This window comes from Acinetobacter sp. ANC_7511 (assembly GCF_056779975.1).
The window spans coordinates 1-57671 of sequence record NZ_JBWYIY010000006.1; the positions used below are offsets into that span (position 1 = coordinate 1).

Annotated in this window: 52 protein-coding genes (1 of these 52 running past the window's edge); 18 read left to right on the plus strand and 34 right to left on the minus strand. The window is 40.1% G+C overall.

Features of this window, described 5'->3' with window-relative positions:
• Positions 1 to 498 precede the first annotated feature (498 nt).
• The 5 genes from AC1M9L_RS05065 (at position 499) to AC1M9L_RS05085 (ending at position 4579) form a co-directional block, all read left to right on the plus strand.
• Positions 499 to 1473: an MlaA family lipoprotein gene (locus AC1M9L_RS05065; protein ID WP_481591515.1), complete on the plus strand. Its 975-nt coding sequence runs from the start codon at positions 499 to 501 to the stop codon at positions 1471 to 1473.
• Between the two features lie 117 nt (positions 1474 to 1590).
• A complete protein-coding gene (gene gigA, locus AC1M9L_RS05070; RefSeq protein WP_035268527.1) occupies positions 1591 to 2559 on the plus strand; it encodes an RsbU family protein phosphatase GigA in 969 nt (322 codons plus the stop codon).
• A 112-nt stretch (positions 2560 to 2671) separates the two neighbouring features.
• Positions 2672 to 3178, plus strand: a complete 507-nt coding sequence (gene gigB, locus AC1M9L_RS05075) for an anti-anti-sigma factor GigB (RefSeq protein WP_035268529.1) — start codon at positions 2672 to 2674, stop codon at positions 3176 to 3178.
• Between the two features lie 38 nt (positions 3179 to 3216).
• Positions 3217 to 4044, plus strand: a complete 828-nt coding sequence (locus AC1M9L_RS05080; RefSeq protein WP_481587539.1) for a carbon-nitrogen hydrolase family protein — start codon at positions 3217 to 3219, stop codon at positions 4042 to 4044.
• A gap of 109 nt (positions 4045 to 4153) precedes the next feature.
• Complete coding sequence (locus AC1M9L_RS05085) at positions 4154 to 4579, plus strand: organic hydroperoxide resistance protein (RefSeq protein WP_481591516.1); 426 nt, start codon at positions 4154 to 4156, stop codon at positions 4577 to 4579.
• 228 nt (positions 4580 to 4807) lie between these two features.
• Here AC1M9L_RS05085 and gspE read toward each other — a convergent pair whose 3' ends face one another.
• Positions 4808 to 6295 carry a type II secretion system ATPase GspE gene (gene gspE, locus AC1M9L_RS05090; protein WP_481588729.1) on the minus strand — a complete coding sequence of 496 codons (1488 nt, stop codon included), beginning with the start codon at positions 6293 to 6295 and terminating at the stop codon, positions 4808 to 4810.
• Positions 6296 to 6394: 99 nt separating this feature from the next.
• On the opposite strand from gspE, the gene AC1M9L_RS05095 reads away from it, so the two are divergent.
• Both AC1M9L_RS05095 and AC1M9L_RS05100 read left to right on the plus strand, forming a co-directional pair.
• The gene (locus AC1M9L_RS05095; RefSeq protein WP_092768367.1) at positions 6395 to 7213 is read left to right on the plus strand and encodes a hypothetical protein; all 819 of its coding nucleotides are present in this window, start codon (positions 6395 to 6397) and stop codon (positions 7211 to 7213) included.
• 9 nt (positions 7214 to 7222) lie between these two features.
• A complete protein-coding gene (locus AC1M9L_RS05100; protein ID WP_035268545.1) occupies positions 7223 to 8140 on the plus strand; it encodes a mechanosensitive ion channel family protein in 918 nt (305 codons plus the stop codon).
• A 29-nt stretch (positions 8141 to 8169) separates the two neighbouring features.
• Here AC1M9L_RS05100 and AC1M9L_RS05105 read toward each other — a convergent pair whose 3' ends face one another.
• Entirely contained in the window at positions 8170 to 10881 is a 2712-nt protein-coding gene (locus AC1M9L_RS05105; RefSeq protein WP_481591517.1) for a DUF2339 domain-containing protein, read from the minus strand.
• Between the two features lie 160 nt (positions 10882 to 11041).
• Between AC1M9L_RS05105 and polA the strand changes: the two genes are divergently transcribed.
• Positions 11042 to 13801 carry a DNA polymerase I gene (gene polA / locus AC1M9L_RS05110; RefSeq protein ID WP_481591518.1) on the plus strand — a complete coding sequence of 920 codons (2760 nt, stop codon included), beginning with the start codon at positions 11042 to 11044 and terminating at the stop codon, positions 13799 to 13801.
• 78 nt (positions 13802 to 13879) lie between these two features.
• Here polA and AC1M9L_RS05115 read toward each other — a convergent pair whose 3' ends face one another.
• The 5 genes from AC1M9L_RS05115 to ppx form a co-directional block, all read right to left on the minus strand.
• Positions 13880 to 14428, minus strand: a complete 549-nt coding sequence (locus AC1M9L_RS05115) for a YggT family protein (RefSeq protein WP_481591519.1) — start codon at positions 14426 to 14428, stop codon at positions 13880 to 13882.
• A gap of 23 nt (positions 14429 to 14451) precedes the next feature.
• Positions 14452 to 15282, minus strand: coding sequence for a pyrroline-5-carboxylate reductase (gene proC / locus AC1M9L_RS05120; protein WP_035268555.1), 831 nt, complete (start codon positions 15280 to 15282; stop codon positions 14452 to 14454).
• A gap of 21 nt (positions 15283 to 15303) precedes the next feature.
• Positions 15304 to 16656, minus strand: a complete 1353-nt coding sequence (gene tilS / locus AC1M9L_RS05125; protein ID WP_481591520.1) for a tRNA lysidine(34) synthetase TilS — start codon at positions 16654 to 16656, stop codon at positions 15304 to 15306.
• On the minus strand, positions 16593 to 17417 hold the full coding sequence (locus tag AC1M9L_RS05130) for an acetyl-CoA carboxylase carboxyltransferase subunit alpha (protein ID WP_035268558.1): 825 nt from the start codon (positions 17415 to 17417) through the stop codon (positions 16593 to 16595). The genes tilS and AC1M9L_RS05130 overlap by 64 nt, the downstream gene beginning before the upstream one ends.
• A 67-nt stretch (positions 17418 to 17484) precedes the next feature.
• Complete coding sequence (gene ppx / locus AC1M9L_RS05135; RefSeq protein ID WP_035268561.1) at positions 17485 to 19005, minus strand: exopolyphosphatase; 1521 nt, start codon at positions 19003 to 19005, stop codon at positions 17485 to 17487.
• 269 nt (positions 19006 to 19274) lie between these two features.
• Between ppx and trxA the strand changes: the two genes are divergently transcribed.
• The 3 genes from trxA (at position 19275) to AC1M9L_RS05150 (ending at position 21875) form a co-directional block, all read left to right on the plus strand.
• On the plus strand, positions 19275 to 19601 hold the full coding sequence (gene trxA / locus AC1M9L_RS05140) for a thioredoxin (protein WP_035268564.1): 327 nt from the start codon (positions 19275 to 19277) through the stop codon (positions 19599 to 19601).
• Between the two features lie 319 nt (positions 19602 to 19920).
• Positions 19921 to 21189: a transcription termination factor Rho gene (gene rho, locus AC1M9L_RS05145; protein WP_035268567.1), complete on the plus strand. Its 1269-nt coding sequence runs from the start codon at positions 19921 to 19923 to the stop codon at positions 21187 to 21189.
• 401 nt (positions 21190 to 21590) lie between these two features.
• A complete protein-coding gene (locus AC1M9L_RS05150; protein ID WP_035268570.1) occupies positions 21591 to 21875 on the plus strand; it encodes a hypothetical protein in 285 nt (94 codons plus the stop codon).
• A 141-nt stretch (positions 21876 to 22016) separates the two neighbouring features.
• On the opposite strand, the gene AC1M9L_RS05155 is transcribed toward AC1M9L_RS05150, so the two are convergent.
• From AC1M9L_RS05155 to pheS, 3 genes are all read right to left on the minus strand, one after another.
• On the minus strand, positions 22017 to 22313 hold the full coding sequence (locus tag AC1M9L_RS05155) for an integration host factor subunit alpha (RefSeq protein ID WP_035265376.1): 297 nt from the start codon (positions 22311 to 22313) through the stop codon (positions 22017 to 22019).
• Positions 22310 to 24691: a phenylalanine--tRNA ligase subunit beta gene (pheT, locus tag AC1M9L_RS05160; protein WP_481591521.1), complete on the minus strand. Its 2382-nt coding sequence runs from the start codon at positions 24689 to 24691 to the stop codon at positions 22310 to 22312. Before pheT ends, AC1M9L_RS05155 begins: the two co-directional genes overlap by 4 nt.
• A gap of 120 nt (positions 24692 to 24811) precedes the next feature.
• Positions 24812 to 25792, minus strand: a complete 981-nt coding sequence (gene pheS / locus AC1M9L_RS05165) for a phenylalanine--tRNA ligase subunit alpha (RefSeq protein WP_035265373.1) — start codon at positions 25790 to 25792, stop codon at positions 24812 to 24814.
• 169 nt (positions 25793 to 25961) lie between these two features.
• On the opposite strand from pheS, the gene AC1M9L_RS05170 reads away from it, so the two are divergent.
• Positions 25962 to 26987 (plus strand): hypothetical protein, encoded by a 1026-nt coding sequence (locus tag AC1M9L_RS05170; RefSeq protein WP_035265371.1) that lies wholly within the window; start codon positions 25962 to 25964, stop codon positions 26985 to 26987.
• Here the strand turns inward: AC1M9L_RS05170 and AC1M9L_RS05175 are convergent.
• From AC1M9L_RS05175 to AC1M9L_RS05200, 6 genes are all read right to left on the minus strand, one after another.
• On the minus strand, positions 26972 to 27511 hold the full coding sequence (locus AC1M9L_RS05175) for an AAA family ATPase (RefSeq protein ID WP_481591522.1): 540 nt from the start codon (positions 27509 to 27511) through the stop codon (positions 26972 to 26974). The genes AC1M9L_RS05170 and AC1M9L_RS05175 overlap by 16 nt on opposite strands.
• 83 nt (positions 27512 to 27594) lie before the next feature.
• Complete coding sequence (gene rplT, locus AC1M9L_RS05180) at positions 27595 to 27954, minus strand: 50S ribosomal protein L20 (RefSeq protein ID WP_004867327.1); 360 nt, start codon at positions 27952 to 27954, stop codon at positions 27595 to 27597.
• An 11-nt stretch (positions 27955 to 27965) separates the two neighbouring features.
• Positions 27966 to 28160 carry a 50S ribosomal protein L35 gene (rpmI, locus tag AC1M9L_RS05185; RefSeq protein ID WP_004278281.1) on the minus strand — a complete coding sequence of 65 codons (195 nt, stop codon included), beginning with the start codon at positions 28158 to 28160 and terminating at the stop codon, positions 27966 to 27968.
• Between the two features lie 158 nt (positions 28161 to 28318).
• Positions 28319 to 28744: a YqaA family protein gene (locus tag AC1M9L_RS05190; RefSeq protein WP_481591523.1), complete on the minus strand. Its 426-nt coding sequence runs from the start codon at positions 28742 to 28744 to the stop codon at positions 28319 to 28321.
• Complete coding sequence (locus AC1M9L_RS05195; protein WP_481591524.1) at positions 28744 to 29040, minus strand: hypothetical protein; 297 nt, start codon at positions 29038 to 29040, stop codon at positions 28744 to 28746. Before AC1M9L_RS05195 ends, AC1M9L_RS05190 begins: the two co-directional genes overlap by 1 nt.
• 72 nt (positions 29041 to 29112) lie before the next feature.
• Entirely contained in the window at positions 29113 to 29730 is a 618-nt protein-coding gene (locus tag AC1M9L_RS05200; protein ID WP_481591525.1) for a glutathione S-transferase family protein, read from the minus strand.
• A gap of 281 nt (positions 29731 to 30011) precedes the next feature.
• Here AC1M9L_RS05200 and AC1M9L_RS05205 point away from each other — a divergent pair, with 281 nt between their 5' ends.
• Positions 30012 to 30482 (plus strand): Hsp20 family protein, encoded by a 471-nt coding sequence (locus AC1M9L_RS05205; RefSeq protein ID WP_481591526.1) that lies wholly within the window; start codon positions 30012 to 30014, stop codon positions 30480 to 30482.
• A 443-nt stretch (positions 30483 to 30925) separates the two neighbouring features.
• On the opposite strand, the gene infC is transcribed toward AC1M9L_RS05205, so the two are convergent.
• On the minus strand, positions 30926 to 31477 hold the full coding sequence (infC, locus tag AC1M9L_RS05210; RefSeq protein WP_081403231.1) for a translation initiation factor IF-3: 552 nt from the start codon (positions 31475 to 31477) through the stop codon (positions 30926 to 30928).
• 5 nt (positions 31478 to 31482) lie between these two features.
• Positions 31483 to 33405: a threonine--tRNA ligase gene (gene thrS / locus AC1M9L_RS05215; RefSeq protein WP_481591527.1), complete on the minus strand. Its 1923-nt coding sequence runs from the start codon at positions 33403 to 33405 to the stop codon at positions 31483 to 31485.
• Positions 33406 to 33730: 325 nt separating this feature from the next.
• On the opposite strand from thrS, the gene AC1M9L_RS05220 reads away from it, so the two are divergent.
• Positions 33731 to 35350 carry a glutamate synthase-related protein gene (locus AC1M9L_RS05220; RefSeq protein ID WP_481591528.1) on the plus strand — a complete coding sequence of 540 codons (1620 nt, stop codon included), beginning with the start codon at positions 33731 to 33733 and terminating at the stop codon, positions 35348 to 35350.
• Between the two features lie 58 nt (positions 35351 to 35408).
• Here AC1M9L_RS05220 and AC1M9L_RS05225 read toward each other — a convergent pair whose 3' ends face one another.
• Genes AC1M9L_RS05225 through AC1M9L_RS05235 form a run of 3 tightly spaced genes read right to left on the minus strand, consistent with a single transcriptional unit; the run spans position 35409 to position 39640 of the window.
• Entirely contained in the window at positions 35409 to 36608 is a 1200-nt protein-coding gene (locus AC1M9L_RS05225; protein WP_481591529.1) for an alanine racemase, read from the minus strand.
• A gap of 3 nt (positions 36609 to 36611) precedes the next feature.
• On the minus strand, positions 36612 to 37901 hold the full coding sequence (locus tag AC1M9L_RS05230; protein ID WP_481591530.1) for a D-arabinono-1,4-lactone oxidase: 1290 nt from the start codon (positions 37899 to 37901) through the stop codon (positions 36612 to 36614).
• Positions 37898 to 39640: a neutral/alkaline non-lysosomal ceramidase N-terminal domain-containing protein gene (locus AC1M9L_RS05235; RefSeq protein WP_481591531.1), complete on the minus strand. Its 1743-nt coding sequence runs from the start codon at positions 39638 to 39640 to the stop codon at positions 37898 to 37900. The genes AC1M9L_RS05230 and AC1M9L_RS05235 overlap by 4 nt, the downstream gene beginning before the upstream one ends.
• Before the next feature lie 264 nt (positions 39641 to 39904).
• On the opposite strand from AC1M9L_RS05235, the gene AC1M9L_RS05240 reads away from it, so the two are divergent.
• Positions 39905 to 41545, plus strand: coding sequence for an acyl-CoA synthetase (locus AC1M9L_RS05240; protein WP_481587552.1), 1641 nt, complete (start codon positions 39905 to 39907; stop codon positions 41543 to 41545).
• A gap of 57 nt (positions 41546 to 41602) precedes the next feature.
• Here AC1M9L_RS05240 and yjgA read toward each other — a convergent pair whose 3' ends face one another.
• From yjgA to mazG, 9 genes are all read right to left on the minus strand, one after another.
• On the minus strand, positions 41603 to 42136 hold the full coding sequence (yjgA, locus tag AC1M9L_RS05245) for a ribosome biogenesis factor YjgA (RefSeq protein WP_035265351.1): 534 nt from the start codon (positions 42134 to 42136) through the stop codon (positions 41603 to 41605).
• Positions 42137 to 42138: 2 nt separating this feature from the next.
• Positions 42139 to 42408 carry an HPr family phosphocarrier protein gene (locus AC1M9L_RS05250; RefSeq protein ID WP_035265349.1) on the minus strand — a complete coding sequence of 90 codons (270 nt, stop codon included), beginning with the start codon at positions 42406 to 42408 and terminating at the stop codon, positions 42139 to 42141.
• Positions 42405 to 43256 carry an RNase adapter RapZ gene (rapZ, locus tag AC1M9L_RS05255; protein WP_035265345.1) on the minus strand — a complete coding sequence of 284 codons (852 nt, stop codon included), beginning with the start codon at positions 43254 to 43256 and terminating at the stop codon, positions 42405 to 42407. Before rapZ ends, AC1M9L_RS05250 begins: the two co-directional genes overlap by 4 nt.
• Before the next feature lie 39 nt (positions 43257 to 43295).
• Entirely contained in the window at positions 43296 to 44135 is an 840-nt protein-coding gene (gene panC, locus AC1M9L_RS05260) for a pantoate--beta-alanine ligase (protein ID WP_481591532.1), read from the minus strand.
• Positions 44136 to 44137: 2 nt separating this feature from the next.
• Positions 44138 to 44947, minus strand: a complete 810-nt coding sequence (panB, locus tag AC1M9L_RS05265; protein ID WP_481591533.1) for a 3-methyl-2-oxobutanoate hydroxymethyltransferase — start codon at positions 44945 to 44947, stop codon at positions 44138 to 44140.
• 40 nt (positions 44948 to 44987) lie between these two features.
• The gene (gene folK / locus AC1M9L_RS05270) at positions 44988 to 45476 is read right to left on the minus strand and encodes a 2-amino-4-hydroxy-6-hydroxymethyldihydropteridine diphosphokinase (protein WP_481591534.1); all 489 of its coding nucleotides are present in this window, start codon (positions 45474 to 45476) and stop codon (positions 44988 to 44990) included.
• Positions 45473 to 46930, minus strand: a complete 1458-nt coding sequence (gene pcnB, locus AC1M9L_RS05275) for a polynucleotide adenylyltransferase PcnB (protein ID WP_481588712.1) — start codon at positions 46928 to 46930, stop codon at positions 45473 to 45475. Before pcnB ends, folK begins: the two co-directional genes overlap by 4 nt.
• 153 nt (positions 46931 to 47083) lie before the next feature.
• Positions 47084 to 47494, minus strand: a complete 411-nt coding sequence (locus tag AC1M9L_RS05280) for a helix-hairpin-helix domain-containing protein (RefSeq protein ID WP_481591535.1) — start codon at positions 47492 to 47494, stop codon at positions 47084 to 47086.
• Positions 47487 to 48281, minus strand: coding sequence for a nucleoside triphosphate pyrophosphohydrolase (gene mazG, locus AC1M9L_RS05285; RefSeq protein WP_481591536.1), 795 nt, complete (start codon positions 48279 to 48281; stop codon positions 47487 to 47489). The genes AC1M9L_RS05280 and mazG overlap by 8 nt, the downstream gene beginning before the upstream one ends.
• A gap of 107 nt (positions 48282 to 48388) precedes the next feature.
• On the opposite strand from mazG, the gene AC1M9L_RS05290 reads away from it, so the two are divergent.
• Both AC1M9L_RS05290 and AC1M9L_RS05295 read left to right on the plus strand, forming a co-directional pair.
• Positions 48389 to 49165, plus strand: a complete 777-nt coding sequence (locus AC1M9L_RS05290) for an SDR family oxidoreductase (protein ID WP_481591537.1) — start codon at positions 48389 to 48391, stop codon at positions 49163 to 49165.
• 79 nt (positions 49166 to 49244) lie between these two features.
• Positions 49245 to 49676: a hypothetical protein gene (locus tag AC1M9L_RS05295; RefSeq protein WP_481588708.1), complete on the plus strand. Its 432-nt coding sequence runs from the start codon at positions 49245 to 49247 to the stop codon at positions 49674 to 49676.
• Positions 49677 to 49731: 55 nt separating this feature from the next.
• Here AC1M9L_RS05295 and AC1M9L_RS05300 read toward each other — a convergent pair whose 3' ends face one another.
• From AC1M9L_RS05300 to cysM, 4 genes are read right to left on the minus strand one after another with little or no spacing between them, the layout of a single operon-like run.
• Entirely contained in the window at positions 49732 to 52038 is a 2307-nt protein-coding gene (locus AC1M9L_RS05300; protein ID WP_035265331.1) for a RelA/SpoT family protein, read from the minus strand.
• A 53-nt stretch (positions 52039 to 52091) separates the two neighbouring features.
• The gene (rlmD, locus tag AC1M9L_RS05305; protein WP_481591538.1) at positions 52092 to 53459 is read right to left on the minus strand and encodes a 23S rRNA (uracil(1939)-C(5))-methyltransferase RlmD; all 1368 of its coding nucleotides are present in this window, start codon (positions 53457 to 53459) and stop codon (positions 52092 to 52094) included.
• 9 nt (positions 53460 to 53468) lie between these two features.
• Positions 53469 to 54290 carry a 3'-5' exonuclease gene (locus tag AC1M9L_RS05310; protein ID WP_481591539.1) on the minus strand — a complete coding sequence of 274 codons (822 nt, stop codon included), beginning with the start codon at positions 54288 to 54290 and terminating at the stop codon, positions 53469 to 53471.
• Positions 54291 to 54306: 16 nt separating this feature from the next.
• Positions 54307 to 55227 carry a cysteine synthase CysM gene (gene cysM, locus AC1M9L_RS05315; RefSeq protein WP_481591540.1) on the minus strand — a complete coding sequence of 307 codons (921 nt, stop codon included), beginning with the start codon at positions 55225 to 55227 and terminating at the stop codon, positions 54307 to 54309.
• A 151-nt stretch (positions 55228 to 55378) separates the two neighbouring features.
• Here cysM and AC1M9L_RS05320 point away from each other — a divergent pair, with 151 nt between their 5' ends.
• Positions 55379 to 57671, plus strand: partial view of a GacS-like sensor histidine kinase gene (locus AC1M9L_RS05320; protein WP_481591541.1) — the 5' portion only. 512 nt of this gene lie beyond the right edge of the window; the window shows 2293 of its 2805 coding nt (coding positions 1-2293); its start codon is at positions 55379 to 55381; its stop codon lies off the right edge, out of view.

Consider the following 57671-nt stretch of genomic DNA (forward strand, 5'->3'; position numbering starts at 1 on the left):
AATTTCTACCAATTATCAATGATAATATATATCGATCAATCAACCAGTAAAAATCCACACAAGTTGTTCTTCATAATCTCTTAATGATCTTCTTAATGCTTCGTCAGCATCAAGCTAGGTCGGCTATATTACCCTTTCTTTTCAGAAAGTCAACTAGCAATGTTAATTTATTTTCTAACTTATTCTCAAAACTTAGATCCAACCTATTCAGCTAAACCCTTGTTTTTCAACAAGTTTTAATCAACATCACCGCCGATGGATGTGCATTCTACAGTATTCCTCCCCCAATGCAACCTCTTTTTTAAAATTTAATTATATTTTCTTAACAAGTGATTATATTTTCTACAAAATCACTCTTTTTTCACGGTTAATTCACATTTTTTGTGCAAATATACTTTAGTAAACTGCTTTCAACTCTCGCTATAATGGCGTTATTCTGTTCGTACTTACTATTTATTTAATAAGACTAATATTCAGCTTTTATTCTAGGATGTTTTTATGCAGTACTCTCAACTTATTTGGGTCAGTATGTTAAGTATTGGTTTAGCAGCACCCGCTTACGCCAAACAACCTGAGATTGCAGGCAATAAAATTGCTGACGATACTGCATTATCAACATCTGATAAGTTGTCTACCTCAAATGATAATAACCAGCCTTTAAACAACGATATTGCTAAGGCTTCACAACCAGCTTTAGAAAATTCAGTTAACACCAATGGATCTATCAAAGATTTAAAAAATTTAAAAATTGATAATTTCAAAGTCAATGCAACAGCAGCATTACCTGAAAATGAAAAAGATCCACTTCAACCTTTAAACAGACAAATCTACGCATTTAATGATGTTGTCGATCAAAATGTCTTGCGCCCCATAGCCGTGCAGTACGCTGATAAAGTTCCAGAACAAGTTAGAGATTCAGTACGTGGCTTCCGAGACAATTTGGGTGAGCCATGGAATGCTGTAAATCAGGTTGCTCAAGGTCGCTTTAAACGTGCCGCACAAACGTTTGGTCGTTTTACATTAAATACAATTACAACGCTTGGTTTCGCTGATCCTGCACGTCGCTTATCTCTCCCAATGGAAGATGAGGATTTTGGAACTACTCTAGGCTATTACGGTGTCCCTTCTGGTCCTTACCTCGTTCTTCCTTTTATGGGACCAAGCACCCTCCGTGATACTGTTGGTCGCGTAGTGGATAGTCAGGCACGCCCTCAAAAATATTTACTCGATGGTCATGATCGCATCTATTATAGTGACTGGGCACTTAGCGCATTAGATACACGTGCTCAACTTTTAGAGATTGAACAAGTCTTGCAAGGTGACAAGTATGCAGCAATGCGTGATGCCTACTTACAACGAAAAAACTATGTTATTGCTGAAAAACGCGGTTTAGAAACGGGTTCTGGACTATTTATTGAAGATGATTTTTCAGATGATGAATCCTTCATGGATGAGTCTATGGAATCCGAATAGAAACCATATGCAAGTTAAAGTCTAAATCTTCTGTTTTTAGACTTTAACTTGGCGTTCGATATAAGTTCGTCTAAGATAGTTTTATAAATAAAGCATTTAGGATTGATTCTTTCATCTATGTATTTCATTCAACCCACTCGTGACATCCATCTTCTAGATAGCGTTCTAGAGGCTCTGCCGAGTTTACAAATGATTCATATAGATGATCTTCATCTTTACGATTCAACCATCATTGCCATTAGTGATGTTAATGATTTTCTGCAATATAAATGGACCCTCCCTACGATCGTGATAGGTCATGCAGATGAGGGACTTCAACTCTCGCAAGCATGGGAACTTGGTGCACTCGCTGGCTGGATTTGGGATCGTCTTCCAAAAGACCTCGCAAAATCGATTGCTAAAATTGAAGCAAAATACAAACGTAATCAGGACAGCCGCGACCTGCCCTCCGCAGCCGAATTACAAAAAAAACTATTACCCAACCCAATCGACCTACTTAATTATAAAGTCGAGACTTTATTTCAACCGTCAGCTTACTTATCTGGTGATTGGTATGATTATTGGAAACTCAGTGATCGTGAAATCTTATTTTATCTCGCTGATGTTTCTGGACATGGTGTAACAAGCTCACTTCTTACCTCTTGGATGGCTGCATTTCACGGTAGATCGAAAACCCCACGAGAACTCCTCAAAAAACTTAATGGCATGCTTTTACAAGAGAACATCGAAAAGCATATTACAATGATTGCAGGCACATTGAATCTAGAGACCCACCAGCTTAAGTGGTCAAGCGCAGGGCATTACCCTCCAGCAATTATCTTTGAACCTAATCAGGATGCTCGCATCCTCAACACCAGCAGCTTTCCCTTAGGTCTTACTGAAGATCTCGAAATTGAAGAGTTTGAATGTACGTTGAATCGTGGAGCTCGTTTTATTATTTGCTCAGATGGTGCACTTGAACCTTTTGATGGTGGATTGAATGAACAATTCACACAATTGGTCTATCACTTGCAAAATCAATCATTCGAAGTTCCTGAACATGTTGCAGATGATATTGCAATACTCAGCTTCCAACGTCTAAATTAAGTTAATAATCAATAGTGTAGCTGTTTATAAATCGATCTACGACTGAAGACTACTTGAGTATCGACTTGCGCTATGTGATAATTTTAGCATCCTTTCTGCAAATGGCATTTATATGTCAACAGGTCATGTTGAATATGCAAGCTTGGATGGTACGCACATTTTCAAACTCATTGGAGAAGTGCGCGCTCAATCTTGTATAAGCCTTGATAAATTATTATCTCGGATTGAACAACAACAAAACGTCGTAGGCGCAATTGTTGATTTAACCCAAACTACATTCATAGACAGTACTGTGCTTGGAATCCTCGCAAAACTTGGATTAAAGCTCAAACAAGTGCATCAAGTTCAAGCTGTTATGTTATCTACTAACCCAGATATCACTACACTTGCGAACAGTATGGGTCTTGGTCAGGTTTTCGTAATTTTAAACTATTGCGGAGATCCGAATGTGTGCACGCGCGCTTTATTGGACGAACACATCACACATAATGCAATGCTTTCAACTGTATTAGATGCTCATCGTACATTAATGAAATTAAATGCTGATAACCAAAATATGTTCGAACCTTTGGTTAAACAATTAGAACAACAACAAGATACCATCGATCACAGCATCTGATATTCTCTTAAGCATACTGAGCGCTTAAGGAGAACCTCATGACAACCTTACTTTCTGTCACCCAAATGAACTCCCAAAATGATATTGAAAATAACTTTCAAGTCATTGAATCATTGTTAGCAAAAAGTAAGAATCAAGGGGCCTCCTTGATCGTTTTCCCGGAGAATTTCGTTTGTTTTGCGGCAGGCAAACAGCGTGAGACTGCTGAACGATTTGAAGAAATACAATCTCGTTTAGAACAACTTGCTCATCAATATCAAATGTGGATTGTTGCTGGGACACTCCCCTGTCCTTTTCGCCCAGACGGCACCATTGTGCCAGATGGTCGTGTCAGAACAACCAGTCTTTGTATTAGCCCTGAAAAGACAGAAGCACGTTATGACAAGATTCATTTATTCGATGTTCAAGTCGGTGATGCGGTAGGTGGATATCAAGAATCTAAGTTTTTTGAACCAGGTGATCAAACCGTCATTGCTAAAACTCCATTTGGCAATATTGGTTTAATGGTCTGCTATGACCTTCGTTTTCCTGAACTTGCTTTAAAGCTGCGCGCACAAGGCGCAAATATTTTAACAGCACCTTCTGCTTTTACTTACACGACAGGTCAAATGCACTGGCAATTACTTTTACAAGCTCGTGCCATGGATAGTCAATGCCAAGTTTTAGGCTCAGCTCAACAAGGGTGGCACGGTGAAAAAAGACAAACCTGGGGTCACTCTGGTGCTGCGAATTCTCGTGGTCAATTGTTAGATATCATCTCTGAAGAAGGTGCTCAAATGATTACAGTTCCGTTTGACATCGATGAACAGAAAAAAATTAGAGAATCGATGCCATTAATTCAGCATCGTAAACTTATTCAGCTTTAACCTGCTCACACATAAAAAATTGAATACCAAGCTTTACAAAATTACCGCTTATCATTCCTTTTAAATCAGAGAGTATAGATATTCACCTATACTCTATCTGGAAGGAATCATGTCATTAGAAAAAGTTGTTTATACCGCACATGCAAAAGCTACTGGTGGGCGTGATGGTCGTGCTACATCATCAGATCAAATTTTAGATGTTCGGCTCGGTGTACCAAAAGAAATGGGTGGTCCCGGTGGTGGAACAAATCCAGAGCAATTATTTGCTGCTGGTTATTCTGCATGTTTCTTAGGTGCGATGAAATTTGTTGCCAACCGCGATAAATTGAAAATCACACCAGATGCTTATATTGAAGGTGAAGTGAGTATTGGTCCTATTCCAACTGGTTTTGGAATAGCAGCCACTTTAAATATTCATCTGGAAGGCTTGGATAAAGAGCAAGCTCAAAAGCTAGTAGATGCTGCTCATATCGTTTGTCCATATTCAAATGCAACACGTGGCAATATTGATGTGACCTTGAATGTGATTTTTTGATCCAGTTGTTTCAATCCTAAAAATCACGCTGATATGCATATTGCATCTCAGCTTTTTTAGCGTTGTAGGTTAAGTTCATGTTAGAACCTATTTAAAATCAGTTGTTTAACCATATAAAAGAAGCCCTTTCATCTCCGATTGGGCTCTTTTGTTGAATCCTCAGCTTTCGGGCTTAATTTCAAATCAGCGCTTCTTCGTTTTATCGAGAATTATTAAATAATCTCTGAATCACTCCGCCGCTTCGTTTGTTACTCGAAGTACTTCCTCTAATGTACTCTTACCTTCAAGCACCTTTCGTAATCCATCATCACGTATCGAACCTGACTGCTGGCGAGCATAGTTTTCAACTTCAAACTCTGCAGCATTCCCGTGAATCAGACGGCGCATTCCATCATCAACAGGGACGATTTCATAAATGGCGGTACGACCACTAAAACCTGTATGCGCACAATGTTCACACCCCTCTGGTTGAGGCAGATTGAGCGCAATACCATCATGGACATTCTTAAAAATTTCTTTTTCAAAGTCATCCGCGGCACGCCAACTATGACAATGCGAACACAAAGTACGAACCAATCGTTGCGCAATCACACCAATTAAAGAACTCGACAGAAGAAATGGCTCAATTCCCATGTCTTTTAAACGCGTCACTGCACCAATCGCAGTATTGGTATGCAACGTCGACAATACCAAGTGACCCGTCAAAGATGCTTGCACAGCAATTTCTGCAGTTTCTAAATCTCGAATTTCCCCCACCATCACCACATCGGGATCTTGACGAAGCATCGCTTTCAATGCACGCGCAAATGTCATATCCACTTTAGTGTTAACCTGAGTTTGTCCAATACCTTCAAGTTGATATTCAATTGGATCTTCCGCGGTCAAAATATTCTTAGATCCATCATTTAAATCCGAGAGTGCAGCATAAAGTGTCGTCGTTTTACCAGAACCTGTCGGTCCGGTCACGAGAATGATACCGTGAGGACGATGCACTAATTGGGTTAATCGCTCGTAATCATCTTTCATCAGACCCAAATGGGTCATATTTAAACGACCTGCTTGCTTGTCTAAAAGACGCATTACTACGCGCTCACCATGTGAAGAGGGTAAAGTCGAAACACGGACATCCACCTCACGACCAGCCAGTCGTAAAGAGATACGACCATCCTGAGGAATTCGCTTTTCAGCAATATCAAGTTTTGCCATTACTTTAATACGTGAAACTAACAATGGGGCAAGTTCACGACGTGGTTGCACGATTTCTCGAAGTTGCCCATCAACACGTAAACGAACCGATAACTTTTTTTCAAAAGCTTCAATATGTATATCTGATGCACTCACTCGAATGGCTTCGGACAATAATGCGTTAATCAATCTAACAATCGGAGCATCGTCTTCCTGATCCATCAGATCTTCTGCTTCAGGTACTTGATCGGCTAAACTTAACAAGTCAGGATGATCTTCTAAACCAGCAGCCACTTGCTGAGACTCGCCTGTCTCGCCAGCATAACTTGAACTGAGTAACTGACTAAAATCTTGTTCAGTCGCCAATTGATATTGGGCTGTACGCCCCACGTAACGGCGTGCTTCTTGCAAAGCAACCAAAGCTGTATCTTGACGACGGACAATAAAAACTTGATCCCCTTCATAACGCAACAAAACGCCATGCTTTTTTGCAAAACTATACGGTATTTGTATTTGTTTAAGTACTTGCATAAGGGATGATAATCATGATTAAAATTACCTCGAGTGTACTCTAAGCATTTGACAGCGTGAAGACAGTTTTTTAATGAATTTATTTAAGGATATTCCCTATTGTCTCTAGATCAGAAACTTGAGCAAAACCCTTCAACTTTAAGGTGGTGGGGTGAGCAGCATTTTGAACTCAATCAAGTGCGTGCTTGGCAATTTGGTTCATTGCTCTTTCGACTCACTCGTGGCTTACAAGAATGGCGCATGGAGTACTACCGTCCTCAAATTCAATACGACTACGAACAAAAGTGGCAGGAAATGGATGACCCCCATTTTTCATTTCCTCGTCCAGTACATGTTGAACGTTATATGTTCAGGGAAACTCACCCTAAAATTCAATTGATACCACGTCTTGCAGATCGATCTGTGGTGATCCGTCCTGTAGACCCAATTTACATTCCAGCTGGTCAACGTGGCACGCTTTATATTAGTACCCCTCTGTGGCTTTCAGGTTATGTCGAAAGTCAAAAGACCCCATTATTCGATATACCGGTCATTATGCCTAAAGATACATGGTTCGGTCCTGATCAACGCAGTGGTGAAATGTGTTACGCCACTTCAGTCGATGGTCGCACAGAACTCAAACAACTTCGTCCACGTGCATTTCGTGCGGTCACTCCAATTGACTTTCACAATGTCAGTGGACATCAACTCCGTTTCGATCGAATGAATGTACCTGTTCCTGCCCTGCCTTTGTTTTATAGTGAAAGTACAGAGCGATTATGGACGTCACAAATTAAAGTCATTCACGAAGGGATGGATCGACCAGCACGTATTCGTATTGAAAATCGCACCCCACCATTGGCAGGTGATGTAATTTATGTCAATCCAGCACGTGCCCCAGGTAGTACTTTATTTAACATGTTTGATTCATTCTTCTAAGGGGGGCATATGGCAGATAGTCTTACCGGCACCATTGCTGATAGCCTCAAAAGTATATTTACCAATATCAATACGGATCGCTTAACTGAAATTATTATTGCGATTGTGCTTTGCTTTATTGGATTCCTTTTTGCTCGAGTCGTTTCCAATACTTTTGTTAGAACGATCGGCGCCAAATTTAATGCTCATCAGCGTTTGGTATGGCGGCGCGGTATTTTTTATTTTATTTTCCTCATCTTTGTGATGGCGAGTTTAAAAGAAGCAGGTTTTAAATTAAGTGTATTTCTAGGTGCTGCTGGTATCTTGACCGTAGCGCTGGGTTTTGCCTCCCAAACCTCTGCGACGAACTTGATTAGCGGTTTATTCTTGATTGGTGAAGGTTCTTTTGAAATTGGTGACACCATTCAAATTACGTTAATTCGTGGACATACCATCGAAGGCGAAGTGATCTCCATTGATTTACTGTCTGTGAAATTACTGACTCAAGATAATGTCTATGTCCGTTTACCTAATGAGCAATTAATTCGTGCTCCCGTACACAACCTTTCTAAATTCCCGATACGGCGCATCCCCATTACACTTGCAATCAACTTTCATGAAGACATCATTAAAGTACGAGAAGTTTTATTAAAAGTGGCAAACAGCTATCCTTTAGTGTTAGCAGATCCCAAACCTGCTGTAACGGTAACCGCATTCCGTGAATCTTCAATCGAATTGTTATTCGCCATTTGGTGCCAACAGGAAAACTTTTTAAAAGTGCGTGATGAAATGCAAGAGAGGATTCGAAACGGTTTTGTTGATCACCATATTGAAATTCCTGTACCTAAAATGGGTTTTGTTGATCGCCCTCCACAACCCTCGTTAACAGATGAGGAAATAGACCAATACGCCAATGCTAAGGAAATCAAAAGAGAGCCTAAATTATAATGAATTAAGGTTAATGCTTGATCTCAGGATCAAGCATTAGTCTCTTCTACTCGTTTTTGCTCTGGCGCTGGAGCGATGTACGCAATAATCAACATTAATCCTCCCGCGCCTAAAAATGATAAAACTCGACTTAGAGTGCCGATATGGGATAAATCTAACAACACCAACTTAAAAGTCACGATCGCCAAAATACTTGCACCAAACATCCATACCACTCGATTATGGATGATAGCGGCATATTTCATCACAATGAATGCCATGACCACCCACAATAATGTCAACGCCAATTGCACTGCAGAATCTTGCCAAATGATCCACTGGTTATAAGGTGTAGCAAAATAAAAATGTAAGGCTCTAAGAAGTACATAACTACTTACCCATAGCACAGCGAGTAAGATCAAGAATGCGCCAAGTGTTCGCTCTAGCCCCATTCTGATTTGACTGCGAAGCACCTGAATAAGCACCCACAAACCAGTCAGACTGACGAAATCAATAGGGTTTAAGATTGGGATAAAATATTTCCAAAAGGGTTCTACCACCCAAATTTGTGAGCTGACAATCCAGCACAACAATAAAATGAGGCTAGTCTTAGTTAACCAAAGCTTATTCAAGTCTTTTGTTTTAGAAACACTATAGCCATAAAGTATCAAAGGTAAAAGAACAGCTCCCATCATAGGTGACATTGAAACTACACCCACACTGGCACAAGCTAAAGAAGCGAGTCCACCAAAGGCGATCCATTCATTTTCGTACTGAGCATTTGAAATTGGTTTTAACCACAGATAGCTCAGGCCCAAGCAAACCAAGATAAACAAGCCTTGCTCACCAAATGACTGCCAGACGATGACTCCTTGAGTGTATTGATCGATCAGCATAATAGCTGCGAACACTACAATAGGAATCAGCCCCAACCATTTTGGTAATAACCATGACCATGAGACTACTTGGCGCGGTTGTAAGACTAAATTAGCAGCAAAATAAATCGCAGTTGTGAATGCAAGTGTGTAGATTAATCTCATCGGTTCACTAAAACTTTCCACACCTTGATAAAGCAGTAAAAGACTCGCAAAAAAAGAAAAAATAGACAGGAAAATTTTATCTGACAGTGTCAGCTGTTTTTGATAACGCATGACAACATTGGAGACCACAATCGCAAGGATATAACTTAGACCTAGTAACCATGGGATGATATTTGGAATTGATGCTAACTCGATCAAATAGTATACATACGAAAATAATCCAACTGTTAACAACGCATAACCTAATGTTCGCCCTACCCTAAACTCACGATGCAAACCCCACATTAAAATAAGCAGTCCTTCAAAAATCCACCCGATCACACTCCATACTTGTGGGATAAAGATCGGCGGGACAAAACTTAGAAAAATAAAACCTAACATTAAATAATTTTGTTTAATCGCCGTATCAAATTTCGCATGCTGCACAACTTTAAAAATCGCAAAGTGAGTCAATGCAAAACCCAAACACAAGGCAATTTGAACCGATGTTTGATCTAAATACATGAGATGTAAAAATGCATATGCGACCAAGGGACTGACATACATCAATGCGGAGTCAATAATACGCTGACCTAAATGAGCTTGATTTTGATGTGTAGCGAGCTGGTTAAATCTGAAACCCAACCAAATAAATACACTCGCATGTGCAATAACTAGACAGGATAAAACGAATCTCTCTGCAACACCGCCATTCAAAAAGGCATAACCACCACCGATAACAATAATGAGCAGCAACGCTATTTGAGTGAGTATTTTCCATGGATGTAATGTACAAATTACACCTACAACACAATTGACCGCTAGATAATAAGACAGTAATTGAGCTGAGGAAAAATCTGCATGAGGTAATGTGAACGGTGCAATATAAGCAACCAAAACTCCCATCAGGGAAAGCTCCACTGACCGCTGTTTTAAAATCAGCATGACCAACGACAGCATGCTCAAGCTGTAAAGCGTAATCGTATTAATGAGATTTAACAGATTATACTGATAAGCAAATAGAATACTTAATAACAATCCCGCAAAACCCAGTCCTTGTAAAGCAAGACCAAAGCCGCGGTTTTTTTTCTGTATATGATAACCAAAGGCAACACATATGACGGCGATGACAGCAACAGCCAAAAGTTTGATTGAAAGACTTAAGGTCCAATGTTCAACCATATATCTCAATAATAAGACGACCCCAATCACTAGGACGGTAATCGCAACTTTGAGAACAGGATTCCCATGAAAGATCCATCGTCTGATTTGCATCCAAAAACCCAAATCATGCTGCTGATTTGTCTGGATTCCCTCTGAATCTTGTAAAATACTTGTGGTGCTGGTCTGATCGTCTCGATCTAGTTTTATTAGCTTTTCCTGCAAAGCACCGATTTGAATTAATCGTCCCTCAAGTTGGCGCAACCAGTTTAGAAAAAAATAAATCCAGAGTGTTAAACCTAATCCAACCAACCATGTCCAATCGAACAAGCTGCCAATTAGTGCAAGAAATGACGAAATATATAAGGGCAATCGTGATGTATTCTGCTTCGAATAATGAGTCTGTTGCTCAATGTTGGTAAGCGGTTTTTCAACATGATGGGCATATTGCATAACACTTATGATCAATGCAGCAACACATAAAAACGTAATGATCGGCAACGCTAGAACCCAAGCACTGATCGCTACTATGATGAGTAGCATCAACCAAATCATTTTTATTTCACTATGTTGCTTCAGCATACACATCATTCCTTTTTAACTAGATTGATGATACCTCAGCAAGAATTGGCATTTTGCGTTTTTCATCGCATATTCTGTACACTTGATTGCAAATCTTGTATCAGCGCAACTGCTGAAAATCACGTACAATAAAAAAGTTAATTGGATTAGGAACGTTTCAATGCCACCATTTGTCTTGGTCGATGGGTCATATTTTTTATTTCGTGCTTATCACGCACTACCACCGCTAACGACGTCAACAGGTTTACAAACCAACGCAATTCGCGGAGCTATTTCTGCTATCCAAAAATTAATGCGTCGTGTTCAACCTACACACATGGCTGTCATTTTTGACACACCTGAACCAACTTTCCGTCATCAACTTTCCCCAATATATAAAGGGGATCGACCGAGCATGCCTGACGAACTCGCTCAACAAATTCCGTATTTACATAATTTAATTCGTGCTTTAGGTATCCCACTCCATGCCATACCTGGTGCGGAAGCCGATGATATCATCGGTACGCTGGCAAAACGTGCAGAAAAAGAAGGCTATCAAGTCTTGATTTCCACAGGCGATAAAGACATGGCTCAATTGGTCACGGACAAAGTGACACTTGAAGACAGTTTTAAAGACAAGCCCATGGATGTGAATGGCGTTTTTGAAAAGTTTGGTGTTTGGCCGAACCAAATTATTGATTATTTAACCCTCATGGGAGATGCCTCTGACGGCATCATGGGCGTTCCTGGTATCGGGGCAAAGACTGCGGCTAAACTGCTGAATGAATATGGTTCAATAGGCGGAATTCTTGAAAATGTCGATAAAATTAAAGGCAAAGTAGGCCAAAATATTAAAGACAATGCAGATGGTATTGCGCTAGATAATCAGCTAGCAAGTATTGTTTGTGACTTAGACATGAATCTGACCTACGATGATCTTAAACTCCGAGATCCAAATGTTGCAGAGTTACGTCAGCTTTACACCGAACTTGAGTTTAGAAATCAACTTCAGTCTCTAGATCATCCCAACAATCCAAATAGTGCTGCGTATAAACAATCAAGTCAAGTTATCGCAAAACCGAGTACTGCAACATCGAAAATCGAAGACCAAGCGGTTCAAACTAGTGTAGATGATCAGCTTGGCGAGGCAACTTACCATACCGTTTTAACACCAGCGGATTGGGAAAAACTCTTTCAAAGATTGACTACTGAGAAACGCTTTGCTTTCGATACTGAAACCACAAGTTTAGATTATCGTGTTGCAGAGATGGTAGGCTTCTCTGTGGCATTTGATGCCCAAGATGCATATTACGTTCCGCTTGCTCACGATTATGAAGGTGCTCCAGAGCAATTGGATCGCGACGCTATTCTTGCGCAAATCAAACCAATTTTAGAAAATGCTGAGATTGAGAAGATTGGTCATCATTTAAAATATGATGCTCATATTCTCGAAAATCATGGAATTCATTTACAAGGCTGGTACTTTGACACCATGCTTGCCTCGTACGTGCTCAATGCTGTGGCGACGCGCCATGGTATGGATGACGTTGCGCGCGTTTATCTTAGCCACTTAACCACCACTTACGAACAAGTGGCGGGCAAAGGTGCTAAACAAAAAACCTTTAATCAAATTGAAATCGAAACAGCAGCTCATTATGCCGCTGAAGATGCCCATGTAACCTATCGTTTGTATGAGGTATTGGAGCGTAAGCTTAAAGAAATCCCAGAGCTTCTCAATATTCTTCATCAAATCGAAATGCCGACAGCTGCAGTTCTGACGACGATGGAAGAAAATGGAATTCAGCTCGATTTGAGTTTCCTCGATCAATTGGGTCAAGAATTTTCTAATACAATTCTAGAGTTAGAAAATCAGATTATCGAAATCGCTGGTCAACCTTTTAATGTCAGCTCACCTAAGCAGGTGGGTGATATTCTTTTTGATAAGTTAGGTTTAAAAGGTGGTAAGAAAACTTCAACAGGTCAATACAGTACTAGCGAAAGCATTCTTGAGAAAATTGATCACCCGATCGCTGCACTTATTTTAGAATATCGTGGCTTGTCTAAATTAAAAAGTACCTATACTGACGGTTTAATCAAACAAGCCAATAACGAAAGTCATCGTGTTCATACCAGCTACCATCAAGCTTTAACCGCAACTGGACGATTATCTTCTACTGATCCTAATCTTCAGAATATTCCAATTCGCGAAGAGATCGGTCGTCAAATCCGAAAAGCTTTTGTTGCACCTGAAGGTCGGGTTTTACTTGCTGCCGATTACTCACAAATTGAACTACGTCTTATGGCACATTTTTCACAAGATGAGGCTTTAGTTGACGCGTTTAATCACGGCCAAGATGTTCATCGCCGTACTGCAGCAGAAGTATTAAATATTGCTTTGGATGATGTAACCAATGATCAACGTCGCCAAGCCAAGGCCGTCAACTTTGGATTACTTTATGGCATGTCTGAGTTTGGTTTAACACGTCAATTGGGATTCACACGCGAAGAGTCTCAAAATTACATTAAACAATATTTCCATCGCTATCCTGGCATTTATGAATATATGCAACGCACACGACAAGTCGCATTAGAACAAGGCTTTGTTGAAACCATTACAGGGCGACGCTTATACACACCAGATATCGATGCGCGCAATATGATGATTCGAAAGGCAGCTGAACGCGCTGCAATTAATGCGCCTCTTCAAGGTTCTGCTGCGGAGATTATAAAAATGGCAATGATCGAAGTAGATAAAATTTTACCTAAAGATCAGGCCAAATTATTATTGCAAGTTCACGATGAATTATTGTTTGAGGTAGATGAAGCGATCGCTGACGAGATCGCTATTAAAATCGCAGATGCAATGCAAGGCGTTGTTCAACTCTCTGTGCCACTTGTTGTTGAAGTCGGCAAAGGGAAAAACTGGGGCGAAGCGCACTAATTTCTAAGATTCTTAGATTGTAAAAAAGGACTCAAATGAGTCCTTTTTTATGAGATTGTTTAAATCCGCAATTTAGATTTAACCAATTGATTTCAACATGATTTCAGCAATATAAAGTGTAAAAAATGCAAGGATAGGAGAAAGATCAATCATCCCTAAATTTGGCATTACTTTACGGAATGGTGCCAACATCGGTTCAGCTAATTCTTGAATCACTTCAATATATGGTGAACGTGTTTGTGAAAACATCAAAATCCAACTACATATAATGTAAGCAAACAGCAAATATTTAAGAATTGAAATTAATGCCTGCAACATTGAAAGTACTGTTGAACCAATAAAGTACAATGCATCGCCTGTTGGTAAGGAATTTAAATATTTATAGCCAAATACCTTAAGAAAATACAACAACACGATCAGCACTAAAGCTGCTAGATTTACACGCCCCTGTGCCACAGTTGGCAAGATTCGCCCAAACACATCTACAATTTTAGTTGCTTTCACTGTCGATAGCACAACAGGGTTATATGGACTGACTGCCGCCAATTGCATTAAAAAACGGAAAAATACCAATAAAATCGCAACATTAATGATAATGTCAAAAAATAGCGCAGAGTTCGCACCCATACTTCAATTTTCCTAAAATTTAATTATTTAGAACTATCACTTAATTCCTGAGCGAGCTCCTGACTGCGTTTTTTTGCAGCCGCAAGAGCAGCTTGAATATTCTGTGAAATTTGCGCTCGATCAAAAACTTCCAAGGCCGCTTGAGTTGTACCATTTGGTGATGTCACATTTCTACGCAGTTCAGATGGCGTATTAGAACTGGTGATCGCCATTTGTGCAGCACCGAGAGCTGTTTGTAGCGTTAATGCTGTTGCAGTTTTCTCATCCAAGCCTAAATTTTTCCCAGCACGAATCATACTTTCCATCATATAGAAAAAGTACGCTGGACCTGACCCCGATACCGCAGTTACTGCATCAATTTGCTCTTCTGAGTTTACCCAAAGTGTTAAGCCTGTTGCAGCTAAAATCTGACTTGCCAATTCACGCTTTGCTTGGTCAACAACGTCATGAGCATATAAACCATGGGCACCTGTTTGAACCAATGCAGGTGTATTAGGCATGACACGAACGATAAACTCCGTCCCCGTTAATGCAGCAATCGTTGCAATTTCAGCTCCTGCTACAATCGAAACAATTAACTTATTCTCAAATTTATCTTTTAACGGTTTAAGAACTTGTGCCAGTACTTGTGGTTTCACCGCCAGAACAACAACATCAGCATTTTGGATCGCGTCTTCATTATTGTCTGTAACTTGAATTTCTTTTTCTTTTAATAACTCTCTCACACGTTCTACAGGATCGGAAACTGTAATACGCGTTGTTGGTAAACCACGACTAATCAACCCTCCAATTAGGGCTTGAGCCATATTACCACCACCAATGAAACAAATATTACAGTTTAACGCAACACTCATGAACGACTCTCAACCTTGATTTTATAGCGATGAAACTAACTTTGGCTGCCAACCACCGACTTCACAATACTCTGATTCAGCCAGCCAAAACCCTTTTGGCGTGAAAACACCAAGCATAACATTATCTAAGCTTAAAATTTGAATAGTATGACGCTTCCATGGAAAAATTTGTGCCTCTTGAATTGCTTTTTTTAATGGCCATTTCCCCACACGTCCATGCAAATGGACTTTTTCCCCACCTTGACGATAATGCAATGTCAAAGGCTGATTTAAAAGTTCTGTACGCAGACCATACTCTTCCTGATGTTGGCAGATCTTAAATTGACCCGAAGCTAAATTTACAACTTGCTGGATTTCAAATTTTATTTCTGAATCAGTTGTATTCGATTCTGCTAAGTATTCATCCTTAGCAACTCGATATAAGATGTTTTGGAAACGAACATAATATTGTCCATTCCAATGCAATGCTGCTTGTGCATCAGGTTTCGCCAAAATAACTTCTTCAGTCAACCGCTCTACCATCTCAAATGCAGGACGGTATTGATCCTTACCTTTCATCCAATTGGATAAAAGTTGTCTTCTTCTTGCTAAACTTAATTGATTGAGTTGTCGTAAATCTAGATGATCATCATCGCCACAGAACGCCAAATCTTGCTGTAAAACCTCTTGCAAAATTTCATCCGCATCTTGCATCAGCACACTAGTTCTCACAATCGCCTGTTGCATTTTAGGGAATCGGCTTTGCAAAATATTCCAAAGCTCATGACGGCACCAAGCTCGATCATAATGCGTATCAAAATTGGTCGGGTCATCCACGTAGGGCAATTTGAGTTGTTCTACCCATTGGCAAATCTGCTCACGACTTAGATTCAATAATGGTCGCCAAATAATGATGTCTTCACGTGAATCTAATAATTTCATCGCGGACAACCCCTGTATTCCAGCACCAGAGAACAAACGTAATAATACGGTCTCAGCTTGATCCTGCTGATGATGTGCCAGTACTAAAATATCTGTGTCGGATAAATGATGTTTAAAAGCTTGATAGCGTGCTGCTCGAGCTTGCTGTTCCAAATTCCCCTCAGCAACTTGAACTGTCTCGAGAACCACAGGGATGTGCGCTGCTATACAAAATTGATGGACGAATTCAGCCCATTCCTGATTTGCAGATTGCAACTGGTGGTTAATATTAATCGCACGGATTTTTTGGGGAATTAATTGAGACATGATATACAGCAACAGCATGGAATCCATGCCGCCACTGCATCCCACTAAGAACGTGTGTTCATCACCAAATTTGGCAATTTGTTTTAAGAAGCTAGACCTGAATTGTCGCTGCCAAACTTCATTAAACGTTGGTAACGTGCTTCGCATCTTGCATTTGCATCCATTGGAACAAGCTCATCAAGTGCAGCTTGTAACACATGTTTTAATTTATCCATGACTACGTCTGGCTGAAGATGAGCACCCTCACCTTCATCTACAACATACTCAACAATACCAAGTTCTTTCAGTTTATCCGCAGTGAGTGCAAGTGCTTCACTCGCTTGCTCAGCTTTTTCAGCAGTTTTCCAAAGAATTGAGGCACAACCTTCAGGTGAAATCACAGAGTAAATACTGTGAGAGAGCATAATCACACGATCTGCAACGCCAATGCCTAATGCGCCGCCAGAACCACCCTCGCCTAGAACAGTCGCGATGACAGGTACTTTTAAACTTGAGAGCTGAGCTAGGCTCGTAGCAATTGCTTCTGCTTGTCCACGCTCTTCAGCACCAACACCAGGGTATGCACCCATGGTGTCAATAAATGTGAAAACTGGAAGATTAAAGCGTTCAGCCATATCAAGTAAACGCTGAGACTTGCGATAGCCTTCTGGATTACTCATCCCAAAATTATGCTGTAACTTTTCACGTGTACTACGACCACGATGTTGACCAACCACCATCACAGCCTGACCATTAAAACGCGCTAAACCGCCAACCATTGCACCATCATCACCATATAAACGGTCACCATGAAGTGCATCAAATTCTGTAAAAATTTCGCTCACATAATCTAAAAATTGTGGGCGATCTGGATGACGCGCAATTTGAACCGTTTTCCATGCTTTAGATTGAGCAGCTTTATTTTTCATAAGTCGATGAATATCCCTAAATTAACTATAACGTAGTTAACTAATAAAATTCGTTTATCAGCTTTTGTTAGCCAATAAATTGTTCCGACTGAATATTCAAAACGATATCCCAATGTTTAAATTGCACCTGCTCATCATGCAGCTCTGCAACCAACAAAGGCCATTGTTTTGCATCACCAGAAACTTTCAGTTGCCATTGTTGCTCATCTAATATCTTTAATTCAATGGCAGGAAGCATCTCATCGCTTCGGCTGTGATTCAGCAAAATTGCGAGACGAAGGAGCAAACATAGATAGACAAGTTTAATTCCACCGACTTTCGTCACATCATTTTTTGCTTCAGCACGCAATTTACGGCGATGATGAGCGACCAAATGTGACAAATGATTTTGATCAATTTGTGAAAAACCAGCAATGTCAGAATGCTGAAGCAAATATGCGCCATGACGATGATAACCACTATGACTAATCGCTAAACCTATTTCATGAAGATAAGCAGCTCGACGTAGCAAATCACTATCGTCATTATTTAGACCAAGCGTTCCTGCCACGCTATCAAATAATTGTTGAGCCGTTTCAACAACACGTTCTGCTTGTTTTTGATCAGCACCATAACGCCCCATCAAGGCTTGTACGCTACGATCTCGAATATCTTCATGCTGGAAACGCCCGAGTAAATCATACATTACACCTTCTCGTAAGGCGCCATCTGAATAGACCAGTTTATCAACTTGAAGAACTTCAAATACAGCGTATAAAATCGCAATACCCGCAGGTAGGACTGCACGACGATCTTCCTTAAGACCTTCAAATTCCATGTCTGAAATATGTTTGTATTTGAGTAATTTATCTTTAAGTTTTTCCAAGCCTTCACGCGTCAAGTTTTCCTGATCATCGCTCCAGCCCATATTTACCGCAATTTGACGACAGGCTTTAATGGTTCCACTTGAACCAACAACAGTATCCCATCCTGCCGCACGATAAGTTGTCGCGATACCCGAGATTTCTTTGCGTGCAGCAGTCACCGCACGATCGAAAGCTTTTGGATTAATATCGCCGTCTGCAAAATAGGCCTTCGTAAATGCAACACATCCCATTTGCACGGATTCAGTATGAATCGGCTCAAACTCTTCACCAATGATTAACTCAGTCGAGCCACCACCAATATCAATCACCAAACGGCGACCGCTGTTCGCCATAGTATGTGATACACCTAAATAAATTAAACGTGCTTCTTCACGACCAGCAATAATTTCAATAGGTTTAGGCAGAATTTCAGCTGCTTTTTGAATGAATTCATGCCCATTTTTAGCTTGGCGCAACGCATTGGTGGCGACAATTCTTAAGCGATTGGATTGGACTGAACTTAGGCGCCCTACAAATCGAGCTAAGCATGCTAAACCACGTTGTTGAGCAGCTTCTGTCAAATTTTTATTTTCATCTAAACCTGCGGCCAATTGGACCTTTTCAGACATCGATGCGACTTTTTTTACCTCACCATGATCAACTCGAGCAATCGCCAAGTGGAAGCTGTTTGAGCCCATATCAATGGCTGCAAGGAGTTCTTCATCAATCAAAAAATCAGACATTGTTGCGCTAAGTTCAACCAGAATTGTGCCTAGATTAATTCACATAACTGTAATTTAAAAGCCATTTATTTAGTCAATTTAACGACTATTTAAAAAATCATCATATATGACAATTGTGTTACACCGATCATGGAAATCGTGAGCATCAATTAGACATTTACAGAATTTAGTCCGAAAATAAACCCTATCCCCTACTTTGTTAAAGTGGTCTATGTAATACTTATATACATAGATAGACCGTTTTCAAAAAATTATTCGGAGCAAATTCCATGTCTGCTAATATTGTTAATACAACTGATGCTAATTTTGAAGCTGACGTTTTAAATTCTGACACGCCAGTTCTTGTTGATTTTTGGGCAGGCTGGTGTGCGCCATGTAAAGCTATTGCTCCTGTACTTGAAGTTTTAGCAACTGAATACGAAGGTAAGGTTAAAATCGTAAAAGTTGACGTAACTTCATGCGAACAAACTGCTGTAAATTACAATATTCGTAATATCCCAGCTTTATTGATGTTCAAAAATGGTGAAGTTGTTGCTCAACAAGTTGGTGCAGCTCCTAAATCTAAACTTGCAGCTTTTATTGAAGAAAATATCTAATTCTTTCAATTTTAATTGCCTTGAAAGCGTCAAATTTTTGGCGCTTTTTTTGACGGTAAAATTGACAAAGAGCCATATCTCACTTATATTGCATGATCAAGAAACACTTGGACAATTTCTCCTCGTTTCTTACAATACACAAAACATAAGATCGCCGCTCGGCTAAAGAAATTGTTTACACATTTCTCCTCGAAAGAACTTACTAGATTCTGAGTTTGTTATTGTGCAAATCAATTGCTGCTCTTTTCTTGCACTGCGGATGTCTTTTGCTTCTATTCTATCTGTGTTCCACACTTCCTTTTTATTCAATCGACCATTTATGAACTTAACTGAACTCAAGAAAAAACCGATAGGCGAACTCATCAAAATTGCTGAGTTCATGGGCCTTGAAGGAATGGCACGTAACCGTAAGCAAGACATTATTTTTGCCATTTTGAAACGCCATGCTATGAATGGTGAAGAAATTTTCGGCGATGGTGTTCTTGAAATTCTGTCTGATGGTTTCGGTTTTTTACGTTCTGCAGCAGGGTCTTACCTTGCGGGTCCAGATGACATTTATGTCAGCCCTTCTCAAATTCGCCGCTTCAATTTGCGCACTGGGGATACGATTACAGGTACGATTCGTCCACCAAAAGAAGGCGAACGTTATTTTGCACTTTTAAAAGTGAATCAAATTAACTACGACACGCCAGAAAACTCTCGCAATAAGATTCTTTTCGAAAACTTAACGCCTTTATTCCCAACTGAACAATTAGTGATGGAGTTAGGAAATGGTTCGACTGAAGATTTAACTGCGCGTGTTGTCGATTTAGTTGCTCCAATTGGTAAAGGTCAACGTTCAATAATTGTTGCACCACCTAAAGCTGGTAAGACAATGTTAATCCAAAACATTGCTCAATCTATTGTTCGTAATAATCCTGAATGCTTCCTAATCGTTCTTCTCATTGATGAGCGCCCAGAAGAAGTAACAGAAATGGAACGTACCGTTCGTGGTGAAGTTGTTGCTTCAACATTTGATGAATCACCTGCACGTCACGTTCAAGTCGCTGAAATGGTGATTGAAAAAGCGAAACGTTTGGTAGAACACAAAAAAGACGTTGTTATTTTGCTTGACTCAATTACACGTTTAGCACGTGCATATAACACGGTTATTCCATCATCAGGTAAAGTTTTAACTGGTGGTGTTGATGCCCACGCTTTAGAACGTCCAAAACGTTTTTTCGGTGCTGCACGTAATATCGAAGAAGGTGGTTCACTTACGATCATTTCTACTGCTTTGATTGAAACTGGCAGTAAAATGGATGAAGTAATTTACGAAGAATTCAAAGGTACAGGTAACCAAGAAATTACGCTTGATCGCCGTATTGCTGAGAAACGTGTATTCCCTGCGATGAATATCAAGAAATCTGGTACACGTCGTGAAGAACGCCTCATGGATGAAGATAAACTTCGTAAGGTTTGGATTTTACGTAAGCTTCTCCATCCTATGGATGAACTTGCTGCGATGGAATTCTTACTTGATCGCATGAAGGAAACCAAGACCAATGATGATTTCTTCGATCAAATGAAACGCAAAGCTGCCAACTAATACGCAAAAGGCCATCATTTACTGATGGCCTTTTATTTGGGTTGACACCATTTACATAAATACACAATACCGACTTTTGAATGTAACTTTTCTTGCAAGTATGTGATTTTTATCATCTTGTATTTTAATTCCCTTTATTTTTTAAGTATTTACTTAGTATTTATCCAATTCAAAATGCAAAAATGATTGTAATTTTCTGTTAAAAATAGGGTCAAATTTCTCATTTTTTAAGCATTTTTTCATTTCGCCTAGTAGTAATTCAAAATACTCAGTGATAGCATGTCGGCATACCAGTTAGGCTGCTCCATGCGTTATTAACCTTACTAACGTTAGGAATAATAAAAGCACACAACAGACTAACCGGGTTTTTTGTCTCAATTTATTTTAATGAGAGTGATGCCATGTTATTCAAAAAAATTGCTATTGCTGCTGCCGTTGCTACTACTTTAGCTTTCGTTGGTTGTGCTAAAAAAACTGAAGAAGCTGCTGCTGATGCAAACGCTGCTGCATCTGAAGCTGTAGAAGCTGCTTCTGAAGCTGTTGTGGCTGCTGACGCTGCTGCTGTTGAAGCTTCTTCTGAAGTTGCTGCTCAAGCTGACGCTGCTGCTGCTGAAGCTACTGATGCTGCTGCTGAAGCTACTGACGCTGCTGCTGACGCTACTGCTGCTGCTTCTGCTGCTCAATAATCTAAAGTTTAGATTATTCGAAAAAAAGAGAACCTTTGGTTCTCTTTTTTATGCGTTGAATTTTATGAATACGCATAAAGTTAAGAGCATAAAAAAACCTGAGCTGAGCTCAGGTTTTTTTAATGTTATTTGATCAAGCGATTAATCAACTTGCTCTGTCCCTACACGCTGTCTAAACTTTTGACCAGCACGGAAGGTCACTACACGGCGTGCAGAAATAGGAATCTCCTCACCTGTTTTTGGATTACGCCCTGGACGCTGACGCTTGTCACGCAGTTCGAAATTACCAAAACCCGATAATTTGACATGTTCACCTGCAATTAATGCCTGGCTAATTTCATCAAAAAACAACTCAACCATTTGTTTAGCTTCACGACGATTTAAACTCGTCAGCTCACTCAAATGATCAGCCATTTCTGCTTTTGTTAATGCTGTCATGAGGCCCTCAATGTCGCTTGGTAAGTGTTTTCTAACACTTGTAAAATATTATCCATACCAGATTTAATTTCAGCATCCTCAAGCGTGCGACTCGGATGCTGCCATAAAAGTGCAAACGCCAATGAACGTTTACCCTCTTCTACACCTTGACCCGTATACACATCGAATAACCAAGAAGAATCAAGTAACTCTCCTCCAGTTTTTTCGATAAGTTGCTGAATTTCACTAACATTAATCTTATCACTAATTAAAACTGCAATATCACGTCTCACTGAAGGAAATCGTGATAATTCTGTAAAATTAGATACATAAGTTTGCAAAACAGACGATTGATCGAGTTCTGCTACCCATGTCGTTGCGAGATCAAGCTCATCTTCAAGCGATGGATGTAAACGACCAATATAACCAATCGATTGTCCGTCCACTAAAATTTCAGCAGATTGACCTGGATGTAACCATGAACGCTCTGAACGCACATATTCTACTTGAACTCGCCCAGCCGCCAATACAGCCTCAATTTCACCTTTAAAATCGAAGAAATCCATTGGCTGAGGTTTAGCATGCCAAGATTCCTGATTCTTCGCACCTGTTGCCACAATCGCAAGTGTAGGTATTTGCTTAAGATCATGAATACTGGTGGCTTCTTGATAATCAAAACGTAAGCCAAGCTCAAAGAAGCGTACGCGACTTTGTTGACGATTAACGTTGTATTGGACACAAGGAATTAAGCTTGAAAGTAAAGTCGAACGCATTACCGCCAAATCACTTGAAATTGGATTTGCCAATGCCAAAGGATTTACACTTGGATTTAACTGTTTTTCAAGTTTTAGATCAGCAAAACTAAAGCTGATTGCCTCTTGATAACCAAGAGCAACCAAAGTTTGACGTAATTGTGCAACTTCAAATTGATCTTGGTATTTTGCAAGTTTCACATCAATCACAGGCAAGCTGATTTGAATGTTGTCATAACCATGAATACGCGCAACCTCTTCAATTAAGTCTTGGTAGATTGCCATATCATAACGATGTGATGGCGGTACGACAGACCATTGACCTTGTGCTTTAATTGCTACCTGACAACCTAGACGTGTTAACGCATCAGTAATAAAGTCAGAGTCAACTTTATAACCAAGAAGTTGATCAACTTGCGCCTGCTCAAGCTCGATTGCTTCTCGTGTTGGTAATACTGCTGGATTTTCTGCTACCGTAATTGGACCAAATTCACCACCTGCAAGCTCAGAAATCAACTGAGATGCACGGTGCATTGCGATCATTGGAAGTTCGAAATCTACTCCACGCTCATAGCGCTGAGACGCATCTGTATGTAAACCGAAGCTACGCGCACGACCTGCGATATGAAGCGGTGCAAAGAATGCTGATTCAAGGAAGATTTCAGTCGTTGCGTCTGTCACCGATGAAGACAAGCCACCCATGATGCCCGCAATTGCTAATGCTTTTTCGTCATCTGCAATCACCATCACGTTGTCTTGCATTTCAACTTCTTGCTCATTCAAGAGAACAAGTTTTTCACCTGCAGTTGCTTGACGAACGTGTACCGCACCTTGAACTTTACCACCATCAAATGCGTGAAGCGGTTGACCCAACTCCATTAATACATAGTTGGTAATATCAACCAAGATACTGTGCTGACGGATACCAGAACGAGCCAGTGCACGCTCCATCCATTCAGGAGTTGGCGCTTTGGTGTTGACGTTTTTGATCACACGACCTAAGTAACGTGGGCAACCTTCAGTAGATACAACGACCTTCTTTTCATCAGCAATCGTTGCAGCCACTTCTTTAATTTCAGGCGCAGTCACGGGAACTTGGTTAATCACACCAATTTCACGTGCAATCCCACGAATACTGAAACAGTCACCACGGTTTGGTGTGATACTAATATCAATCACGTTGTCATCAAGGTCTAGATATTCACGTACGTTTACACCGACTGGCGCGTCCGCGGGAAGCTCGAGTAGACCGTCGATTTTATCTTCTAAATCAATTTCAGATGCACCGCACAGCATACCCTGTGATTCAACACCACGAAGCTTACCTTTTTTGATTTTAAAATCACCTGGCAATACTGCACCGATGGTTGCTACGGGTGCTTTCATTCCTGCACGTACATTAGGTGCACCACAGACGATTTGTAATGGTTCACCCACACCAATGTTGACAGTCGTTACACGTAAACGATCTGCATCTGGGTGCTGTTCTACCGTAAGTACTTCACCTACAACCACACCTGTAAATGGTTTTGCAGCAGGAGATAAATCATCTACCTCAAGGCCAAGCATGGTCAGTTGGTCAGATAAAGTATCGCTATCGATGGCTGGGTTAACCCATGTGCGTAGCCAATTTTCGCTAATTTTCATTGATATAAAACCTGTAATTCAAATCTCTAGAATCCTCCCTCTAACCCCCTTTGCTAAGGGAGAGAACCCCAAATGATTCTGTGGAGTTCCTCAAGTTAGGAGAGGATTTAATAAAAAGTTTTAAGCAAACTGGCGTAAGAAACGCACATCATTTTGGTAGAACATACGCAAGTCGTTTATGCCATAACGAAGCATTGCAAAACGTTCAACACCTAAACCAAATGCAAAGCCTTTGTACTTGTCTGGATCAATACCCGCTGAACGAAGAACATTTGGATGTACCATGCCACAACCTAATACTTCTAACCATTTTCCTCGCTCATCCATGATGTCGACTTCAGCACTTGGTTCTGTGAATGGGAAGTAAGATGGGCGGAAACGTACTTTCAAGTCTTTTTCAAAGAACTCATTCAGCAAATTAACCAATAATCCTTTTAACTCAGCAAAGCTCGTATTTTCTGCAACGTACAAACCTTCAATCTGGTGGAACATCGGAGAATGTGTTTGGTCTGAGTCACAGCGATACACACGACCTGGACATACAATACGAATTGGTGGTTGCTGTGTTTCCATCGTTCGAATCTGTACACCAGAGGTATGCGTACGAAGCAAATGGTTTACATCGAAGTAAAAGGTATCGTGCATTGCACGCGCAGGGTGATGACCAGGAATATTTAATGCCTCAAAGTTGTGATAGTCATCTTCAACCTCTGGACCAGTCGCAACAGAAAAACCTGCTTTCGTGAAGAATTGACAAATACGCTCTTGTACTTGGGTCACTGGGTGGATACTGCCCACCTGTTGACCACGACCAGGCAACGTGATGTCGATCTGTTCACTTGCTAATTTTTGTTCTAGTGCAGCTTTTTGTAATGCAGTTTGACGCTCAGTTAATGCGCCATTAATCGCTTCTCGAACTGAATGAATCTGCGCACCAAAAACCTTACGCTCTTCCGGATCCATTTTACCCAGTGCTTTCGATTGTTCAGCAAGCTGGCTTTTCTTACCCGTAAATTGCACTCGAACCTGATCGAGTGTTGCAAGGTCTTGAGCTGCTGCAATGGCAGCGAGCGCTTCAGTGGTCAGGGCTTCCAGTGACATAGTAACTCTCAAAGCAACAAATATAAAAAATAATATAACTGCGCATTCTAACAGCTTTTATAGCTCCGTATGAAGATCAGCAAGTGTTAAAATTGGATGTGGAATTAAATTGGAAATTACATTTATAAAAAGTTTAAGATATGCGCAATGATCATTGAGAAGATATGTCATGGCATTAGATCAAATTTGGAAACAACAGCTCACACTCGTGACTTACGGCAATGAGTTTTTAAGTCAGGATTTAAGTTTTCAACACTGGAAAAATCATGCGATTTTTAATCAGCACCATTTCCTTTTTCGAGATTTAAATACGCAACACTTATTGGCACAACATTTCCAAGTTTGGTTAGAAAGCTTAAAACGTCAGGGTGTCACACGCTTAAGCCTACATAACTCAAGTTTATTAATCGATGAAAAAAATCCCAATCCAAATGTTGAGCTTTTACCATATCCCCATTTCATTGTCAGTCATCACCGCAATGTAAAAACAGCATGGATCTGTGGTAAAGAACTTGCCGAATGGTATAGTTCTGAACAAGACTTCGACATACCAAACAACCAAACACTCCCTGCACGAATTGAAACATTTTGGCGTTTTGATCTATCCACCCAACATATCAAACGTGTTGAGGCAGATCTTCAAGCACCTAATTGGAATGATATTCACGACTACACAGAGAATGAGCTGTTCGATCGCGCATTAGCACAAGGGGTGGAATCCGTTAAACGTGGCGCAATCTTTTATGGTACTGACGATCAATCACCCTCCAACGCTGGAGCTGCCTTACCATTACTGCCACAAGATTATGCAGCACCTTATGCCAATGAAACCTTAGTGCGTTTCATGCATCTAGAACAACATTTAAAGATTCAAAAACGAAAGCTTTTGGAGCAAGATCATCAAGAATCTCTTGAGGAAGAAAAACAACTGAAGGTATTTCAACAAAAGTTAGATGACCTGAGTGCAAAATTCATTACTAAAGTAGCAAATCACTATAAAACTGCTCATTTAAAAAGCCCCGAAATTCACTCCCCTTTGGATGAAGCCTTAACACATACTCAACATGGAAAACGCTTTTTCAACAATGATTCCAGTTCTCACCAACCCACACCTAAAACAGGTAAATCAAATGTGTTTGCCCTCATTTTAGTCACTGCAATAATCTGTTTCTGCGCTTACTATTTTGGACTGTGATGTTTTAAAAATTCATCTAATTGTTCAGTTTTATGAAAATGTAGCCACTTTATATGATGATATTGAGTGGCATTCATCATCTGCAAATATTTAAGTCTATTTTTCCCATGTGTTTGGACTACCCACAATATTATTGAGTCTTTACTTAACAATTTCGCCCAATGTTCTCTATTGTTAGAATTTTTCCATATTTTCTTTTGGCTAATCACACGGTATAGCGACCTCTTAATCACACGATAAAGATTTACGCGTAGTGAAAAATCCAACCACATCACAGTGTCGATCTCACTTAAGATTAAATTTTGAATCAGAGAATAATTACCATCAATCACGAAGCCCTTATTCATAGACCTAACACGATTTATAAATTTTTCTTGAAATTCTATTGAAGATGACTCAGTCCAGTTATCCAACCAAAAGAGATTATCAAGTTCAATATGATCGACTTGCAGTTGAGCAGCCAACTTACGTGCAAAGGTTGTTTTCCCAGATGCTGCTGTACCGACGACCATAATTTTATTCATACTAATCTCTTGGCTTTATTTGATCGTAAACAATGAAAATAAAAAAGACCGCTAAAAAGCGGTCTTTTTCTCATCTACGATGATTAAGCAGCTAATGCGCCTTTAGCTTTTTCAGCTAAAGCAGCAAATGCAACTGCGTCATGCATAGCGATGTCAGCAAGTACGCGACGGTCGATGATCACTTGAGCTTTTTTCAAGCCATCGATCATACGGCTGTACGACAAACCATTTTGACGTGCACCAGCATTGATACGCGCAATCCATAAAGCACGGAATTGACGTTTCTTTTGACGACGGTCACGGTAAGCATATTGACCTGCTTTGATTACCGCTTGGAACGCTACGCGGTAAACGCGTGAACGAGCACCATAGTAACCTTTAGCGCGAGCAAGAATTTTTTTGTGACGGCGATGAGCCTGTACACCACGTTTTACACGAGCCATTTATAATCTCCTTAGATGTACGGGCACATACGACGAACTGAAGCAACGTCACTTACGTGAACCATTACACAGCCGCGCAATTGACGAATACGCTTAGCAGATTTTTTGGTCAAAATGTGGCGTTTGAACGCTTGTTTACGCTTAAAACCGTTAGCAGTCGCTTTGAAGCGTTTTGCTGCACCACGGCGAGTTTTCATCTTAGGCATAACAACCTCTTTTGAACACCTGTTCGGCTCGTTTGCACCATTACAATACGACCTGCAGGTAAGGGAGCGAGTATTCTATAGCATCTTTGCGCAAAACAAAAGCACCGTTAATCTTGATTCAGACAAATTAATCTTGATGAGTTTTACTCTACGAAAATTTAGAACAAACCAAGATACACCCAGTAGATAAATAGATATCGACCTGTTTTCGCTATACCCACCACGAAGATAAATTTCCAGAATTTTTCTTTCAAGATTCCTGCAATTAAGGTGATTGGATCACCAATGATAGGCACCCAACTTAAAAGAAGTGACCATGTACCATACTGCTGATAAGCCCGTTGAGCACGAATCATTTGATCTGACTTAAATGGAAACCACTTTTTGGTTTTAAACTGCTCTATTTTTAAGCCCAACCACCAATTAACGCATGAACCCATCACATTCGCTACACTTGCAACAAAAATAAGCATCCACGGCGAAAATTGTTTTAAAGCAAATGACCCCAACAATACTGCTTCGGACTGTAAGGGCAATAAAGTGGCGGCTCCAAAGGCACTTAAGAACAATAAAATCAGATTCATTAACTGGACTTGTTCGCCGCTAAAAGTTTCTGCGTTTTGCGATATTCTTTTATCGACCACGCAATTGCCAACACTACTATGATGACACGTAGCACCGTATATTTACTCGTAATTGCTGGAATCACCTGTTTTAATTGATCCCTAGAATCTGGTTCGATTGCTGCAATGATATTTTGCACATGAAATATTTCGACGATATAAGAAGCAACACAGAGTAAAATACCAGCAATAATTGCCCAGTATACTTTTGAATTAGATTCAACAATTTTGCTAAAATTTAAAAAAAAATCCTTCATGGCAGTTCTCCATAAAAAAACCACCAAATGGTGGTTTAGATATGTAAAGTTTATCACACTTAAATCCGTGATCTACTTTAGTAGTGCAAGCGCCTTTTGTACCGCTGGTCTCTGTTGGATACGTTGAATATAAGCTTCCACCTCAGCAAACTCTGCTAAATGAATACTTTGCCACTCGTGCCGCATCAACCAAGGGAAAATTGCCATATCCGCAATAGAGTACTCACCTGCCACATAGTCTTGCCCAACTAACTGCTTATTGAGCACCCCATATAATCTTTTGGTTTCTGTAATGTAGCGCTCGATCGCATAAGGGATTTTCTCTTTAGCAAATTTAGCGAAATGATGATTTTGACCTAACATCGGTCCTAGACCACCCATTTGCCACATCAACCACTGCTCAACCTGAATCCTCGCGATTTCGTGCTGAGGATAGAATTGTCCCGTTTTACGTCCTAAATATTGCAGTATTGCACCAGATTCGAAAATCGAAATTGCTTGATTATTTGGTCCATTTTGATCAACTATCGCAGGAATTTTATTATTAGGAGAAATCGCAAGAAAGTCAGCTTGGAACTGATCATTTTCTAAGATATTGATTGGATAGATTTGATAATCTAAAGCCATTTCTTCGAGTGCAATTGTTATTTTTAATCCGTTGGGTGTTCCCCAATAATATAAATCGATCATTACAGTTCAGGCTCCATATGCCCTTTGTTGATTGATTTATCCACCATAAATCATTTCAAACCAAACAACAAGGATAGAAATTTTTTATTTATAAATTATAAAAAATCAATTATTTATAAAATAATTTTAAAATTTTTTTGAATTTATTATTGAAAAATTTCGGTCTGAACCTATATAAAAAATTGCCAGATTAATGATGATCATCTGGTTCTGTTGATGATAGTCATGACAGAACAACATTCTTATTTTTATGACTTTGCTGACCTCAGGAGGTTTTAATCATGAGTAACTTAAATCTTCATCCATTGTTTCGTCGTAGTATTGGTTTTGATCGTTTAAACGATTTTATTGATTACGCAATGCAAAGTGATGCTCCAAACTACCCACCTTATAACATTGAAAAAAAAGGTGAGAACAGATATCGCATCGTGGTCGCTACTGCAGGATTTAGTCAAGATGAGTTAAATATCAGTCTTGAAAATCAACTTCTCTCAATCACAGGAAAACCGGAAGCTATTCAATCTGAACAAACCGAATATCTTCATAAAGGAATTGCGCGTCGTTCATTTAAATTATCGCTTCGCTTAGATGAACATATTGAAGTTCAACAAGCAGATTATGAAAATGGCTTATTAGTGATCGACTTAGAGCGTATCATTCCAGAAGAGAAATTACCTCGACAAATTCCAATTGGCAAAAAACTTCTGTTAGAAAATACAGAGTCTACTGAAAAAACAGTTCATCTCGAATAAAGCATCGAACTTAATGAGTCACAAAAAAAGCCGATGCAAAAGTATCGGCTTTTTTTATAGATCAAATCTACAGGTACTTTGAGCAACGAATTTCCTGATGTGCTGATGTGCAATATAAAAAATCCTTTTTGGGTCATCTTTCAAGACAGTAAACACTCTAAACCTATTCAGTTTTACCATCCATCTAGAATTTTCTATGCATAAGTACGAGTTTACCTGTCGAAATAATTACATTTTCTACTCAAGCCACAAAATGATTCGAGAAGTTTAAAATATACGTTTATTAGACTTCACTAAAGTACTGCCTGATGGAAATATTCAACTGATGATTTATACCCCAACTACAGTCGTTCCTCTCTTTACCAACTCAGGATGTACCTATATCCCTTCAATCAACATATAAAAAAGCCCTGCATGTGCAGGGCTTTTTCTCTAAATCGGTTTTACTTTTTCTTTTTAGGACCAAGTAACATACCCATTTGACGGCCTTCCATTTTTGGTGCTTGTTCCACTACACCGATTTCAGCCACATCAGCTTCAATCTTTTGTAATTGAGCAAGACCCAATTGTTGGTGAGCCATCTCACGACCACGGAAACGTAGAGTAATTTTAACTTTGTTGCCTTCTTCAAGGAATTTCAGAATAGCACGCAACTTAACATTGTAATCACCAACGTCTGTACCAGGACGCAACTTGATCTCTTTAACCTGAACTTGATGCTGCTTTTTCTTAGCATCTTTTTGCTTTTGCTTCAGATCAAATAAATGCTTGTTGTAATCCATGATTTTACAAACAGGCGGCTCTGCATTCGCAACGATCTCAACGAGGTCAAGATCAACTTCTTCTGCAGCACGCAACGCTTCAGCAAGTGAAACGATGCCTTTTTGTTCTCCGTCAGCGCCAACGAGACGTACTTCTTTCGCACGAATCTCATCATTTAATGCAGGACGATTGCTTTTAGCACCTTGTTGTTGGTTACGGTCAGGCTGTTTAATCTTTCTTACTCCACAATATACCGGCCGCGTTCGGCTACGGCTACTTTCACTAAGTCAACGAATGCATCGATAGACATAGTACCTAAATTTGTTCCAGAGCGGGTACGTACATTCACTGTACCTTCCTCTACTTCTCGATCCCCAAGCACCAATAGGTATGGAATACGCTCTAAAGTACGCTCACGAATCTTAAAGCCGATTTTCTCATTTCTCAAGTCTGAAATCGCTCGAATGCCATTTTCTTGCAATTTAGCGACGACTGACTGACAAGCATCTGCTTGAGAATCGGTAATATTCATCACACATGCTTGAATTGGTGCCAACCATGGTGGCATAAATCCAGCGTAGTGTTCAATAAGTATACCAATAAAACGTTCAAAACTGCCAAGAATTGCACGATGAAGCATCACAGGATGATCACGATCGTTGTCTTCAGTGACATAAGATGCATCTAAACGTAATGGCAAGTTAAAATCGCATTGGATTGTACCGCACTGCCAGATACGACCTAAACAATCTTTCAAAGAAAATTCAATTTTAGGACCGTAGAACGCACCCTCACCAGGTTGTAAATCCCAAGCGAGACCTGCTGCATCCAGTGCGTCAGCTAAAGATTTTTCAGCAACATCCCAAAGCTTATCATCCCCTACACGCTTTTCTGGACGTGTTGAGAGTTTCATTTGCACTTCTTCAAAACCGAAATCTTTATAAACATCTAAAGTCAGTTTAATAAAGTCAGCAACTTCTTGACCAATTTGCTCAGTTGTACAGAAAATGTGTGCGTCATCTTGGGTGAAACCACGAACACGCATAATCCCGTGTAATGAACCCGATGGTTCGTTACGGTGACATGAACCAAATTCAGCAAGACGAATTGGTAAATCACGGTAAGATTTTAAACCTTGGTTAAACACTTGAACATGACATGGGCAGTTCATTGGTTTAACGGCATAGTTACGGTTTTCAGAATGTGTAGTAAACATGTTTTCTGCATAGTTTGCAGCATGTCCTGATTTTTCCCACAGACTAAAATCGACCACCTGAGGTGTGCGAATCTCTTGATAACCATTGTCCTGCTGAACTTTACGCATGTATTGTTCTAAAACTTGATAGATCGTCCAGCCATTTGGATGCCAGAACACCATGCCTGGTGCTTCTTCTTGCATGTGGAACAGATCAAGCGCTTTACCAATTTTACGGTGGTCACGCTTTTCAGCTTCTTCAATACGCTTGATATAAGCAGCCAACTGCTTCTTATCCGCCCAAGCCGTACCATAAATACGTTGAAGCTGTTCGTTTTTCGCATCACCACGCCAGTAAGCACCTGACATCTTCGTCAACTTAAATGACTTTAAGAATTTAGTGTTTGGTACGTGTGGACCACGACACATATCCACATATTCTTGATGATAGTAAAGACCCATTTGAGTCTCATCTGGCATATCTTCGATGAGGCGTAATTTATAATCTTCACCACGCTCAGTGAATACTTTGATCACTTCATCACGAGGTGTCATCTTTTTAATGACATCATAATCTTGATCGATGAGCTTTTTCATACGCTCTTCGATGGCAGCCATATCATCTGGTGTAAATGGTTTTTCACTGTAGATATCGTAATAGAAACCATCTTCAATGACAGGTCCAATCACCATCTTTGCTTCGGGGAAAAGCTGCTTCACTGCGTGACCAACTAAATGGGCACAAGAGTGACGAATAATTTCAATACCTTCATCATCTTTAGGCGTAATGATCTGCAACGTGGCATCATCAGTGATTAAGTCACATGCATCAACTAGATGGCCGTTTACACGACCTGCAACCGTATTTTTTGCAAGACCTGGACCGATGCTTTGAGCAACTTCCATGACAGAGACAGCTTGATCAAATTGTTTTTGATCGCCGTTTGGCAAAGTAATAATTGGCATAAAAAATCCTTAAGGAGTGATGCCCCGTACAATGGAGCATGTCACCGCGAGATTATGATCGAGGCGAACCTCAAAAGATAAAAACGGTGGATAAATAAAATCGCTAGAGATTTTACACGTGTCACGTTGTTTAATAAACCGTTAATCGAGCATTAGGCGATAGCAGTTTTAATTGTGACAAAAATAGTTAAAATATATTCCCAATTTAATATTTAAACCAATATTATCCCAATTATAGAAAAATAATCTTTTATACTTTCTATTAGATGATCAACATACTTTTAAACAAATAAATATAACCCACTGAAATCATTAGGCAGGTCATATGAAATCTCACCCACTAATTGCTTGGTCTACACTCCAGCCGCTTAAACCCGCATATGCTTTAGCAGCCAATGTGGATCTTGTTGTTCTTCGTCTTGAAGATCATGATGAAGAAAAAGTCGTAGTCATGTATGGTCGTTGTCAGCATCGCGGAGCACTCATGTCCGATGCCCATATTCAAGGCGACAAAATTGTATGTGGCCTTCACGGCTCTCATTACATCTATAAAACTGGCATTAACCCGAGATATCTCAATAAAAATCTGCAAAAATTTAAAGCTTGGATTCATGATGATCATGTCTATGTTGACTTAGAAGAAATCGAAGCTTGGGAAAAAAGAAATCCACAGCAATTCAACCGTGATCGTTATCAAGGACTCTACGCAGATTCTCAGCCTGCTCCTGAAGAGCCACACAATAGATTCATCTTAGAATTAGCTCGAAATGGTCTAAAAAATTTCGGTCATCATGGTCCTACCGCAGCCATGGGTGTGCCTTTTGACAAACTTCCAAAATGGGAAGATATTCAACTGGTCACAGCTCAACTTTGGAAAGTTCCTCTACTGGATGATGCCCCCGTTGCAAGCGAAGTGATTATTGGACCAAATGCAAAAAAACCATTGAGACTCAATATTCCATTATTTGTTTCCGACATGAGTTTTGGAGCTTTATCGCAAGAAGCAAAAACTGCACTGGCAATGGGTGCGGAAATGGCAGGTACTGGCATCTGTTCTGGTGAAGGTGGAATGTTAGATGATGAACAAGCCTCGAATTCACGATATTTTTACGAGTTGGCCTCTGGTCGTTTTGGCTATGACATTGAAAAAGTAAAAAAATGCCAAGCTTTTCACTTTAAAGGTGGACAGGCAGCAAAAACAGGAACAGGTGGACATCTACCCGGGCATAAAGTGGTCGGAAAAATTGCAGAAGTACGTGGTTTAGAAGAAGGACAATCCGCGATTTCTCCCGCAACCTTTCCGGATTGGACTGAACTTTCACAGTACAAGGAGTTTGCAAACTATATACGCGAGCAGACAGGTGGCATTCCGATTGGCTTTAAACTGTCTGCACAGCATATCGAAAAAGACATTGATGCTGCGATTGCGATAGGTGTGGACTACATTATTTTAGATGGTCGTGGTGGTGGTACAGGTGCAGCACCAACATTATTCCGTGACAATATTTCAGTGCCGACCATTCCTGCTTTAGCACGGGCACGTCGTCATTTAGATCGTTTAGGACGTCGTGACATTAGTTTGGTCATTACAGGTGGCTTACGTGTCCCTGCTGATTTTATTAAAGCCTTAGCGCTGGGTGCAGATGCCATTGCCGTGTCTAACTCTGCCATGCAGGCAATTGGTTGTTTGGGAATGCGCGCGTGTAATACAAATGAATGCTCTGTCGGTATTGCAACACAAAAAGATCATTTGCGTCGAAGACTCGAAATAGAAAAATCAGCACAGCAACTCGCCAACTTCTTCAATGCTTCAGTCGAGTTGATGCAAGTAATGGCGCGTGCTTGTGGGCATGACCATTTAAGTAAATTTAATTTGGATGACTTAACCACTTGGAAAAAAGAAATCAGTGAATTAACGGGCATCCATTACGGCGGCGTCCAATAAATTTCAAACCAATGCTAAAAAGGGATGATTAACTTCATCCCTTTTTTTCTTTTAATCACTACTCTCTAAAATTTTCCCAAGGTTCAAATCTACTCGTTTCCAAATCAGATGAATTCCACTCATTTTCTTTTCGATAAAGGTACGTGCGATTGAACTGCGGGATGACCACCTCACTCTGGCTCGGTCGAATAAATACATAGTCATCAGGATGGATATCAATTTTACGATCGACACAAATCATTTCCTGGTTGGTGCTTCGTCCATACAATAAATGAGGATGAGATTTTGCTGGATAAACATATTGACCCATCCAATAGCCACCGTAGATAAAAACCGCTTGATGCTTCTGAAAGAATTTTATTTTTTTAAATGAAGGTATCCCTGGCAATGAGACTTCGTCTAATACTTTCAGTACGGGACTCGCAATATATAAAGCGGGTTTAAGCAAAGAAAGATGTTCAGAATCAAAATCGCTGGGCTTTAGCAACATTGAGCCAAATGACAGATCATTACACACACTATGTTTCACGTGAAAACTAAAGGTTGGACTTCCTCCTCCGTTAAAACACAGCTGAGCATGATTTAAATCTGGGAATTGGTGTTTTAAGATGTGCTGATAATTTTGATAAATATGTTGAGACTCAGCATAAGCTGTTTCTGGACGCTTCACCATCTTAGGTAGTTTAGTAACATGCGCATCGTAGCCCATTAAACCACTCAAATTTAGCGTTTTTTGATGCTGCTGAATATAATTGAGCATTTGTATAAATTCAGCAGAATTTTGAACGCCTCCACGATGTAATCCCACATCAATTTCAAGATTGATATTGAAGCTAAATCCCAGTTGATCAGCCAAGGCTTGATATTGTTGCAAACGAGCAAAGGAATCAATTAACCAATGTATCTTGCATTTGATTGGCGTGTGATGGTTTTGATAAAACCTTTCTACTGCACGAATTGGCATCGGCTTGCCAAAGAGTAAATCAGCTTGATCAAAATGATTGAACATCAATTGTAAGTGATCAATATGAAATACCATAAAGTGTTGGGTGTCTAAATCGAAACTTAGCTTTTTTAACAAAGGCAAACAAGCCAAAGATTTAACGACTAACCGCGGTTTTAAGTGCTTTGCCGAAGCTAGCTGCTGTTTTACATAAGCAATATTAAAGTTTAATGCATCGTCATCGATCAAGAGCATAGGTTGACCTAAACCATGTGCCCGCAAATCATCATTCATTTGATTAAAAAAACTATTCATCTCTCATCCTTGTTGCCCAAGTAATAGTTTTTCAAGATAGGGATTGAGAAACTTTCGATGGGGATCGAGCGCTTCTCTGATTTGCATAAATTCATTCCATTTCGGATAAAGAGCTCGCATCTCTTGGTGAGACAGTTGATGCATCTTAGCCCAGTGTGGACGGCCTCGATATTTTTGAAAAATCGGCTCAATAAGATCAAATACTTTTTGAGGTGACTGCTTATAATATTGATGGATTGAAATCGAAATACTGTCTTGCTGATAGAAAGGACTTAGCCAAATATCGTCCCCTTTGACCACGCGGAATTCGATAGGGAAAAAAGAATTTATTTGATATTTTCTAAACGTTGCAATCACTTCTTTGATGCATTGAATACCATTCTCAATTGGAATTTGATATTCCATTTCATTGAATTTGGTATTCCGAGGTGTTGCAAAAATATCACCCGACCAATCAATGAATTCTGTTGGCTTCACAAAAACACCGACTAATTTTTGAAGATATTTCGTCAAAAAAGGGGCTTTTTTAGAAATTTCACAACACCATGTTAAAAGTTGATCCTCAGATGGCCAAGAAGTTTCTCTTGGCTTCACCTCACCCTCTATAACATCAAGTGTTTTAAAAATTAACTGATCTGTAAAAGGGAAAATAAAATACTCCAAATGCCGATGTTGGTGCATCAATTGGAGAAATTGATCAAGGCTTTCTTCTACAGGGGCTAAATGAATTTTCTCTTTCAATTTATATCTAGGGCGGTTTTGCATGGTTATTTTCGTTAATATCCCGAGCGATCCCAACGATACTCTACCTGCCTGAAAAATTTCAGGGTTCTCCGTCTTTGAGCATTGGATTAAATCCCCATTTGCCTGTAATAGCTCAAAATCTTCTACATAGCCTGAAATAGAATATAGCGCTGCACCTGTCCCGTGTGTTCCTGTAGATACAGCACCAGCTAAACTTTGTTGATCAATATCACCCTGATTCATAAGCGACTGCTCATAAGGCGCAAGATGCTGGCCTAAATTGAATAGTCGAGTACCTGCCCATAACGTCGCTTGGCATTTAGCCTGATCAGCATTTAAGACACTTGAAAATCGGTCTAAAGAAATAATAGACGCATCCGTTTTTACCAACGGAGTAAATGAGTGCCCTGCACCAACCACACGAACTTTAGGATGTTGAATCACAATATCCTGTAATTCATGTAATTGGTCTGGATATAAGATATGTTGCGGGTTTGAGTGGCAATATCCCGACCAGTTAGACCAATAATGATGTGTCAGATTACTCATGTTGCCAACTCCTTTTGTGCAACGGCGGTTTGAACATTTCCCCGATTGGTTCTTTTCTCTAATTCTTTTTGAGGTACTGCTTTAGGTACGCAATTTGATAATTGACGTTGTTCAGGTGGCAAACAAATCTGTTTAGCCAAATGTTTAAAATAGGTTTGAAAAGCTGCCAAAGTCCATTGACCAAATAAAGTGTGTCCACCTTCATAGGCTTGTTCTTGATATTCTTCGAATGTCGTGACATAGCCCATATAGTCATTACAATAAGATGCAAACCAAATTTTTGCGTTAGGAAATGTCGGTAATACACTTTTCTGAATGGTATTTAATACGCGCTTACCTGAAGTTGTTGTAAACTCTCCGGGAACACATACCAAAAAAAGTTGACCGATTCGAATGAGCTGAATTGGCACAATATGTGGCACTAAATCGCTTTCTTGAATTGCGCCGGCGTGAACTTGAGCATTCATTTCAGCAATGAGTGGATCTAAAACACCAGGAAGTGAACCTAATTTTTTTCCTAATATCCGATGCTGACCCGATTCAAAAATAATATTTTTGGGTCCTTGAGCATGATAAAGCTTCTGATAATAAGCACTTTCCACTGGATCTTTTGAATTCAATTTACTTCGTTTGAATTGTTTTGAAAGTAAATTCATAGCCATGATCAATGGCTTTGCAGCACCCACACCATCGACTGGTGTGCCCGCAATAAATGCTGTCCCATGACAAGCTTGGCTTGTTATCGCATTGCTATATCCACCTGAAAACTCTGGATCAGCCACAGTATTTGCCATATCCACATACTCGAGTACTGCATCCAAATCTTGATATTGGATGTTTTGATTCTGTTGCTCAAGTAAAGCGGCTAAAGCATACTCACTCTGTATACGACCATTGTTTCTCGCATAGATGTATTCTGCTTCTCCTTTTATCTTTTTTCTGATCTTAGTCTGATTCTTTCCATGGAAGTGTGGTGACACATCGCCTGCTGTTGCTTGTGCAAATATACAAACTGGTCCATCCACCCCAGCAGCACTTAAGGTCTCTTCCGAAAGTGTTGCGGCATAGCCTTTATTATCACCATCGTGAGCGTCTAATTGATTGCCCAAACATGTCGCATGCACACCAAACAGTGACAACAGAGAATGAAGCTTTTCCCCACGATAAAAGCCAAGGACTTGCATTTGTCGATTGATTGCTTTGTAAGTTTCAGATTCATCGACGAATGCAGTATCGAGATTTCGATTATACGCTTTTATCGAGCGATTCCATGCCACAGGGACTTGCTCAGGAATGTCAATTGTCGCTAATCGAATCTCTGTAAAATCGCGATTGGATAATGCCTGTTGAATACTGGATTGCACAGCATCCACAACTGCATCAAGGTGCTCAGGCACAAATCCTGGTGTCGGCATATTATAAAGAGCTTCATAACCACAACCGCCTGGACCTGAATGGGTATGCGTTGCCATTAGAACCAAACGATGCGGATCGAAACGATCCCTCAACGTTTCATTCAAGCGTTGGATTACATTGATTCGAATTGCTGAAGTAATACAGCCAAAATCTAGACAACATAATATCAAGGGGGCATCTTGATCTTTTTGAATGGTCACTGTTCTCGCATACAGCGCAGTTCTTTTTTTATAGGCACGGTGATGCCACATCCCATAGCCAAACATGGCATAGCCTTTGGGTTCGATGTTAATTTCATCTTTCCCCCAACCAACAATATACATATGCAAAATCCTTTTGCTTTTATTATTCGATTTTGAAACTTAAAATCTGTTTAAAATTTACCCTACTTCTCGATCAATTACATTATTCAGCACAAATAAATATCACCAACTTCACGAATAAATCGCAATAAAATGAAGTTAAAAAATATGAAATTTCGCCTAATTGACAAAATGTCACGTTTGCTCGACTAAAGGATAAATGTATTCCGTTTATTTTTTGCTTATCTTTTACTCAGGATTATAAAAATGAAGATGGATACTAAAATGAATTTAAGTCCGTATGACGAACTACCTAGAACGCCAGCAAATTTTGTTGCCCTTTCTCCACTCAGATATTTAGAGCGTGCGGCCTATATCTACCCTCAGCAAGATGCAATTATTCATGGTACACGCCGGATTAGCTGGAAAGAAAAGTACAAACGTTGCCGTCAATTTGCCGATCAGCTGCAAAAGCTTGGTATTCAAAAAAATGATACTGTGTCGGTATTACTTCCAAATATTCCAGCCATGATCGAAGCGCATTTTGCAGTGCCTATGGCAGGCGCTGTACTCAATACATTAAATACGCGCCTAGATGCAAAAACACTCGCATTTATGCTTGAACATGCTGAATCAAAAGTACTTTTAGTTGACCCTGAATTCTCAGAATTAGCACAGGAAGCTTTAGCACAAGTTCCTCAGGACATTTATGTTATCGATGTTGCAGATACTGAATATGAATTCAATGATCAAGCGCCCCGTATTGGAAAAATTGAGTATGAATCTTGGCTTTCACAAGGTAATCCTGAGTTTGAGTGGCAATTACCACAGGATGAATGGGATGCCATCAGCTTAAACTACACCTCAGGCACAACTGGGAATCCAAAAGGTGTGGTCTATCATCATCGTGGGGCTTATATTAATGCAGCGAGTAATATCATTGCTTGTGGTATGACACCCCGTGCCACCTATTTATGGACTTTGCCTCTGTTCCATTGTAATGGATGGTGTTTCGCTTGGACCATGGCCGCCAACGGTGGCACAAATGTTTGTCTTCGAAAAGTAGATCCAGCACAGATCTATCAATTGATCGCGGATCATCAAGTCGATTACTTCTGCGGTGCACCAATTGTATTGTCCATGTTGATCAACACACCAAAAGAGCAACAACGCGAAATTAATCATCGAGTCGAAGTGATGGTTGCTGGTGCAGCGCCACCAGCTGCCATTATTGAAGGTATGCGAAATCTAGGAATCAATGTTACCCACGTCTATGGTCTCACTGAAACCTATGGACCATCAGCACTATGTGCTTCACAAGCAGGCTGGAGTGATTTAAGCATCCAAGAACAAGCTCAACTACATTCACGCCAAGGTGTACCTTATCCACTTCAAGATGGGATGAAAGTATTGGATCCTGAAACAATGCTGCCTGTACCGAATGATGGTCAGACCATGGGGGAAATTATGTTCCGTGGCAACATTGTCATGAAAGGGTACTTGAAGAATCCTGAAGCCACCGCTGAAGCATTTGCTGGTGGATGGTTCCATACTGGCGATCTTGCCGTATGCCAGCCTGATGGTTATGCCAAAATCACAGATCGCTCGAAAGATGTGATTATTTCTGGTGGTGAAAATATTTCTTCACTTGAAGTGGAAGAAGTACTTTATCAACACCCTGCCGTGCTGACAGCTGCAGTTGTTGCAAAACCTGATCCACGTTGGCAAGAAGTTCCATGCGCATTTATTGAATTGAAGCAAGGGCAACAAGCTACACCTGAAGAAATCATTGAATACTGCAAACAACATCTTGCTCGATTCAAGGTACCTAAAGACGTAGTGATTACTGAAATCCCTAAAACTTCAACAGGTAAACTGCAAAAGTTTGTGTTGCGAGATTGGGCAAAAGATCGTGCTGCACTCTAAATATTAAGCATCTAAGAAATAAAAAAGGTCTGAAACATCAGACCTTTTTTTTGACCATTAACGATCAGAGATAAGTGCAACTTGCTGAACGTAATTCAGCAAATTTAACTTAGATTGTGCAACAGCATCCTCACCTAAGTTTTTTTGAATATCACGTTCAATACGAAGTAAATGCTGACGTATTGCATGATGCTCTGCAGCATTGTAAGTCTTCATAAATTCTTTAATAACAGGCTCACCTTGTGCAATCATACGATCGACCCAGCGGTGCAATTGTGCTGTCTTTTTCGCCCCTTGTTGAGGTGTCAAATAAGATAAGATCATGCTCTCGTCTTCATTGCGTAATAATTTACCAATACGCAAAAATTGACGACGACGAGCCTCACCTGATGTTATCAATTGAACATCCAATAAAGCTTCAATTAAGCGCTCTTCCACAGGAAGGCTTTCAATCTTTTTTTTGGGTAACTCAGCAAGTTGAGCCCCTAAAGCAGCCATACGTTGTACAGCTTTCTTTTGTTCAGTTTTACTTGCACGTCCTTCTAAAGACTCAAAATCATCTTCAGTAAAACGTTGCGATCGACGTGCCACGATTATTCAGCCTCGTAAAATTTTGCTGCGAATAATGCTTGAACTTCAGACAAAGCTTTCTCTTCATCTGCCCCTTCAATCACTAGTCTTAATGTAGTTCCTTTGCCTGCACCGAGCATGAGCAAAGACATAATATTTTTGGCATCGACTAATTTATCGCCCTTACCAATTTTAATCGAACTTCGAAATTTGGTAGTGACCTCAATGAGCTTGCCTGACGCACGCGCATGTAATCCTAATTTGTTAATTACGTCAACAGTTGTGTCAATCATGACCAGTGCTTCATTTCTCTATGCAAGACCTGAATAGACCATTGTGCCTCAAGCGCCTTTTTGAGTCTATCCACAATAAATACAGAGCGGTGCTGACCACCTGTACATCCAATCGAAACCGTAATGTAATGGCGATGCCCTTCTGCAAAGGCAGGCAACCACTTCTCTAAAAATTGCTTTAAATCCTCAAACATCATATTCACTTGGTCAAATGATGTCAGGAATTTTTCAATGGGCTCATCTAAACCCGAATATTTTCTAAGCTCTAAATCCCAATGTGGATTGGGTAAATGCCGCACATCAAAAATAAAATCAGCATCCAACGGAATACCATGCTTATATCCAAAAGACTGTAAAATAACAATTAAGTTATCTACCTGCCCTAAGCGGGATAATAATGTATCTTTAAGATCATGGACACTTTTATCTGATGTATCAATCTGTACAGTTGCTCTTAATTGAATCGGCAACAGTAATTGTTTCTCTTCCTGAATGCACTCATTCAGACTTTTAAAACGATTCGCCAGTGGATGAGGTCGACGCGAGGCACTAAAACGAGCAATTAACTCTTGATCTTTGGTGGTGAGATAAATCACCTCGACCTCACCATGTTTTTCCAGTTGCTGATAAACTTGCTCAAATTCTTGCAAATCAGCGCGTGTACTCCGAACATCAACCCCTAAAGCCAATTGTTCTAAATTATTTTCTTGATCTAACTTTCCAACGATCTCAGGAAGTAATGCTAGCGGCAAATTATCGATACAGTAATAACCTAAATCTTCGAGAACCTGCAATGCAGATGACTTCCCTGAACCGGATTGTCCTGTAACAATAAGAATTCGCTTCATGCACCACACCTGACGATCATCATCGAGTTTAATCCTGTTTTAATGACTGATTTGTAAATTGTCGATCAAGCGTGTCGAGCCAATTTTCGCAGCAACAAATAACACAATATCTTGGTCAAATTGCTCAACTGCCTGCAACATTGGATTACGTGCTTCAACATAATCCACGACAAAGCCAGCATTACTTAAAGTTGATTTTATCTCAGCAAGAACCTCTGTAAGCGCTTGACCTTGTTTTAAATTTGTTTCAGCAGTTTTTAAAGATTGATAAATCACTGGTGCAATTTGACGATGTTCAGCCGAAAGATAACCATTACGTGAACTTAATGCCAAACCATCTTCAGCACGTGCAATTGGCACACCAATAATTTCAATCGGCATGTTCAAGTCACGTACCATTGTCTTAATCACAGCCAACTGCTGGTAGTCTTTTTGACCAAAGAATGCAAAATGTGGTTGTACGATATTAAATAACTTCGTTACCACTACCGCAACACCATCAAAGTGCCCCGGACGTTGAGCACCACATAAATCATTGGTGATTTGACCGACACTAATGTTAGTTAAGCGAGGTTGACTGCCATACATTTGCTCAACTGAAGGTGCAAAAATAATGTCACAACCCTCTTCAGCCAACAACTGACTATCTTGATCAAGTGTGCGTGGGTAACTGTCATAATCTTCATTTGGGCCAAATTGAATCGGATTCACAAAAATACTGACCACAACCACATCACATAATTTACGTGCTTCACGTACTAAATTTAAGTGACCTTGATGTAGATTCCCCATGGTCGGGACAAAACCAATAGTCTTTCGTGCTTGACGAGCAGCATGAAGTGATGCGGTTAAACCATGGATTGTTGTTTCAGTTTTCATGATTAAAGCTCAACTTGGAACGTATGTTCTTTAGCAGGGAAAGATTGATCTAGTACAGCAGCATGATACGATTTGATTGCATCAAGAATGGCTGTTTCACCAGACTGTTCTTTCATAAAATTACGTACAAAACGTGCAACACGACCGAAGTTTAATCCCAGCATATCTTGAACAACCAGAACTTGCCCATCGGTTTGTGCCCCAGCACCAATACCAATCACAGGTACATGCGGAAATAGTTCTGTAATTTCTTGACCCAATTGTGCAGGTACACACTCTAGCAATAACACTGCAGCCCCAGCCTCAACAACGGCTTTACAATCAGCAATCAGTTGATCCGCAGCTTCACGCGTTTTGGCTTGTAATTTATAGCCACCAAATACATGAACGGATTGTGGCGTTAATCCAAGATGGATACACACTGGAATACCATTGCGAGTCAACACTTCTACCGTTTCAGCAAGCCAAGCACCACCTTCAAGCTTGACCATTTGTGCACCAGCTTGCATCACTTTTTTCGAGTTTACTAATGCATCATTGAGTGTGGCATAACTCATAAAAGGAAGATCAGTTAAGATGAAAGCATGGTTATTTCCACGACGTACAACTGAGGTGTGATAGACCATATCTTCCACATTTACAGGCAACGTTGAATCATGGCCTTGAATAGTCATCCCAAGCGAATCACCAATTAAAATGGTATCTATTTCAGCAATTTCCATTGCCTTCGCCATACTGGCGTCATAACAAGTCAGACATGAAAATTTTCGACCTTGCTGTTTGAATTGTCTTAAATCGCTCAGACTGATCATAAGATGTCCTCTAACACAGTTCCTTAGAACATTTTAAAGTTTAAATATTGATCCAAGATGAATCTGCTAAAACATCCAATTGGCTGTGTTTTGCAATATTCGTTTCTCGAATTTTCTGTCCATGAATTTCTAATTCGACATCCAGATCTAATAACGGCAGTATGACAAAATCTCGCTCAAATATCCCGATATGCGGAACAGTTAAGCGATCATTTTGAATCGTTTGATCACCATATAACAATAGATCTAAATCGAGTGTGCGTTCACCCCAACGACGTAAACGCACCCGCCCTGCTTCATTTTCTATTTTTTGTAATTCATCCAATAATTCAAGCGCCGTTAGACTCGTATCTAAACGAACGACCGCATTGTGGTAATGTGGTTGGTCTTGAGGACCCATAGGTGGACTATGATAAAGCCTTGATGCTTTCACCATACCCAGCATTGCCAGTTTCGTATAGGCTTCTGCCATCAACTGCTGAGAATCACCTAAATTACTTCCCAGTCCAATATATGTTCGTACTGTCATTGGATAGGACCAAACACCACTGTATTTAAATCACGTTTGACACGTTTACGCTTCAAAATAGGATGATCAGCTGCAATACCATTATCCAAAGCGATACTCGCATTTTGCTCTGTTCTTCGCTCATTCGCTGAAGCGGCCTTACGACTGCGGCGGCTACGTGACTCCGTTTCTTTAACTAGCGGTTCAATCTGCTGAGGCTTTGTTTCCGCAACATCTTCGGTCACGGCAACTTTACGTCGTGATTTAGTCCGTTGACGATTGTACTGCGCAATCACACGCTCTTTTTCGTCCAAAGACATCAACTGATAAGCATCCCACCATTGACCCATGCCATTGGTCGTCTGATCTCCAGACTTTTCACGCAGCAACATAAAGTCAAAACCTGCTCTAAAACGAGCATGACCTGAGAGTGCTTCAATTTGCTGAGGTTTTGGGTTCAACAAACGAGTTTGCATTTCCCAAACTTCACGAATAAATGTTTCTGCAAAACGCGGGATAATCGTGCGTGTCGCTTGGCGCTTCAGCACATCTAAGCCAGCTTGAGCACGTGCTTCAGCTGCCACAACACCTTTGTGCATATAAAAATCACAACGCTCAAGGAATGGTTTCCACAACAATACCGCATAGAAAAATGCAGGGTTGATCGTTTTACCAATTTGAATTCGCTGATCTGTATTTTTCGCTGCACGTTCAATAAATGCATCAATATGAGGAGGAATATCTGCAAATAATTGCTTCCAGATTCCAAACTCAATCAACATCGGGAGCACACGATTCAAATGCCCCATTGTGAATAACTTTTGAGATTCATCATATAAACGATGCGGTGATACATCACGTAAAAGCAAGGTTGCCTCAGGTGTAAATACATCTAAAATTGCAGGATCAATTTTAAAGTTAAGTTTCGCAGCAAATCTCAGTGTTCGTAACATACGAACTGGATCTTCTTCAAAACGTAACTTTGGATCCCCCAATAAACGCAATGTTTTTGTTTTTATATCATCAATAGCGTTACAGAAATCAAGAACGATACCCTTACGCGGTTGGTAATACATCGCATTGATTGAGAAATCTCGACGAGCAAAATCTTCTTCAATTGAGCCCCAATTATTATCTCTTAGAATCATCCCTGCAGCAGAAGTCACTGCTTTTTTAGGAGGAGCTCGGAAAGTGGCCACTTCAATTAATTCACGACCAGAATAGACATGAGCCAACTCAAAACGACGACCAATAATTCGGCAACGACGACCAAATACTTCTTTAATTTGTGAAGGTGTCGCATTGGTTACAGCATCGAAATCTTTAGGCGCAAGTCCAAGCATCAAATCACGGACACCACCACCGACGATATAAGCTTCATAGCCGGCTTTAGTTAAAGAATCAATAACATCTAAAATGGAAGAAGGTAATTGTGCAGTGGATAAACCGCACTTTGACGCGTGCAAAGTTTGCAAAAGACGCTGTCTCCTACGTCAGAACGTAAAATCATAATTGTGCTAATCATAGCTCTAACACAATCAAAGGGCAATTTTATTCTCCAAGATTCACCGTCAAAATTGATTAAATTTCAACACCCCTTAGTGCCATTTGATCTCTATAAAAATGTGTTAGAGGGCTAACTGGTTGCGATTCTTTTCGATAAACTTTGGACCTATTCCTTTGACATTTTGAAGTTCATCTACTGACTTAAAACTGCCATGCTTTTGCCGATACTCAATAATTGCAGCAGCTTTCTTCTCACCCACTCCTTTAATCATTTGTAGTTCAACCATTGAAGCCGTATTAAGACGAACTTTAGTTGATTGCCCGACACCACCAGCTGCTTGCTTTGATGATGTATTTACGGCTGGTCGAGATAAATAATGGTTCGCACTTTGCCGGTTAAGTCGTTGATCATGAGCTTCTTGCTCTGCTTTCCATTTTAAGTAAGATTGATCAAACTGTTGTGCATATGCCGAACTGATTAAACTCACACATGCAGTAAATATCAGAAGAAGAAAAGAAATGATGCTATTCATGTTGAACCTGAATTTTATTGTTATGTTGCTTTAGATACACTTTTGCCTGATCCCACAATTGGTCCATTTCTTTGAGACTCATATTTTCAATGGGCGTATTTCTATTTTTTGCCTGCAACTCAATGTATGAAAAACGTTGTTTAAATTTGTGGATGGTTCCAAGTAGAGCCATCTCACTTGAAATGCCGATTTTACGTCCAACATTGATTAAAGAAAATAAACAATCTCCAAACTCTTCTTGTATTTCGTCGGAATTTTGATGGTTGAGGGCTTCTCTTAATTCAGATAACTCTTCATCTAACTTTTCATACGCCTGCTCAACATTTTCGAAATCAAATCCAATCTGAGCTACATTTTTTTGAATTTGCTCGGCTTGATCTAAGGCAGGACCCGCTTTAATTTCATCTAAACGTGATTTAGTTTTGTCTTTGTTCTCTTCAGCCTTAATTTTTTGCCAAAGTTCACTCACCTGCTGTTCATTCAGTTGTTCAAATTGAGCTGATTGAAAGACATGAGGATGTCTTCGAATCAACTTGTCGCACAACGTTTCCACCACATCATGAAAATTAAATGCTCCTTGCTCACTATACATTTGCGCTTGAAATACAACTTGCAGCAGAAGATCTCCTAATTCCTCTTTTACATGCGCTGTATTTTGTGATCGAACTGCTTCTTCAACCTCATAAGCTTCTTCAATCGCATAGCGAGTCAAGCTTTCAGGCGTTTGTTTTTGATCCCATGGACATTTCGCACGAAGCTCTTGCATGATATTTAAAAGTTTTTCCATGAAAGTTGATCTCTAGTGAATGATGAGTTTAAAGTTATTGTTGATTCAATGAACAATCTTATGCTCAACTAGGAACATAAAATGATGTAAAACAACAAGGATTTTCGATGACATCTAGCATTTTTATCAGTGGCGCAGCACAAGGGATTGGCGCAGCTACCGCAAAACTATTCTATCAGCAAGGTTATAAAGTCGGTATTTATGACATCAATCTCGAACAAGCTGAACAATTGGCTCAATCTTTAGGGCCAAATGCTAAAGCGGGTTTGCTAGATGTTTCCCAATACGACCAATGGCAAAGTGCTTTAACTGAGTTCAACGAATGGGCTGGTGAAATAAATATATTATTAAATAATGCTGGCATCTTATATTCAGGGGCATTCGAAAATACAGATATCTCATCGCATCATCGAACATTTAATATCAATGTTAACGGCGTTCTCAATGGCTGTCACGCTGCGCTCCCTTTCTTAAAACAGGCCTCCCACGCACGTATCATCAATATGTCCTCTGCTTCTGCTATCTATGGTCAAGCTGATTTAGTGTCCTATTCAGCAAGTAAATTTGCTGTTCGCGGCATTACAGAAGGTCTTGATGTTGAATGGCAAAAATATGGAATACGCGTATTAGACATCATGCCATTATTTGTTCAGACTGCCATGGTAAAAGGCATGGATGCGGGTACGATTCAAAATATAGGAGTCAGTCTCAGCGCCCAAGACGTTGCTCAGGAAATTTACCGTGTCGCTTGTTTAAAAAACCATCACTTAACCGTGACTCACCATACGGTTGGCATCAAAACTGAATTGATGTATCACCTGTCAAGATTTAGCCCTCAATTGATCAACAGAGTGACAAACTTAATATTAAGTAAAAAGAAATGACAAATTGGTCACATTTGTGTAATATTCTCTCGCCTCAACAGGGGCATTTATAACAATGCGTTACAAATGAGAATATATAATGAAAAAAATTTTAACTTTAGCTATCGCTACTGCTTTAACAACGACTCTTGCTCAAGCTGCGGGTGAACTACCAACGCATCAGCACTCAACTGCTGAACTCAAGGCAATGGATTGTGCAACACTAGCTGTTGAAAAAGCCAATGCTAAGCGTAACTTAGAAAATGCTGATAAAAATATTGCAGCTGCTGCAACCCAAACACCAGCTAAATCATTGAGCAAATGGGCGGGTATGGCAGGTAATGCATTATCTACTTTCGGTGGCAACTCAGAAAAAGCAACAAAGATGGGGCAAGTTGCAAACTCTGTAGCGGGTGAAAGCGATACTTCTGATGCTGCAAATATTCCATTACAGCAACAGATCAAAGCTGCATCACAAGCAAACATTGATAATATTGGAATCTATCAAGGTTCTAAAAAATGCAAAATCTGATTTAACGCTATTTGAGTGATCAGTCATAAAAAAGCCTGCTAAAGCAGGCTTTTTTTTAATTCCCTTGCACCAAACGTCTTGCGCTAATGATGCCTGGTTGCTGTTCCAATCGAGCCAACAAGCGAGACAATTGAGCCAAACCTTTGACCTCAATCAACAGCTTCATATTGGCAATACCATCCGCTTCGGAAATGGTATTCACTTGGCGAATATTAATCTGATCTGAAAAAATCACTTGGGTTAGATCCTTCAGCAGTCCTCGACGATCATAAGCCTCAACCACAATTTGGACACTCTGTCCTCTTGTCGGTTGCATTTCCCAATCTGCTTCAACAGCGCGTTCAGGTTCTTGGCTGATCATACGCACATAATCCGGACAAGCCACCTTATGAATACTCACGCCACGATTGAGTGTGATATATCCAGCAATCGACTCACCATGAACAGGCTGACAACATTGTGCAATATGTAGTTCAACATTATCCAAACCGTCAATCAGAATCCCATGCGCTGATAATGTATGACTCGCCCGTGGATTTAATGCTGGCTTCAGCACTAACTCAGGCTCATCTTGATCCAAGTGCATATGACGATTGACTTGATTAATCAATGCATGAAGACTGATATCTCCACTCACCAAGGATACAAGAATGTCCTCACCTGTTTTAACGTTAAAGTGAGCACAATAATCACTCAAATCAATACTTTTTGGGTGAATTGCAAGACGTGATAATTCCTTGGTGAGAATCTCTCGACCGACTTCTAAGTTCTTACTACGGTCTTGCTGTCTGAACCAATGGCGCAACTTGTCTCTTGCACGTGCTGTCTTGATATAACCTAAAGAGTTCACCAACCAATCACGATTTGGCTCACGATCTTTCTTGGTCAGAATCTCGACTTGTTCACCTGTTTTTAATGTATAAGTCAGTGGCACATAACGTTGGTTCACACGTGCTGCATAACACTTATTACCAACCTCAGTATGCACATGATATGCAAAATCTAAAACGGTTGAATTACGCGGTAATTCTTTAATGTCACCATCACGACTAAAAACATAAATTTTTTCAAAATCTTCAAAATCTTGAAGCTGATTGAAATTTTCAGTTTCGTCTTCATTCGGATGCGCACCTGCTTCATTTCGTTCTTGATAATGTTCAAGCACGGAACGTAAAGAGTGCAAACGATGATTAAATGAATAATCTGTAGTTTTCGCACCTTCTTTATAATTGAAATGAGAACAAACGCCTAACTCAGCTTCTTCATGCATTTCAGTGGTTCTGATTTGTATCTCTAAAGATTTATTTTCAGCAATCACTGCAGTATGTAAAGAACGGTAGCCATTGGCTTTTGGGTTAGTGATGTAATCATCAAACTGATGGGGAATATGACGCCAGATTTGATGTACGATCCCCAAAGCGTGATAACACTCAGATACATTCTGAACCAGTACACGAACAGCTCGAATGTCATATAGCTGATCGAAACTTAAGTTCTTACTTTTCATTTTTCGATAAATCGAATAAATGTGTTTCACACGACCTGAGATTTCAGCCTCAATGCCATGCTTCAATAACTCACTTTTCAGCTTATCGACCACGAATTGAATATATTGTTCGCGCTCTAAGCGTTTTTCATTGAGTAAAGATGCAATTTCTTTATAGCGCTCTGGTGCTAAATAACGGAACGCAAGATCTTCAAGTTCCCATTTTAACTGCGCGATACCAAGACGATGCGCCAAGGGCGAGTAAATGGTCAAAATTTCTCGTGCGACACGCTCTTGACGCTCTTTTGGAGAGTTTGCCAACTCACGCAAAGCCAGCGTACGCTCAGCCAACTTGATTAATACAACGCGAACATCCTCTGTTACTGAGATCAACATCTTGTAAATCCCAGTTAAATGTTCACGCTGATTATTATTGAAGTGATCTTCTAAACGTTTATTTTTTTCGATCAGCTCTGACAACTTACCCATTGCCAAAGTGCCTTTCACCAAATTGTAGACACTTTCACCAAAGCTTTTACGAATCTCCTCAAGCGACGTCATGCCCTCACGCACACTACGATAAAGCATCGCTGCTGACAAAGTATCTTCATCAACATGTAGGTGAGCCAAAATATCTGCCATACCTAAGCCAGTCGCGAAGGTATTGGTTTTATGATGGTGATCAGAAGTCAGTTCTTTTTTTAAAACACTAAGAGCGACTTCTTCTAATTTTTTAAGTTCTGCACCGTCTAAAATAATCCGCGCACGGTCTAGCCAAGTTGCTAAACCAAGTTGCGCTTCAGCGGCATGTTCTACAGTCGTTTCCTCAGACAACTCAGTCAGTCGTCCAGGTAACTGCTCACGTACTGTGACCATACCCTTCTCCTTTTTTAAATCTAATCTTCATTTTATTAAATCAACACTTAGCACTAGCTTTTTTCAAATAAAGCAATAGATTCAACATGGCCTGTATGACTGAACATATCCATCACACCAGCTTTCTTCAACTGATAACCATGTTGTACTAAAATCCCTGTATCACGTGCTAATGTAGCAGGATTACAGGAAACATAGACGATTTTTTTTGCACCAAAATTTGGCACATAGTGCATAATTTCTTCAGCTCCAGCGCGTGGTGGGTCTATTAAGAGTGCATCGAACCCTTGATTTGCCCAAGAATGTTGCGAAAAATCTTGCGTTAAATCCTGAGCATAAAATTTTACGTTTGTGATGCCGTTTTTCAGTGCATTTTCTGTCCCACGCATCACCATTTCCTCACTTCCCTCCACCGCGACGACCTCACCCCGTGTTACAGAACGTGCAAGTGGCAATGAGAAATTCCCTAGACCACAGAATAAATCAAGAACACGCTCATTTCCGCTCAGGTCAAGCAATTCACATGCCAGCTTCACCATTTGTGGATTAATGGTGGGGTTAACCTGAGTAAAGTCAGTCGGTTTAAAACCAAACGTCACGTTAAAATCCGGTAGTGAGTAATGTAATCGCTCAGATAGGTCACCATCCGCACGATGAACACTACTTACACCAGCTGGTTGCAAATAAAGCTGCCATGATCTTTCTAACGCAAATTCACGCAGTTGGTTGACATCATTTTGCAGTAATTTGTTGGTATGACGTATCAAAAGTGCAACCTCTTGATCTCCTTTCGCCAATTCGATATGACCTATATCTGCTTTTGCTTTTAGATTTTCAAGGAGTACCTTGAGGTGAGGTAACGCAGCATCTAGCTCTGCATCTAAAATTTTGCAGGTTTTAATTTCTGTAAGCTGATTAGATTGAACCTCACGAAAACCCATGACTAGTTTATTTTTTTTAGCAATGTAGCGAACGCCAATACGCGCCTTGTGACGATAATCTTCACGTGTCGAACGCAATGGTTCTAGCCACGACTCTGGAAGAGCACCTGCAAAGTGGGTGAGATGCGACTCTAAAACTGATTGTTTTAAACGAATTTGTTCATCTAATTTTATGTGCTGCATATTACAGCCTCCACATTTTCCAAAATGTGGACAAACTGGCTGTGTACGAATTGGACTCGGCGCCCCAATCAACTGCACACAATCAGCTTCTTCTAATTTTTTTGCCTGATGGGTAATTTGAGCTTCTACTGTTTCTCCTGGCAGTGCAAAACGAATAAAAATCTTTTTACCCAATTTGTCTTGAGGATGTTCCTGTCCTTGAAAATGTGCGATCCCTCGCCCTTCATGTGAAAGTCTCTCAACTGTAAATGTATAACGAGGAAGTTGAGATGAGCGATGTGCGGCACGTTGTTTCAAAGAGATAACCTAATGTTGAGTTGATTTAAAATCCGAAGCGGTGAAGTCAGTTTTTTCAGCAGATTCTTGCCAAATACGCAAAAATTCTGTTTGCTGGGGTTGACCTTGAAGATAATGAATCGTCGCTTGAATCCACAGACGATGATCTTCAGGCAAAATCTGTCCTTTTAACAATACATAGCGCAGATAGACTAACCATGTGTTTAAAACATCCCCTTCACAATAACTGGTTAATTCTATCCAATTATTGTTACGAACATATTCAGGGATAAAATAACCTGGTGTTCCGCGCTTACCCGGGTAACCGAGCATATAGGCGACATCATCCAGTTTTTGGAAGTGACGCGCATTAAACATTGCCATAAAATCCATCAAATCAATATGACGATGATGGTAACGATTCTGGTAGTTATTATAGCGCTTTTGCGTATCAATTTCGCCTTGATCAAACAGACTTGGCGCAGACAACCCATGATACATTGCTCTATACATAATAACAGGCAGATCAAATTGGGAGCCATTCCAACTGACTAAAGTCGGATTACGTTTATCAAAAATTGATAGAAATTTTTGTAAAATTTCAGGTTCTGAATAATGTTCACGACTGAATGAAAATAATTTCATTCCTGCCTTTTCATCAATCCATAGTCCTGAAATACAGACAATTTCATGTAAAGCAAGTCGCTGAAAGTCAGTGCCCGCTTCTTGACGTCTTAACTTACTCAGCGCTTGTTCAATACTATCTTCTGGTAAATCTAAGCCATATAGATGCGCTCCTGATTTAAGATCGGTCAATGTTTCAATATCAAACACTAAAACAGGTAAGCGCATATAGATTTACTCGAATTTATTGTTCATCTTCTACAGAGAATAACCCCGTAGAGAGATAACGATCACCACGATCACACACGATACATGCAATCACAGCACTAGGATGTTGTTCAGCGATTTTTATTGATGCCCAAACTGCACCACCAGAAGAAGTACCAGCACTAATTCCTTCCTTACGTGCCAATTGTCGAGCCATTTTTTCAGCTTCAACTTGTGGAATATCCATAATTTGATCAACACGAGAAGCATCAAAAATCGTCGGTAAATATTCTTGAGGCCAACGGCGAATACCTGCAATATTCGACCCTTCAGATGGCTGTAGACCAATAATTTGAATATTTGGATTTTGTTCTTTGAGGTATTTTGAAATCCCCATGATGGTTCCCGTTGTTCCCATCGAACTTACAAAATGCGTAATTTTACCGCCAGTTTGTTGCCAAATTTCTGGACCAGTTGTCAAATAGTGTGCTTGGACATTGTCTGGATTACCAAATTGATTGAGTACTAAACCTAGACCATCTTTTTCCATTTGCAATGCGATATCACGAGCTTCTTCCATATTCTCGGATTCAATAAGCTCAGCACCATACGCACGCATTGCATCTTTGCGCTCTTGACTAGAGCTTGCAGGCATAATCAATTTCATTTTATAGCCACGCATTGCCGCAACCATGGCTAATGCAATACCTGTGTTACCGCTAGTCGCTTCGATCAGCGTATCACCTGGCTTAATGTCACCACGTTTTTCAGCTTGCATGATCATGTTATATGCTGGGCGATCTTTGACAGAGCCCGCTGGATTATTACCTTCCAGTTTTGCCAATACAGTCGCTTGAGTATGACTTGCCAGACGCTGTAACCTAACCAATGGGGTTTTACCCACATAGTGGTCTAATAAAAAATCGTCTGATTGAAAATCTACTTGTGTATTACTCATTATTTGCACCTATATTGAGGTGCAGGTATTGTATGAAAAAAAGTATCTCACTGCATCAATTTCAAAGGCTTTTTAATGAGGGTGATTAAAGCACCATCATTTTTTTAAAGCGTGCTAATATTCCTAACATGGGGAATGAGTCACTCTGCACATGTCGAATTTGAATAAAAAAATCTTCAATCGCTTAAAACTAAACCATGCTTATGGGCAATTGATTGCCCTTATTTTTGTCCCCATTGCAGTACTGGCAAGCGTCGGCTCTGCACTGGTGCTCACAGAAACCTCCAATTCTGCAAAATCAGAACAACGCTTTGCCGCAAATGCAATTTTAAGTCGTTATAAATACACGACAGAAAACCTACTTATTGCGCTAGAAAACAATCCCTCACAAGCGCAACAAGACCGCGCTAAAAGCATCTTACAAAAGATGTTTAATGAAAAATATTTACTCAGTGTCGCAGTCCTAGACCAACAACAAAAACCATATTTTGGGTTAGGCTATCGCAATGAAAAACCTTGGCCTAGCTTCCCGACCAATGTACAAACATTTGGTCCGATTAAAGATCAACATAATCATATTTATGGCTTAGCATTAAATACGCCTGATCAAAGTAAAAAATGGCTTGTTATCGAGCTAGATAATCAACCTCTAGCCATTTCTCAATATCGTGTTTTCATTGTACTGATCACGACGGGTTTGTTGACACTTTTACTCTTATTACTGTGCTTGAACTTTTATTCACGACGTTGGATTGCGCCTATGTACGAAATACGTATGCAATTACAGCGACTCAATGCAGACACACTCGACCAACACATGGTCATCAATAGTACTGGCGAGTTAAGGTTACTCCAACGTGATATTGCGAATGTCGTGAAGCGTCTACATTTCAGCTTTTTAGAGCTGAAGGAACATACCGAGCAGACCGAAGACGATTTAAGACGTACGCTTGATACACTTGAAGTGCAAAATATTACTTATAAACAAGCACGCGATCAGGCCATCTCATCCAATCAGGCAAAATCTGTTTTTCTTGCCAATATCAGTCATGAATTGCGTACCCCGCTGAATAGTATCGATGGTTTTATTCACTTGTTATTGCGCCAAGAGAATCTCAGCAATGATCAAAGCCTGTATTTGCAAACGATTCGCAAATCCTCTGCACATCTTTTAGCACTGATCAATGATGTCTTAGACTTTTCAAAAATTGATGCCGGTAAACTTGAATTAGAAACCGCATCATTTGATTTAGAAGAAGCGATCTTCGATGTTATGGACATGTTGTCGCCATTAGCCGCCCAAAAAAATATCGACATGGCCTTCTACTATGCCGATAACATTCCAAAGTATGTGATTGGCGATGCTTTACGTTGTAAACAGATTTTGACTAACCTGATTTCAAATGCCATCAAATTCACTCCTGATGGTGAAATTATTGTACGTGTTCGCATGGAGCATGACGATCTAGAACATTGCCTATTGCATTTCAGTGTTCAAGATAGTGGTATTGGATTAAGTGGTACAGATCGTAAACGGTTATTTGAATCATTTTCTCAAGGCGATGCTTCCGTTACTCGTCAATTTGGTGGCACAGGTTTAGGGTTAGCAATCTCAAAACAATTGGTTAATCTGATGCATGGCCAAATTGGCTTTGAAGATAACCAAGAACGCGCCCCAACTGAAAAGGGTTCAACATTCTGGTTTACTGCGAAATTTGCGGTTGATGAATATGAAATTATTCATCCGCAATTCCATGACATGCGTGTCATCTCCTATTTAGCCCACCCTGCAACTGCGAATGTTTTACGTCATTATTTAGAAAATTATGGTGTTGAACACACAGAAGCTCAATCCATTCTAGATTTATTCAGCCGTCTAAACGGTTTGACACATCAACCTGAAAATACGTGGTTGATTGTAGATCACAGTGGTGATCCAGAGGCTTTATTAAAAGAGATTCGCGGACGTTATCAAGGTCACTTAGCCGTATATGGCTATCAGATGGCGCTCGACCTCAACATGTTGAATGAATACAAAGCGAGGCCACTGTATCAACCTCTGAGCCGCTCATCATTAATTCAGCTCTTGGAAAATCAGCCAATATTTGAAGTTGAACCTCATGATAACTTTAAAGCCCTTAATTTACATGTACTTGCAGTAGACGATCATCTACCAAACTTAATCGTTTTAGAAGCTTTGCTCGGCGAAATTAATGTTCAAACAACTAAAGCGCAAAGTGGACAAGAGGCACTACAAATTTTACAACAACAGATTCAAAATGATGAAAAGCCGTTTGATCTGATATTTATGGACATTCAAATGCCAGTGATGTCTGGCATCGATACGACTCGTGCGATCAGATCGTTAGAATCCACCATCGAGGGACGTCACACACCAATCATTGCACTCACAGCACATGCTTTAGCAGATGAGAAACAAAAGT

What these genes read in the sequence shown, in the direction of transcription:
- AC1M9L_RS05065 (WP_481591515.1), top strand. Translation starts at nt 499, where the DNA reads ATGCAGTACTCTCAACTTATTTGGGTCAGTATGTTAAGTATTGGTTTA.
- gigA (WP_035268527.1), top strand. Translation starts at nt 1,591, where the DNA reads ATGTATTTCATTCAACCCACTCGTGACATCCATCTTCTAGATAGCGTT.
- gigB (WP_035268529.1), top strand. Translation starts at nt 2,672, where the DNA reads ATGTCAACAGGTCATGTTGAATATGCAAGCTTGGATGGTACGCACATT.
- AC1M9L_RS05080 (WP_481587539.1), top strand. Translation starts at nt 3,217, where the DNA reads ATGACAACCTTACTTTCTGTCACCCAAATGAACTCCCAAAATGATATT.
- AC1M9L_RS05085 (WP_481591516.1), top strand. Translation starts at nt 4,154, where the DNA reads ATGTCATTAGAAAAAGTTGTTTATACCGCACATGCAAAAGCTACTGGT.
- gspE (WP_481588729.1), bottom strand. Translation starts at nt 6,295, where the DNA reads ATGCAAGTACTTAAACAAATACAAATACCGTATAGTTTTGCAAAAAAG.
- AC1M9L_RS05100 (WP_035268545.1), top strand. Translation starts at nt 7,223, where the DNA reads ATGGCAGATAGTCTTACCGGCACCATTGCTGATAGCCTCAAAAGTATA.
- AC1M9L_RS05105 (WP_481591517.1), bottom strand. Translation starts at nt 10,881, where the DNA reads ATGCTGAAGCAACATAGTGAAATAAAAATGATTTGGTTGATGCTACTC.
- polA (WP_481591518.1), top strand. Translation starts at nt 11,042, where the DNA reads ATGCCACCATTTGTCTTGGTCGATGGGTCATATTTTTTATTTCGTGCT.
- AC1M9L_RS05115 (WP_481591519.1), bottom strand. Translation starts at nt 14,428, where the DNA reads ATGGGTGCGAACTCTGCGCTATTTTTTGACATTATCATTAATGTTGCG.
- proC (WP_035268555.1), bottom strand. Translation starts at nt 15,282, where the DNA reads ATGAGTGTTGCGTTAAACTGTAATATTTGTTTCATTGGTGGTGGTAAT.
- tilS (WP_481591520.1), bottom strand. Translation starts at nt 16,656, where the DNA reads ATGCGAAGCACGTTACCAACGTTTAATGAAGTTTGGCAGCGACAATTC.
- AC1M9L_RS05130 (WP_035268558.1), bottom strand. Translation starts at nt 17,417, where the DNA reads ATGAAAAATAAAGCTGCTCAATCTAAAGCATGGAAAACGGTTCAAATT.
- ppx (WP_035268561.1), bottom strand. Translation starts at nt 19,005, where the DNA reads ATGTCTGATTTTTTGATTGATGAAGAACTCCTTGCAGCCATTGATATG.
- trxA (WP_035268564.1), top strand. Translation starts at nt 19,275, where the DNA reads ATGTCTGCTAATATTGTTAATACAACTGATGCTAATTTTGAAGCTGAC.
- rho (WP_035268567.1), top strand. Translation starts at nt 19,921, where the DNA reads ATGAACTTAACTGAACTCAAGAAAAAACCGATAGGCGAACTCATCAAA.
- AC1M9L_RS05150 (WP_035268570.1), top strand. Translation starts at nt 21,591, where the DNA reads ATGTTATTCAAAAAAATTGCTATTGCTGCTGCCGTTGCTACTACTTTA.
- AC1M9L_RS05155 (WP_035265376.1), bottom strand. Translation starts at nt 22,313, where the DNA reads ATGACAGCATTAACAAAAGCAGAAATGGCTGATCATTTGAGTGAGCTG.
- pheT (WP_481591521.1), bottom strand. Translation starts at nt 24,691, where the DNA reads ATGAAAATTAGCGAAAATTGGCTACGCACATGGGTTAACCCAGCCATC.
- pheS (WP_035265373.1), bottom strand. Translation starts at nt 25,792, where the DNA reads ATGTCACTGGAAGCCCTGACCACTGAAGCGCTCGCTGCCATTGCAGCA.
- AC1M9L_RS05170 (WP_035265371.1), top strand. Translation starts at nt 25,962, where the DNA reads ATGGCATTAGATCAAATTTGGAAACAACAGCTCACACTCGTGACTTAC.
- AC1M9L_RS05175 (WP_481591522.1), bottom strand. Translation starts at nt 27,511, where the DNA reads ATGAATAAAATTATGGTCGTCGGTACAGCAGCATCTGGGAAAACAACC.
- rplT (WP_004867327.1), bottom strand. Translation starts at nt 27,954, where the DNA reads ATGGCTCGTGTAAAACGTGGTGTACAGGCTCATCGCCGTCACAAAAAA.
- rpmI (WP_004278281.1), bottom strand. Translation starts at nt 28,160, where the DNA reads ATGCCTAAGATGAAAACTCGCCGTGGTGCAGCAAAACGCTTCAAAGCG.
- AC1M9L_RS05190 (WP_481591523.1), bottom strand. Translation starts at nt 28,744, where the DNA reads ATGAATCTGATTTTATTGTTCTTAAGTGCCTTTGGAGCCGCCACTTTA.
- AC1M9L_RS05195 (WP_481591524.1), bottom strand. Translation starts at nt 29,040, where the DNA reads ATGAAGGATTTTTTTTTAAATTTTAGCAAAATTGTTGAATCTAATTCA.
- AC1M9L_RS05200 (WP_481591525.1), bottom strand. Translation starts at nt 29,730, where the DNA reads ATGATCGATTTATATTATTGGGGAACACCCAACGGATTAAAAATAACA.
- AC1M9L_RS05205 (WP_481591526.1), top strand. Translation starts at nt 30,012, where the DNA reads ATGAGTAACTTAAATCTTCATCCATTGTTTCGTCGTAGTATTGGTTTT.
- thrS (WP_481591527.1), bottom strand. Translation starts at nt 33,405, where the DNA reads ATGCCAATTATTACTTTGCCAAACGGCGATCAAAAACAATTTGATCAA.
- AC1M9L_RS05220 (WP_481591528.1), top strand. Translation starts at nt 33,731, where the DNA reads ATGAAATCTCACCCACTAATTGCTTGGTCTACACTCCAGCCGCTTAAA.
- AC1M9L_RS05225 (WP_481591529.1), bottom strand. Translation starts at nt 36,608, where the DNA reads ATGAATAGTTTTTTTAATCAAATGAATGATGATTTGCGGGCACATGGT.
- AC1M9L_RS05230 (WP_481591530.1), bottom strand. Translation starts at nt 37,901, where the DNA reads ATGAGTAATCTGACACATCATTATTGGTCTAACTGGTCGGGATATTGC.
- AC1M9L_RS05235 (WP_481591531.1), bottom strand. Translation starts at nt 39,640, where the DNA reads ATGTATATTGTTGGTTGGGGGAAAGATGAAATTAACATCGAACCCAAA.
- AC1M9L_RS05240 (WP_481587552.1), top strand. Translation starts at nt 39,905, where the DNA reads ATGAATTTAAGTCCGTATGACGAACTACCTAGAACGCCAGCAAATTTT.
- AC1M9L_RS05250 (WP_035265349.1), bottom strand. Translation starts at nt 42,408, where the DNA reads ATGATTGACACAACTGTTGACGTAATTAACAAATTAGGATTACATGCG.
- rapZ (WP_035265345.1), bottom strand. Translation starts at nt 43,256, where the DNA reads ATGAAGCGAATTCTTATTGTTACAGGACAATCCGGTTCAGGGAAGTCA.
- panC (WP_481591532.1), bottom strand. Translation starts at nt 44,135, where the DNA reads ATGAAAACTGAAACAACAATCCATGGTTTAACCGCATCACTTCATGCT.
- panB (WP_481591533.1), bottom strand. Translation starts at nt 44,947, where the DNA reads ATGATCAGTCTGAGCGATTTAAGACAATTCAAACAGCAAGGTCGAAAA.
- folK (WP_481591534.1), bottom strand. Translation starts at nt 45,476, where the DNA reads ATGACAGTACGAACATATATTGGACTGGGAAGTAATTTAGGTGATTCT.
- AC1M9L_RS05280 (WP_481591535.1), bottom strand. Translation starts at nt 47,494, where the DNA reads ATGAATAGCATCATTTCTTTTCTTCTTCTGATATTTACTGCATGTGTG.
- mazG (WP_481591536.1), bottom strand. Translation starts at nt 48,281, where the DNA reads ATGGAAAAACTTTTAAATATCATGCAAGAGCTTCGTGCGAAATGTCCA.
- AC1M9L_RS05290 (WP_481591537.1), top strand. Translation starts at nt 48,389, where the DNA reads ATGACATCTAGCATTTTTATCAGTGGCGCAGCACAAGGGATTGGCGCA.
- AC1M9L_RS05295 (WP_481588708.1), top strand. Translation starts at nt 49,245, where the DNA reads ATGAAAAAAATTTTAACTTTAGCTATCGCTACTGCTTTAACAACGACT.
- AC1M9L_RS05300 (WP_035265331.1), bottom strand. Translation starts at nt 52,038, where the DNA reads ATGGTCACAGTACGTGAGCAGTTACCTGGACGACTGACTGAGTTGTCT.
- AC1M9L_RS05310 (WP_481591539.1), bottom strand. Translation starts at nt 54,290, where the DNA reads ATGCGCTTACCTGTTTTAGTGTTTGATATTGAAACATTGACCGATCTT.
- cysM (WP_481591540.1), bottom strand. Translation starts at nt 55,227, where the DNA reads ATGAGTAATACACAAGTAGATTTTCAATCAGACGATTTTTTATTAGAC.